We start from the raw sequence: 55,064 nt of genomic DNA, 5'->3' as shown, positions 1-55,064 counted from the left end.
CTCTTTTTTTCAAGTAGCGGAGTAATGATGAATTTTTCAATCGCATCCAGATCTACAAGCGTATCGAGGTAAAGAACGGTACACGGCAAGCCGTTAAAGTCCAGATCTCTCCTTTTGAAATCCTGAGTATAATTCAGCGAGGATTGAATAAAATCAATATTTGCCTCAAGGCTGCCGGTTGATTGTTTTTCAGGGACAGAATCTGCCTGATAAGGATAGTCCCGAAACGCAAATTCATTTTTCGGGTTAATTTTATCACCCTTTTTTTTCTTTAAGAATGAAAACATCGAATCCACCTGCCCCGCTAATCAGAGTTTCAGTTAGTTTGCGGAGGGAGAGAAATATTATGCATTTACTGAAGTCATTGGAAATGAACATGAAAAAGAGACTTCATCGGATGAAAATGAAGTCTCCTTTAGCAGGCTCGGTATCTTTTTTTCGTAAACACAACGCAAGCCGCCCGTTGGCGACTCCTGTTCAGTCAAGAAGAGATATTCAGCCTTTCGGTTCCCACTGTCTTCTCGCCTCTGCATTCAGGACATTTTCTTTCAAAGCTGACGATGAATCTTTCTCTTATTTTTCCCTTCCCATGACAGGTAGGGCATAGAACAATCAAACTCATGGTCAAACTCCTTTCCAATAAAAGTCTCTTATTTGTATTATCCCCGCATTCGGCGAAATATAACCATGAAGAAGATGATGTCAAAGAATTGTAATGACAAACGGAAATGCTGTGTCGGGGAGCAACATATTTGGTCCGCTGAAGAAATAATAAGAGCCGGGCGAAATTGCCCGGTCCCAGAACATTTTCAGGATCCGCTTATTATGTTCATCTTTACTCTTCCGAAACTGGCAAGCAGTGTCAGTGCTTTTAATGTAAGGACGCCTGCCCAGGCTTTTTCAGCTTTTCTCCACGCATCTTCATAAATCCCCCATTTCCAATTCGGCTTAACTCTTCCCTCTTTCTCAAGCGTATCGACTAAAAAGTCGAGGTTGCGGCTGATCCATTCCTCTTTGATGCCAAACCGTTTGTTTTCGGGACAGGAAACAAAATCCAGCGGTTTCGCGACATAGCTGTCCCACTGGGAGGGATCTGGATGAACGAGAGAAGTGACAGCAGTTTTCAGAGCGGGATCCATTTTAGAAGCAAGCGGCGCCGGCAGCATATTATATAATCGGATATAACAATAGATTTCATGCTGGGAGTCGAACATTTGCAGCTGATTAAGATTCCCGATTGCCGTTTCGGCTAACGTAACAGGGTCAAGCACAGTGAGTTTTTCTTTATAAGTAAACAGGTAACCGATGATTTCCGCAGCCGGGTTTCCCCAATGCTGGTCAATAACGGTCATGCCCGTTTCAGGATCTGCTTGCCACCATGGGGCATGCGGATATTCATTTACTTGCTGTAATACAGAATACCACCCGTTTCTGCTCTCCACGTAGGATTTTTCAAAGTATCGAATACCTTTTTCGATTAGCGGAACACTCTCAGGCAACGGATCCAACTGGATCAGCTGCTGAAAAGCAACAGAGGTGGCGATGGGCGAAGATGCGGGCATCCAAAAGTCAGCTTCCAGTCCATTGCCAAATCCGCCGTCCTCATTTTGGAATTTTTGCAATTCGGTAATGACACTGGAACCGCTGCCGCCGTTAAAGTAATAATCGAACCAGCTTTTTTCAAGAGGTCTGGCGTTCAGGTCAATAAAGGATTCAGCTCTGTGAAATGCCGTTTCAGATAACATTTTTTTCAATTGATGAACCTCCTTTTGATTGTTGACTTAATTAAGGCAAGAGTATCGGGGCACTCCTGGGAAATGCCCAGCTGTTCCTTCTTGCGGTGAGAAAACGAGGAAGCTTATTCAGTCTCTTGCTAAAATATGGACTGCAGAAAAATTGCTCAGCAAGGGATGAGCGATGCCAATCAGTCTTTCTGTGGGAAGGGAATTGTTTACCTTGTCAACAGGAACTCCGCTTGATGGAAGTCGGGTTGAAATTAACAATGGAGTTAAACATAGCTTTTTATAGAATACTTTTCGAGAGTTTGAAGTGTTGTTCCTCTATTGGAAACAGAAAACTCATTTAGGTCATCGCTGGCTCCAAAAAAGCTGAAAATACTATCGTCCTGCGTTTTTACTTTACAGAAAGCAAACAAAGGATATCCATTTAGGTCGATTCAAAAGGGATTTGTTCCGGCAATTTTCTTTTCTCACTTCACTGGAAGGGAGTGATAACGTTTCCGCGCCTTCCGAATCTGTTAACTAAGTATTGAGACGATGAATGAATTAATATAATCAGATTTGCTTTTCATAAAGGGTTTCTCTTTTTTATTATTGAATAGGATGAATGTCACCGTTTGTTGTCGGATTCCTAATTGCAGAAATCGGGCTTTTCTCCCGGCGCTGCTTTGCTGAGGGTGACCTATTTTGCAGGTGACAGAGGTCCCCGGGCAACACCAGTTAGTGCCGATGTAAAAACGAATGATTCTAGCATTTCAAATCGTTGACAGGGGGTAATTTTAATGGAAAACAAGTATATTTTAGCACTCGATCAGGGGACGACCAGTTCAAGGGCGATTTTGTTTAATAAACAGGGTGAGATTGTGAATACGGCACAAAAGGAATTTACGCAGTATTTTCCGGAAGCTGGCTGGGTCGAGCATAATGCGCAGGAAATTTGGAGCAGCATTCTTTCCGTCATCGCCCAGGTGCTGTCATCGTCCGGAGATATTTCTGCTGCTGATATTGCCGGAATCGGCATTACAAATCAGCGGGAGACAACGGTTGTCTGGGACAGGAACACAGGCAGACCGGTATATAATGCGATTGTATGGCAATCGAGACAGACAGCGGGGGTTGTTGAAGAACTGAAAGGGCAGGGGCATGAGCAGATGGTAAGAGAAAAGACCGGGCTGCTGCTGGATGCATATTTTTCCGGTACGAAGGTGAAGTGGATTCTGGATAACGTGGATGGTGCACGTGAAAAAGCGGAAAACGGCGATTTGATGTTCGGCACGATCGACACCTGGCTCATTTGGAAGCTATCAGGCGGAAAAGCGCATGTAACCGATTATTCGAATGCATCCAGGACGCTGATGTACAATATCCATGAGTTGAAATGGGATGACGAGCTCCTGAAAATACTTGGAGTTCCAGCATCGATGCTGCCCGAAGTGCGACCGTCATCTGAAATCTACGCGGAAACGGTGGACTACCACTTTTTCGGGCATAATGTTCCGATTGCAGGAGTTGCAGGTGACCAGCAGGCTGCCCTGTTCGGCCAGGCTTGCTATGAAAAAGGGATGGCGAAGAACACATATGGAACAGGCTGCTTCATGTTAATGAACACGGGTGAAAAAGCAGTGCAATCCGAACACGGGCTTTTGACGACGATCGCGTGGGGAGTGGATGGTAAAGTCGAGTATGCGCTTGAGGGCAGTATTTTTGTTGCCGGATCAGCTATCCAATGGCTGCGGGACGGCCTGCGGATGTTTAAAGATGCATCTGAAAGCGAAAGGTATGCTGAAAGGGTCGAGTCTACGGACGGTGTATATATGGTGCCGGCTTTTGTCGGTCTTGGAACGCCGTATTGGGACAGTGATGTCCGCGGTGCTGTTTTCGGCCTGACAAGAGGGACATCGAAAGAACATTTTGTGAGAGCTACGCTTGAGTCACTTGCTTACCAGACGAAAGATGTTCTGAATGCAATGGTGAAGGACTCGGGTATAGAGCTGAAAACACTCCGGGTTGACGGCGGTGCCGTCAAAAACAATTTCTTGATGCAGTTCCAGAGCGATATGCTTAACGTTCCGGTCGAACGCCCTGTCATAAATGAAACAACTGCACTTGGTGCCGCCTATCTTGCCGGGCTGGCAACAGGCTTCTGGGAGGACCGTTCAGAGATCGCTGAAAAATGGAGTGTCGATAAGTCATTTGAAGTGGAAATGGAGGACAAGCAGCGCAACGCACTGTATGAAGGCTGGCAAAAAGCTGTTCATGCAGCGATGGCGTTTAAATGATGCAGCTTCACTATTGAGGGATAAAACGGTAACTAGATCTATGCATATGGAAGATATGAAAATAAGCAGAGGCTCCGTACCTGGGAATGTTGAGCGGCAGGTGCGGAGCTGCTTTTTTCTCGGGTGTTCCAATAAATTCCATATAAATAGGAAATATTTACACAGGTAAAAAGGCTTCATCCGGAACGTGAAATATCCGATAATAGAAACTAAGATTCCAGTTACTAGAAAGGATGTCCCGGATGAAAGATATACTTGCAGAACAGATTGATACGATGCTGAGTGTCATTAAAGGACGCCATCAGGCGGATGATGAGACAGCCAGAAGCATTTTGCTGAAGGCACTCGATACGATGAAAGTGAGACATGAACTGGTCTATCAGGCCGATTTGGATTATCTTAAATGGGAGAGAAAGTACCGATTCAGTTACCCTGCCGTTTTGGAATACTTAAATAACGGGGAAGTGCGGATTACATTTCCTGACTTTACGGATGGGTCCACGTATGCTCTTACATACGAAAGCGCAACATTTACTGCTGAGCAGTTTCTGCAGCTTTTGATTGAAAGGGATTTGGATAAGAAGGGGCGGTTGCCCCGGCCTGAAAGCTTCACAACTGTTGAAGATGAAGCGGCGGGAAAGATAGGAAAGGGCGGAGAGAGTAAGGAAATAATCAAAGAAGAAACGGTTGTAATCTCCATTGGAGAAGAGGAACTGGACACACGCTCTGAAATTGAGAAACGTTGGGATGTCGCGGAATAAACATTATCGGTTTGACAGGATCATTAGGAATTTGAAAAATTAAGACGATTCGGGTTTATATATGGCGGAAATCGTATATATCCATAGTAAGGGTTCTGTTCGAGGCTGCGTGCACGCCTTGGGCGGAGCCTTTTTCATTTGCACAACCCCCTTTTTGTTCCAGCGGATGTTTGCGGTGGTTATTTGGTGGATTGAACAGAATTTCAGGAAGAAGGAGTTCAGGTTACCGGCGGAATGCCTGGCAATTGCGAAGCAATTGCCAGGCATTTTTTTATCTTTTATAGCACTTTTCCAACCTTTCAGCCTATATACAGGTGAAGGAGGTGAGGGACATGGCAGAGGCATTGGTTACGGACAGCCAGCTTCGGCTGGTGTTTGACCATGGTGTTGATGGTGATGGGAAGCCGATCTATAAGAACAAGAACTTCAACAATGTGAAAGTGGATGCAACGGCAGATCAGCTTTATAACACCGGTCAGGCACTTGCAGGTTTGCAGCAGCATCCATTAAGCAGGGTGGAACGCAACGATTCGTTTGATCTTATTCAAACAACTCCGACAGCGTAAGCAGGTAGAATGATGATCTGGTGAATCCGTTGAGGTTGGCCGGTTCATCATCTGCTAAGTCAAAAACTTGAGGAAGGAGGAATGGATATGGCAAAAAAATTGGAACTGAAATTTGCGAACGAAGCAGGCTCGGTCGTGACAATCAGTCTCGACGATCCGATTGAACCAGTCGATCCGCTGGCAGTAAGTGCGGCTATGGATGAAATCATTACCCATAACGCATTCAGTTCATCCGGCGGAAATCTGACAGAGAAAAACGGCGCCCGTATTGTGGAACGGACAGTAAATGATATTACGATTGCATAAACCTGAGGAAAAAGGGGGCTGAAAGCTCCCTTTTTCTTCAGCCCATTACGGGTATTTTACAGGGAAGAGGGGTGGAAAGTAATGGAACAGTTGCTGCCGTTAATTCAGGAAGTCGGTTTTCCTGTTGTTGTCACACTTTATTTGCTTCATCGGATTGAAGGTAAATTAGATACTCTCAACAATACGCTTAACCGTTTGCCAGAACGTATGCAGCAAGTTGAAAACATACCCTATAACGATCAAAAGACCGTCTGATGACGGTCTTTTGATCGTTATAGGGCTGTCCCTTTTTGAATGAATTAGGCCGCCAAGTGAACTGTGGGAATTCACTTGACGGCCGGGGAAGAGTTGGTCTTGCCAACTTTCCTCAATATTGTGCCCCGTTCGGCAAGAAATATACTTATAATTAGGATCAGGCTATGGTAGAGCATATTGCTGCGAGTGTGCAACCCGGCCGAGAGCAGCGGGACAGGCGACACCCCACAGGAGCGCTGTTCAGGATCATCGCCTGTGCCGCGGAAGCAACAGCTCGGTTGAAAAGCCATAATTAATCATCAGATGAAATAGCCGCTGAATACAATCATCATAAATTCAAGCATTGTTCGACAAAGGCCGGCAGACAACGGGACTATTGATATGAAGTTAATCTGTTGATAAATTTGCGGACTCAGGTAACTAACATGGGCGGTGTGGATAACTTAACAGGAGTTTCAAAAACTTTGCACATTTATCCCTCATTGACATGTGAGTAACCTTTCAAACGGGGGATAAGTTTCTGGATATGTGGATAAATATTCAGAACATACAAAAATCGACAAAATCATATCCACAGATGTCCGTTTAGCAGAGGGCGCTAGACAATAGGATAAAAGATCGTAATTTAGGAGAACAGACATCAACTAACCCGCTGTCTAATATTTAAAATCCTGCATACTAAATTTTTTATCTCACATTTTACAGAAGTGGTGCGAAAGGAAACTCTTCTTTTAAGATGGAGTACACCTTCCTGTCTTCGAAAATTCCATCAGCAAAATACACCTGCCGCATTGTTCCTTCATACGTCATGCCGATTTTTTGCATCACCCTCTCTGAGCCGGTGTTTTCAGGGTGGCATCTGGCCATGATCCTGTTCAGTTCAAGCTCCCTGAAGCCGAAAGTGCAGACAGCCTTCGATGCTTCTGTCACATAACCGGTACGCCAATGAGGCTTGCCGATTACGTAGCCGAGTTCCGCACAATGATGGCGGAACGAGAGATCGGCAAGGCCTGCTGTGCCGATAAGATCACCCGTCTCCTTAAGGATGATTCCCCACGTCAATGTGTCTTTGCGTTTATGTTCCAGAATCGCAAGCTCGATAAATTCCCGTGTATCGTCCAGGTGATGATGGACCTCCCATGTCGTGAATTTAGCAACCGTGGGATCGGAAGCATAGGCAAAAATCGACTCCGCATCTCCTCTTTCCAGCGGCCGGAGTATAAGCCGGCTGGTTTCCAATTGTTCCATTCATTCCAATCCTTTCGTCATAAGGTCCTGTTATTTCAAATAGCTGCTATGTAACAAATATACCTTTTTCAGACTGAGGCGAATCTTGTAAATTCAATCTTACAGATCAGGCAACTGACCAGTAATAAGCTGTTTAAAAGCTTCCGCCGCCTGAATGGGTTTTTGCTCACATCCGGCCTTATCCTCCAAACACCATAGTGCTGCCAGAACAGAATGGCAAAATCCCCATTTTAAAATCCTGTCACGCTGCAGGGAAAGCTCTTCGGCAAATATGGAAACCCGCGTTCCAATGACGGTGCGCATGTCCGTTTCCGGCAAACAATTCAGCATGTATTGAATGAGATCATATTCAGCCTCTCCGATGAGGCCTTTCGGGTCTATGGCAAGCCAGCTGTCCTTCCCATCAGACAGAACATTAAAATGGTGAAAGTCGCCGTGCAGGAGCCGTTTTTTCCGGCTGGTTTCATTCAGCCAGCGGAACATTTCAGTTGCTTCAATAAGCGTTTCTTTTGACAACCCATCCGTACCATCTGGGTACTTTCTGAGCTGCTGAAGAAGACTTTTTTCTCTGTCTTCCGTCGTTGGAAGATCTGTCGAGGGCGGCGGGTCTGTCCACAAGTTCCGCAGTACATCAGATGCAATCAGTGCTGCTTCCTGGTCGTCATTGACAGCAGAAAGAGAAGTGCCGGGATTGATTCGGTCCAGAAGGATGATGCCTTTTTCCAGATCATAATCCTTCATTGTAACCATCCCGCTTTTTCTGTTGAAAAAAGACAGGGCCTCCACTTCATTGTTCACTCCCTCACCCGGCACACACAGCTTGATCACACCATCTGTCTCATCATTGAACAGTACAGGAGCCACAAAATTATAAGAAAGGCTGAAAGGTTCCAGAACCTTGCATCCCCATCTTTCCTCACAATACCGAATCAGTCCGCCGAACGCCTCAATCCACCTCTCCCCCTCTTCGCCATGTACATTCCGGACAGTCTCCTGAAAATCATGCGGCAGCTCCATCATTGTTTCCTCCTTCAAAAACGTTGCCTGGGAATTGCCTGGCAATTCCCAGGCAACCATAGGTCAAAATACCTATATGAATGTTTCCTATGCTGTTACACAAAATATACCGGAAAAACCAATAGGATAGAAGGAGGAAGGAAGATGATGAAGTTTAGAATGGTTGTGCTGGCTGCTGTTGTAGGAGCGATCATCGGTATTTCGGTTCCGGTTCATGCGCAACAGGATATTCCGGCGGATTATGGAGCGGCAGGTGCGCTGAAGGATACGGATATCAGCATTGAGGAGGCGCTGACTTATGCGATCCAGGATGAGTTTTTAGCCCAGGCACGCTATGATGCTGTTATCAGCAAATTTGGGCAAAGGAGGCCGTTTACAAATATAAAAGCTGCTGAACAGCGTCATATCGAAGCATTGATCCGCCTGTTCCGCAAATACGGCATTCAGGTTCCTGTTGATGATGCGAAACAATATGTCAGTGAACCTGATACCCTCAATGAAGCTTTCCAGGCCGGTATAGGAGGGGAGATCACGAACATTTCCATGTATGAGAAACTGGCCGGCCTGCCGGACCTGCCGACGGACATCAAGGCCGTCATGGGAAATCTCAGCATGGCCTCCAGGCAGCATCTGGCTGCTTTCAGAATGGGATTGGAGCAATTGTAATACACCTGTTTAAATGCCAATCAGGAATAATGAAGCCGGACATCAGATTCAAGAAATTAATTCCGCCTGCCGCGGCTTTCCTTTGTGTTAAGATGTAGAAGGATTCAGGATTAGCGAAACCGGCAGTATTGCTGTGTATCGATGCAAAGGATGAAGCGGCAATGTATAAAACGGATACGATGAAGCAGAAGATTTTGTTGCTGCTGACCATTCTCTGGCCAATATTGGTCACGCAGGCTGGAATGTTCAGTATGAACCTTGTGGATACCATTATGTCAGGGCGGGCCGGGGCAGATGACCTGGCTGGTGTTGCAATCGGTACGAGCCTCTGGATCCCGATATTCACCGGGTTAAACGGCATCTTGATCGCGGTGACCCCTATTGTATCGCAGTTACTTGGCGCTGACCTGAAGAACAACGTTCCGCGTGCTGTCGTACAAGGGTTGTATCTTGCCATTGCCCTGGCCCTTTTTGTTATCCTCACCGGGTCATTTTTGCTGGGACCGATACTTGATATGATGAAGATCGAACCTGACGTCCGGTATATTGCATTCCATTATTTGACCGGTCTGAGTTTCGGGATGGTTCCGCTGTTTATGTATACGGTTCTCCGCAGTTTTATCGATGCCCTCGGGCAGACACGCGTCAGTATGAGAATCACGTTCCTCGTATTGCCTGTAAACATCTTTTTCAACTATATCCTTATTTTTGGAAAAATGGGATTTCCCGAACTGGGCGGTGCGGGAGCGGGTTATGCAACTGCAATCACCTACTGGACTTTTTTTCTGGCCGCTTTGCTGATCGTCCATCGCAGTGAGCTTTTTATCTCATATCGGGTTTTTCGTAATATATACCGGCCTTCATGGGCAGCCTGGAAAGAGCAATTGACGATCGGGGTGCCGATCGGCCTTACCATCTTTTTCGAAACGAGTATTTTTTCTGTTGTCACACTGTTGATGAGTGAGTTCAATACGGCAACGATAGCAGCCCACCAGGCGGCCTTGAACTTCACATCCATGCTTTATATGATTCCGTTGAGTATTTCGATGGCACTCACGATCGCTGTCGGTTTTGAAGTTGGCGGAAAACGAGTGGCTGATGCCAACGCTTACAGCAAATTCGGCCTCGGAATCGCGGTGGCGATGGCATTTGCCAGCGGCCTGTTTCTTTATTTATTCAACAAAGACATTGCGGTTCTTTATTCCGATAACAGTGCCGTTATCAGGCTGACTCAGCATTTTATCATTTATGCGATCTTTTACCAGCTTTCAGATGCAATTCAGGCACCTGTTCTCGGCATTTTGAGAGGATATAAGGATGTCAACATCCCCTTTGTCATCTCACTTGTATCCTACTGGCTCATCGGCCTCCCGATTGGCTATGGACTTGCCCAGTATACCGGTCTGGGCCCCTTCGGCTACTGGATCGGCATTATTGCCGGACTGACAGCGGCAGCTGCAGGTGCATCAATCCGCCTTTACTATATACAAAGACGATTCAAGGCCAGGTTTTTTGCGTCGGAGTAGAAAAACTGCCAGAGCAGAAGAAATTTTCTGTCTCAGGCAGTCTTTTTTTGTTAAGGAAATTATAAAATTTAAGCGTTATGGATAAAAAGCCAGAAGGGAATCGTCCAGCTCCAGGCGCCAGCGGCTATCGTCATAAGCGGGGATCCCCTCCGGGAGGAAAGAGCACTTCCATGCGGTTACCCCCGCTTATGTGTAAGCCGCTATGCGGGCGTCTTGCGCATTTGTTCTGTGCCTTTCATACACCCGTTTTTCAGAATCAGCTGGAAAAATCATTAAAATGTATCAGTTGAAATTGCCGGATTGCCGTACTGAAATAGGCAAAGTGTGTCTGTGGAAAAAAAGAAATTATAAAATTCACTTTATTGCTGACGGATTTTAAAAGAGGTTTCCGAATGAATGGAGGGAGGTAATAAATGTTAGGCCGTTTGCTCCTGCTTGCTTTTATGCGCCCTTTTTCCCGTCATAATCCAGTTTTCATAATCCTTTTCGTACTACCATTACTTTTACTATGCAGAATGGAGGCAGAAGAACATGGCACAATCACAGAAAAAGGTTGAACACAAACCTTACATTTCCCCGGACGATAAAAGGCCTGAATTGACCCTGCTCGCCTTAATTGTCGGGGCATTGCTCGTAGTAGTCTTTGGAGCAGCAAATGCTTATCTTGGCCTGCTTGTCGGAATGACAGTTTCGGCATCCATTCCGGCAGCGGTTATTTCAATGGCTGTGCTCAGAGTCATCCTGCGCCGGCAATCCATACTTGAAAACAACATTGTCCAGACCATCACTTCCTCAGGGGAAGCACTGGCAGCGGGTGTCATTTTCACATTGCCGGCACTTTTTATATGGAACATGCAGCCAAGCTTGCTGACAATGGGAATCATTGCCCTTGCCGGCGGAATCCTTGGTGTCGTTTTGATGATTCCGCTTCGAAAAGCCCTTATTGTCAATGAACACGATACCCTTCCGTACCCGGAAGGCACGGCATGTGCAGAAGTGCTTGTAGCCGGGGAAGGGAAAGGCCGGGGGGCAAAACTGGTATTCTGGGGCCTTGGAATCGGCGCTTTATTCAAGTTCCTGACAGATGCCATCAAGGCATTTCCATCTCAGGTGGAATGGGCGATTTCAGGATTCAGGAACGCTGCTTTCGGCATGAATACCATGCCCGCATTACTTTCTGTCGGTTACATAATCGGGCCGCGGATAGCGGGAATCATGTTCGCCGGTGCTGTTCTCGGATGGCTCGGCATCATCCCGCTGATCAGCCACTTCGGTTTGTTTGCTGAGGACCCGATCTATCCCGCGGAAGTGCCGATTTCAGAAATGGATTACCATGCAATCTGGGATAGTTACTTGCGTTACATCGGGGCAGGTGCCGTTGCTTTTGGCGGCATTGTCGGCCTACTTAAAACTTTGCCGACCATTTTTGCTTCTTTCACAGGAGCCCTGAAAGGCTTCAGTGAGTCAGGGATGAGTCACGGAAAACTCCGTACCGAACAGGACATCCCGTTTTCCTTGATTATCGGCTTGACCATTTTGCTCGTCGGAATCCTGGCATTCTTCCCGCAAATAGAAATAGGCATTCTCGGCGCGTTGCTCGTGCTCTTATTCGGTTTCTTTTTTGTCACTGTTTCCGCACGGATCGTCGGTGTCGTCGGCAGCTCGTCTAATCCGGTATCCGGGATGACGATTGCCGCATTGATTTTCGTAGCGGTCATTCTGAAAGCAACCGGCCTTACAGGTGAACCGGGAATGCTGACAGCCATCATCATCGGCGGTGTCGTCTGTATCGCTGCTGCAATTTCAGGTGATACTTCCCAGGATTTGAAAACCGGTTTCATTCTTGGCGCCACGCCAAAGTGGCAGCAAATCGCACAGCTGTATGGAATTTTGATTGCAAGTATTGTCACGGGTTTTATCCTCATTCTCTTAGATGGTGCATACGGATTCGGTTCCCAGGAGCTGCCGGCACCGCAGGCGATGCTCATGGCGCTCGTTGTCGAAGGCATCATGGAAGGCGATCTGCCATGGAACCTGATTTTTATCGGAATGGCTGCAGCTGCGGCAGTTGAGCTTTTCGGCATCGGATCGTTGCCGTTTGCAGTAGGGCTTTATCTTCCGATCCACTTGACATCACCGATCATGCTTGGCGGCCTTGTCAGAGGATGGATTGACACACGGGAAAAACGCGAAGAAGTGCGCCGCAAGAAAACGGAACGCGGCATTTTGCTTGCTTCCGGCTTCATTGCCGGTGAGGCATTGACGGGAGTTATCATCGCGATCGCTGTTACAGCAGGATTCGTCATGCCGGAAGAGGCGATGTTCGGCACATGGGCATCAATTCTGGCATTCGCAGCTGTGACTGCGGCACTATTCATGACAGCCAATAAAAAAGCGTAAGTTTTTATAAGGCCTGATCCCGCCGGGGGTCGGGCCTTTTTGATAGGTAAGAGTATAAGTTTTCAAGCAAGATCAATGTTCAGCTGTGAGGCCTGGCGGCTATTGTTATAAGCATTGCCGCCCCATGAAGGGAAAAGCACCCTTCCTGGTACGGCCCTGCTTATGCGTACGCCGCTGATCAAGGGCTCTCCGCATTTCGAGATTACCAGCTGCGAGGCAGGGTCTGTCGCCATGCATGAAAAAAGGAGTTCCGGCGTGAAAGCCGGGCTGAACGGCGCGAAACAGCTGCTCCGGCGTGAAAGTTGGACGCTGCGGCATGAAATATGGGAGATTACGCGTGAAACAGTGATCGTTTGGCGTGAAAGAAAACGGATGCCGCGCGAAAGTGCATCTTCCTGATTGCGGTTGTTCGTAAACGGCGTGAAAAGCCAGGGATATGGCACGAAGGAACAGTCATCTGGTGTGAAATACGAAGAAAAAGTAATAGTTTTTTTGAAAAATAAGACAAATCCGGCAGGTTATCGGTCCTAAATGGATCTGAGTTACCCCGTATATGAGGAAACAGCCCGGTTTTGGCCGTCGGCTTGCTTGAAACGGTGGGAACACGTGCAAATTTCCATGCCCGGGGTACTCAGGCTGGGCTGATCTGGCATCTGTTTGGATGCAGATCAGCTGCTCCCCTCCGGGAGGGAAAACCGCCTCATTGCTGATAACCCCAGCTTATGATATGCCGCTAAGCGTGCGCCTTGCGCAATTCGAGTTGTTCAGCTCCAGGCACCAGCGGCTATCGTCATAAGCGGGCGCCTGGAGCTTTTCTTACAGCACGGCAGAATTCCTAACCGGTTTCCATTTTCAATAAATCGATAAGGACAACCGCACCTCGTCTCCACCTGAAAGTTCGCCCATTCGGGGATAACCTTTTTACATGTTCCTATATCCTAATTTCAAGAAAATTATGGTAAAATGGTTGGCAGCGACATTCGGGGAGGGAGTGCGGATGGAGAGTGAAGAATGGAAAGGATGGGTCCGTAAGCACAGCAGCAGGATATTTGCCTTCTGCGGGTTAGGCACCGTGCTCTTTTTCTATGACTTTCAGGGAAAGGGCGTGTTCTTTGGCTTTGTCTTGCTCGCCCTGGTGATCTGGCTCGGCACTAGGCTTGATAAGCTTACAGAAAAACCGATTTACAAGCGATCAAAAAAAGAGTCCGTTGTCCAAATTGCTACGGATGCCATGATTATGAGCTCATTGATGCACCTCATGACAGACGGCGGGGTATCAGGTAAAGTTTTGGTTTTGCTTATCATCACTTTTGGTGATTTGATGGTTGAGGGCCTTGAAGCGCTTCTTGGGCCACTCGGCAAAAAAACGCTGCCCGGCTGGATTTCATTTATCCTTGTATCGTTTTTTCCGAAGCCATAGGGAGAGATTCACATGAAGAAAAAACTTAGGATTGCCGTCGCAGCCCCTCTTGCTTTGGTTCTGATTTTCTTTCTCTGGTCCGGCTTTGAAATCTGGAGATACAGCAACAAGGACGCTGAATCAGTGACAGCGGATGCCGCCGTTGTACTTGGGGCTGCGTCCTGGAACGGAAAACCGTCTCCTGTTTTTCAGGGACGGATCGACCATGCGGTAAACCTATATAAAAGCGGAAAGGTGGAGCATCTCATTTTCACCGGCGGCAAAGCGCCTGGAAGCAAGCTATCTGAAGCGGAAACGGGCAAAAGGTATGCTATCGGGCAGGGGGTTCGTAAAAAAGACATTTTCCTCGAGAACAAATCCGGAATCACGGAACAAAACCTTCTTTATGCCGGGAAAATCGCCGAAGAACAGATGTTCAACGACCTTCTTATAATAACTGACCCGCTCCATATGAAGCGGGCGATGGCAATGGCAGAAGATCTGGGGCTCGATGCTTTTCCTTCACCTGCAAGCACAACAGCCTATAAATCGGCAAAAACCAAAGTCCCTTTCTTTTTAAGGGAACTGGTATTTTATACAGGGTATGAACTTGTCAGCCCGTTTCGATCATTCGGCAAAGAGTAATCGGAATCAACGATCTGCCGGTTTGCCGATTGAAAAACCTTCGAACAGTCTGCCGCCCACAGGTGCAAGGATGTGTTCGGCGACCTGGATGACGGCTGTTTTGTCTCCGGTCCGGTAAAACCGATCGAATGCACCAGCAAACCTTTCGGCAAAATCAGGATCGAATTCCTGCAATGACCTGTACACCCATTTAGAATTGCCGGTCCACCACTGGTTTGTGCGGAGGACGAACTCATGCAGCTTTATCGCCAGCTCTCCGGCGATAAAAAGATCTTCATGGCGCGAACAAGATCCGGACAAGTCATCAAGCAAATCGGTCAGGAAATAACGGTTCAGATCAATCGTTCGGGAAGACCAGGGCTCCGGGCCTTGTTGCAAAAGAATATCCGCTTCGTTTTTGATTTGTGTGGCGACACCGCTGTCTTTCAGCACGATGCCTTCCACAACCATTCTCGGCAGGGAAGGGCGCCCCCGTTTCCGGTCGCTTTCGAAAAACTCCCGGTAAGAAGTGAGAGTATGCGCGAACAGTTCAACCGGCCACTCCTTAAAGATAAAGGACTCACGGTATGAACCGCCAAGACTCCGGTCAAAAAGGACAATATCGAGATCGGAAGCGGCAGTTCCCTGTCCGCGAACGACACTGCCGGCGAGAAGGGCCGCATCACAATCAGGGTATTTCTCATCAATAAACCGTTTCGCAGCTTCTAGAGGTTCTGGCTTCATCTTTTTCATCCTCATTTCGTTCTGGCTATTTTTCTATTATCATAATGAATTTTAATAAATTGAACAATGCGAATGAAAGAAAGGAAGAGCGACTATGGCACAGGAATTCTTTTTGAACCCGCCCCTGGCGGATATCATTGAGCAATGGAAGGCGTATTTTAATCTGCTGGATATAGCTCCCGGCCAATCAGTGCTGGATATCGGCTGTAATACCGGAGATGCGGAACACCTTCTTTTAGGAGTCTATCCTTTTGTTGATAAAGCGGTCGGTCTGGATAACTCGGAAGCCCGCATTATAAGGGCACGGCAGAACTGGGAGGATAAAGGCCGGAACGCGAGAATCGAATTCGTAGTTGGAGATGCGATGGCCCTTCCATTTCCGGATAACAGTTTTGACCGGGTCATCTGTGCAGAAGTATTGGAATGGGTGGCCGAACCGGAGAAAGCGATTGAGGAAATGTACCGTGTTCTTAAACCTGGCGGCAAAGCGGCCGTTATCCATACCGATTTTGATACACAGGTGTTCTCAACTGAAAATCCGGGTAGAACGAGAAAGATCATCCATGCGTTTGCTGACAGCGGGCCGGATGGGATTATCGGGAGAAAACTGTCTGGGATGATCGGAAACAGTTCGTTTTCAAAAGTTGAATCGCATATTCACACGCTGATCAATCGGGAGTTTAATAAATATACATACTCGTACAGCATGGCCCGCATGATGCGGCACTGGCTTGCGGAAGAGAACATGTTTGAGCTTTATGAACTGGGTGATTGGCTGGATGAGTTGAAGAGAATGCATCGGTCGGGTTCATTTTACTACTCGGTCAATCGGAATATATGTACTGGATGGAAGCCGGGACAGGCAGGTGCAAGATGAAAAAGATCTACATTGTAAGGCATTGCAGCGCTTCCGGGCAGCCGCCTGAGAGCCCGCTGACAGCAGAAGGGTTCAAACAGGCAGAAGGGCTGGCGGAATTTTTTCGGGGCAGGAAAATTGACCGGATCATCAGCAGTCCTTTTAAAAGGGCCCGCCAAACGGCTGAACCGCTTGCCGGCAAACTGCATCTGCCGATAGAAGAGGACCCCCGCCTTGCTGAACGGATTCTGAGCCCTGAACCGCTGCCGAATTGGCTCGAAATCCTTCAGGAATCTTTTGAAAGTCCCGATTTGAAAATTGCAGGCGGTGAGTCGAGCAGGGAAGCTTTAGAGAGGGGCATCGGCGTCATAGAGGAAATTTCAAAAACGGGTGTGGAAAATACAGTGGTGGTGACGCATGGGAACTTAATGGCGCTGCTGCTCAAACATTTCGACTCCACTTTCGGATTCAAAGAATGGAGCCTGCTCACGAATCCGGATGTGTACCTTTTGACTATGAGCAACGAAGCTCCCGTACTGGAACGGATCTGGACGGAAGGGGGGGCTACATGAACACTTCCCATGAAAAATACAGCAGGAAAATGGCAATCGCACCTCTAACCGCTGATACACAGACAGCCGCCCGCACGCTTATTCTTGAAGGGTTCCGGGAAAGATTCGGATTTCTCGATTCCACACTTAATCCTGATTTGATCGATCCCGTAAACTGGTATTCGGAAAAAGGCATGCTGTTTTTAACCGGCTCGATTGACGGACAAATTGTATGCACAGGCGCGATTACATATGAAGAAGAGAGGATTGCCCGGATTGAACGGATGTCTGTGAAAAAGGAATACCGCAGGCAGGGGCTGGCTATAGAAATGCTTCATGAGCTGGAGCGGTCGGCGGGTGAATTGGAATATAAAAGAATCGTCATGGAAACAAACCGGGGCTGGAAAAGCGCGGTGCGGCTATACCTGGCAAATGGATATGAAATCGTAGATGAAGATGAGGAACGGTTTCATTTTTACAAAGAACTGGACGTTATCGGGGAGGATCAAACCGATGGAGTATAAAGGACCGTCTGTCTATGACAATGAAGCGTTCCTTGAAAACTATCTAGCGAGAAGGAACCGTGCTGAAAGCCCGAATAATACAATAGAATTACCGGTATTCCTTGAGATGATTGGTGATGTAAACGGCCAAACCGTTCTGGATATGGGCTCCGGGGATGGCTCGTTCGGAATTGAGCTGCTAAAACGGGGAGCGGCTTATTACGAGGGGGTGGAAGGGTCAGAGCGGATGGCTGTGCTGGCAAAAGGACAGCTTGCCGGGACAAACAGCAAAATCAGCCGTTCTTCACTGGAAACATGGCCTTTTCCTGAAAGTAAGTATGATCTGGCAGTCTCACGCCTTGTCCTGCATTATATTGAAAATCTTACAGAGGTGCTCTCCAGCATTTCCAACGCGCTGAAAGCTGGCGGCAGACTTGTTTTCAGCGTCCAGCATCCAGTCCTGACAGCTTCGATGAAAAGTGCCGAACAAGAAGGAAAAAGGACGGACTGGATCGTCGATGATTATTTTAAAATTGGAAAGCGATCGGAACCGTGGATCGGCGAGCAAGTGGTGAAGTATCACCGGACGACGGAAGAGTATGTCAGGCTGGTGCGCGGTGCGGGATTTAGGATTGAAGATATAAGGGAGGGGACTCCGAGGAAAGAACAGTTTGGAAGTGCTGAGGAGTATGAGCGGAGGATGCGGATACCGCTGTTTTTGATGTTTTCGTGCATCAAGGTATAAAAAGTGCCGGGATGCTTGATCATGTTCCGGCACTTTTTCATCATATAGGAAATTGTCAGCAAGGATGTGTTTAGGCGCTGTGGCCAATTTTAAGATTATAGATAAAGGCAGCTACGCCTCTGTCTTCGCCTGAAGGCTTGCCAGTCGGCGGGTTTTCTTTGAACGCCGCACTTTTTGCCCCACAATAACGTATGGAGCTGGGGCATGACACTCCGTTCAGCACAGAAGAAGCGCCGGCGTTGTCTGTCAGCCACTCCAGCATTTCGATCAGGTTGTGGTCGGATCCTTAAACCAATAACTCTTCCCATTGACGTAGTTATGCTCGATAAAGAAAAACGTGCAGATAGTCAAAACGGCAGGGAATCCTGAACCATTCAAGATCATCATTAACCCTGGAAGGGTATTCAACGCTGGATCTGCCGGTGGGGACAATAAAAGTTATTCAACATTATACCAGGGACCAGCTAGATTCAGAACAATAAAGAAAGGGAGCAAGAATTCCTGATACCGCCTAACAGCTTCAACTTGGTCCCCTTTTTTTTATATGGAACAGAGGAGGATTGAATTTTGCAATCCTCATGTTTACTCCTTCACCCAATACTCACTCCCATCACGATTCCGCACCATAAACCCATACTCAATCAAATACCGCCGAATCGTCACGAAATCCGGATAAATAGCCTTCAATACCTCATTCACTTCTTTTTCCGTGTACGTTTTCCCGCGTTCAAAGTGAGTCAAAATGTGCTGAAGTACGATGATCTTCCGTTTCTCCTTACTCGGAAATTGATGCAAGGGTCCATCCGGCCCTTTTTTGAAATAGTTCCGCACCATTTTCTCTTGTTCTGACTTGGTTATCGCATAGCGTTCATCCACCATCGTCGCCCCCTTATGAATGTGCATCCAGTCGTCCTTGCTGCTATCATCTTCGTTCAGCAACTCCATGATTGCCAGGAAGATTTTCGCCTGTTTTTCTTTTTCTTTGAGTTTGAAGCGGTGCGCCCTGATTGTGGAGGGGCTGACACCTAACCTTTCCGCAGATTCTTTGTCGGACATTCTTTCTTTAAAAGCAAGTAACAGTTCACGCTGTTGATCGGTAAGGCCGGTGAATTTTTTATTAAGTCCTGTCAAATAGGTGAAGGGGGAGCCATGCTGTTCATCGATGTGTTTCTGAACGGCTAGTTCCGCTTCAAACAGCTGGCCGTTTTCAGGGTAGATGATGCCTTTTTTATAACGCTCGCCGCAAATGATGCAGGTGAACGTGCCCTGGTCAGTGCTGTATATATACCCCTGCTTGAGTTGTTCAATAGAGGAAGACCAAAATATCTCGTGAAGATCCATAAGTAAACCTCGTTTCAATTTATTTACGATTATATAAACACAATACATTAAGGTTTATATAAAATCAAATAATTTGTATTTTTGTTTACAAAAAAAGCCGCAGCCTCGATTGGCTGCAGCTTTGGTAGCTACTATAACTATTCTTTAATCGCAGCTTCAAGCGCGACTTCAATCATATCATTGAACGTCGTCTGGCGCTCTTCAGCTGAAGTTTCTTCGCCAGTCAGAATGTGGTCACTGACAGTAAGCACCGACAGCGCGTTCACCCCGAACTTCGCGGCAAGGGTATAAAGGGCGGTTGTTTCCATTTCAACACCGAGAACGCCGTAGTCTGCAAGCTTCTTGAACAAGTCCATGCTGTCGCGGTAGAAGGTGTCGCTCGTGAAGACATTGCCCACTTTCAAATCGAGCCCTTTATCGCTGCCGGCATCGTAAGCTTTTTTCAACAGATCGAATGAAGCTGTCGGAGCGTAGTCCATTCCGTCAAAAATGTGCTGGTTCATGGAGCTGTCAGTTGAGGAGGTCATCGCCAGGATTACGTCACGCACTTTGACGTCCTTCTGGATTGCTCCGCACGTGCCGACGCGGATCAGGTTTTTGACGCCGTAGCTTGAAATCAGCTCATTCACATAAATGCTGATGGATGGAACGCCCATTCCTGTACCCTGGACAGAAATGCGGTGTCCTTTATATGTGCCGGTGAAACCGAGCATTCCCCGCACTTCGTTGTATTGTTTTACATCTTCCAGAAAAGTGTCAGCAATATATTTCGCCCGCAGCGGATCGCCCGGAAGCAGTATTGTTTCAGCAATTTCGTTTTCTTTTGCTCCGATATGTACACTCATGAAAAGTCCTCCTTTTAATGTCTGTATTCTAAACGTACCACACTTTATATTGCCAGTCATCCATCATTCCCATTCAGTGATTAGTCTAAAAAATGAAACATTTTGGCAATTGAATCCGTCTTATATAGTGGATGGACAAAAGCAATATGCCAAACTTTCATACATACGGGGGAGAAGAAGTGAGACGATTTCCGGGCAGAGTGATATGGGATTATTTGCTTGAAAAATTCAGTGCATCAGGTTTTATATGGTTTGTATTCAGTATGGCGATGTTAATCGGAGCTGAAGGTGATTTATATGACTTTGCTGATTCAGTCAGCCACGGCATGCTTTGGGCGGCCTTCTTCGGCTATGCCATCCTTTCATCCATGATCATTGACTTCCTTTATGCAAAATTGCCGTTCAGCGCGCCCAAAATCAAGATGCTTCTATACATAGCAGCCGGTTACCTGATTTTTATGCTGTCCGGTGATTTGATTTTCGCATTGATCGCCGGCAGTGTAGGGGCTGTGTTTTCCTTGCTGTTTTATGCAGCGACCCGTTTTCTGAAAAAAGATGCACTAAAATACGTGTTTGCCATTGCAGTGCCACTCACTGTCCTGGCGATGTCCCAGATGGATTTCACGGAGAAAGAGGGCTGGGAGTCAAGGCGGACTTCTTCCAGCTACACGGCCACGTTCGAATATTTTAACGGGCGTCATGAAATACCGATCAGGCTGCTGAAGGGGGAGACCGTCCTGTTCTCTGTAGATGTAAAAAGTGAGAATGGCGGCGGCTATGGATATCACGTTGAAACAGGAACCGGTGAGTTAAAAGGTGTAAGCCGGCTTTCTGATGAAAAAATGAGTTTTGTCGCCGAAGAGGCGGGCAAGTACCGGATTGTAATGGAAGGGCATAGCCTTGAAGGGATGATTTTTATAGATTGGCGTTTAAAGTGACCGGGCATTTCAACGTTCTCCATCAGGCAGGACAGTCACCCAATTTCCTCTTTCTCAATATCGTGTAGAGAAGGAGGTTTTTTCATTGAGCCAGTTGTTCTGTAAAAGCGACATATTACAAAATCCCCTGTCAGTGACGGATTGGCAGCTTGACGCTTTTAAGAAATTTTCCGCAAAGATGGAGGATTCATCCCATAAGTTCCCCTGCATACCTGCTGTTCTCGCATACAGGCTCAACCATCTCCGTTATGAGTTTGCAGAAGATCCGGGTACTGAAGAGGCTGCAGAGCAAGCAGCGGGTGCGATTCAGGATTTCGGCCCCCGTTCTAAAGAATTTGGAAGTTACGCATCACTGGTTATTTTTTTTCGGACACCGGATGAGGCTGATGTAACGGTACAGGGATACAGGGATGTTTTTTGGTCGCTGCTCGAACGCATCAGCACATATGACGAAAAACATTGGCCGGATGAGATTCCTGCAGATCCGCACGAGTCTGCCTGGGAGTTTTGTTTTCACGGGGAGCGTTATTTTGTCTATTGCGGAACGCCGGCCCATCAAAACAGAAACAGCCGCAGTTTCCCGTATTTCATGCTTGCGCTCACCCCGCGCTGGGTGCTGCAGGAGTTCATGGAAAACGGTGAAAAAGCGGCAAAGGTCAAAAGGTCGATTCGGAAAAGACTGGAAGCATACGATCATGTGCCGGCGCATCCTGATTTGAAGTTTTACGGTTCCGATGAAAATTTCGAATGGAAGCAGTATTTTTTGAGTGATGATGAGGCAGCGCCTTCCCGCTGCCCGTTCAGCGCAGTAAGGAAGAAGCTGAGGAAGCTTATGGAATAGCTTAGGCCGCGTGAATCCGGGCGGCGCGAAAACTTATTCATATGGCGCAAAAACTCGTATGAACGGCGTGAAACGAACCGTTTGGCGTGAAAGCGTGCTGCTGCGGCGCGAAACTAGTATGGATTGGTGTGAATCGTTGCCGTTTTGGCTTGAAAACCGGGAGAAACGGCGTGAAACCGTTCCAAAGTAACGATACAACAGCTGACTTGAAATAAGTCCATTGGGAAAGGGCGCCCGGGTGGCGGTCTTTATTTTTTGATCAAAAAAAGTTATGCATAAATTGAGGGGAAACAAGGCCACAAACGGCAGAGATTAGAATTACTGAAACGGGACAAGGGGGGCACACAATAAAGACCCGCTAATCCAAATCCTTTTCCAAAAACAGACACATCAGCTCTTCATCCCAGTATTTATTCCCGGACTTCATCGCATGCTTTTCAACTCCGTATGTTTTAAACCCGGCGGATTCATAAAGCCTTTTTGCCGCTTTATTTTCCCGGATGACGGCAAGGTGGAGCTGTTCAAGTCCGCGTTCTTTGGCCCGGTTAATTGCTTTTGAGATAAGCGCTTTGCCCGCCCCCTTTCGTCTGGCTGCAGGGGAAACATACATGGCGAAGATATGTCCTTTATGCTCCATTTTTCCGGGTCTTTCGCCGTGCAATGTCACGACACCGGCCAGTTCCTGTTCGATAAATGCGCCGTATGTATCGTTTTCCACGGCTCCAAGCCTTTCGGCTGTCTGGTCTACAGCATTCTGCCTGGCAGCGGCTTCGTCATATGTCGCCACAAATGCTTCGGGATTGTTTTGCAGTGCTTCAAGCCGCAAAACCCAATATTGTTCTGCATCATTTGGTGCCAGCCTTCTGATCTCCATTTTTCATCCCCCTATCCGAATTTTTAATAGAATACCAGAATTGCAAGGGTTTAGGAAGTCCTTCATCGAATATTGATGTGAGTTCGAAGAAGAGGGGGGATTCCGATGTGGTCTGTTACGCCTTACGATGATGTTCCGCAGTTTAAACAGGATGTAACGCTGTTTTTGGAGCAAGCCGAAGTGGAAAATAATCTTGCGCTCGGTGTGTTGGAATCGCTGAACGAAACAGAACAGCCTGTTTTTATGGCAGTCGTTGAAAAAAACGGATCGATTGCTTTTACCATTTTCCAGAATAAGTCGGGCCAGGCCATTTTGTCGTATCCGCTTCATGATTTTTATCCGGCGGAAATTCGCGGGATTGCGGCTGAGATCATCAGGCTTCATCCGAAAATCCCGGGCCTGATCGGCGAGAGGACACTCACCTCGTCACTTGGAACGGAAATTGAAAAGCTTACAGGAAAAACAATGAATGTGAAAATGAATCAGCGCCTTTATAAGCTGACAGCCTTAAAACCAATCAGCAGTACAACAGGGGGCGGGAGAGTAGTGGATGAGTCCGATTTCCCGGTCATTGTGCAATGGGTGGCAGCTTTTGCGAAAGAGGTTATGGATCCGATGACGGAACAGGAGGCAAATGAAAAGGCGCGTGAGTTAATTGGCCAGAAGCGTTTATATGGCTGGGAGGATGAGAGCGGACTGGCGGCCATGGCGGCTTCGGCAAGGCCGACAAAAACGAACTGTACCGTCAATTTTGTTTATACTCCGCCTGGAAAAAGGCGGAAAGGCTATGCCAGGTCATGTACAGCTGCCCTTACAGAGCGGCTGCTCAAGGCCGGCTATGAATCAGTTTCCCTCTATACGGACCTGAAGAATTCAACCTCAAACAAGATTTATATGGAAATCGGCTATGAGCCGGTACATGACTCTGTTCTGGTGCAGTTTGGACCAAGTTAATCGATGCTCTCGGCCTATCGTCCCTGTTCAATCCAGCAAGGATTATACTAAAATACTATTATTGTACACCATGAAAAGGATGGGTCGACTTATGAACGCGCCAGGACATCAAATGTTTGGTTTTACATGGGGAATTTTAACGTTGACGCTGTTTAACGCAAGCGGTGTGCTGCCGGCGGATTTTGCCGAGACACTGCTTTTTTTTGCACTGGTTTTGACGGGTGCGCTAATCCCGGATATCGATAAATATAACAGCCGGATCGGTCGGAAATTCCGGTGGTTATCCGTGCCGGTGCAGCTCGTTTTCGGGCATCGCAAGTTTACACATTCGCTGTTGTTTGCATTGCTTGCTTATTTGCTGGTCAGTTGGGCGGCAGAACAATACCGATTCACCCAGCTCTATGCAGTTGGCTTGACCGCAGGAATCATGTCACATATTGCCGGCGACTTTCTGACGAAAGACGGCGTGCCCCTGTTTTATCCGTTCGTGCAGGGCCGGCTCCGGTTCATTATTACATTTCGGACAGGGTCTTCTGCAGAACGGGTGCTTGTTGTCCTGCTTGCGGCTTTAAATGTTTATCTGCTAATCAAGTATGCAGGAAATGGCGCGGCGGGATTGTAAAGCGCGAAAAACGGGGCTGTCCGATAAGAATATGGTATTATCTAGAAAGGTAGAATTATAGATAAGCAGCGGTTCGGCGTTAACGGCTGCTTGCCAGAAAGGGGTAATCAGATGAAAAGGAAGGCCGGACGAGATCCGCGCTATATGGTCGCCAACCGGGAAGCCTTGATAGGCATTGCCCTTGCCTTATTCAATTTTTTATGGTGGTATGGGTTTGCTTACGGCCTGGGTTCGAAGCCGGTTGAGGAGTACCAATATATTATGGGGATGCCCGCATGGTTTTTTTACAGCTGTGTGGTCGGTTTTGCCGTGATGGTTGTGCTCGTCACGATATTGGTGCGGAACGTGTTTAAGGAAGTTCCATTCGATGGGAACGGGGAAGACAGCTTATGAATACGGCAGTCGTGTTGCCGCTGGTTGTTTTTCTTGTCATCATATTTGCAGTCGGATTTTATGCTTCTTCCTTTATAAGCCGGACGAATACGTTTTTGCATGAATATTTTCTCGGCAGCAGGGAGCTGGGCGGTTTTATTCTTGCAATGACGATGATCGCTACATATGGGAGTGCAAGCAGCTTCATCGGCGGTCCGGGAGTTGCATACAACGTCGGTCTCGGCTGGGTGCTGCTGGCGATGTCCCAGGTCGTGACCGGCTATTTTGTGCTGGCGATTCTCGGCAAAAAATTCGCGATCGTTTCCAGGAAAGTGGACGCCGTTACACTTGTTGACTTTTTAAAGGCTCGTTACGATTCAAAATGGGTTGTGATTTTATCTGCAGCGAGCATTATCATTTTCCTGTTTTCCGCAATGGCCGCACAATGGGTTGGCGGTGCCAGGCTGATTGAGTCGATTACAGGGCTTTCGTACACAACGGCTTTATTCATTTTTGCTATTTCTGTCATCGTTTATGTGATTATCGGCGGTTTCAGGGCAGTTGCACTGACGGACAGCATCCAGGGTGTTGTCATGTTCTTCGGCACATCCGTGATCCTGATCGGGACCATCATTGCAGGCGGCGGCATCGGTAATATCATGCAGGATCTCACTGCAGAAAATCCGGGGCTTGTGACACCGTTCGGAGCAGACGGGTCATTGACGCCGCTTTATGTGTCATCTTTCTGGATATTGGTCGGTGTCGGTGTCGTCGGATTGCCTCAGGTAGCTGTCAGGGCGATGTCCTATAAGAATGCACGCGCCATGCACAGAGCCATGATTATCGGCACTGTTGTCGTCGGGTTCATTATGCTCGGCATGCATTTGACCGGTGTATTTGCCCGGGCGGTCATGCCGGGGATTGAAATAGGAGATACGGTCATGCCGCTCATTGCCATGGAAGTTCTTCCTTCCTGGCTTGCAGGCATCGTACTGGCTGCGCCGATGGCGGCCATCATGTCAACAGTCGATTCCCTCCTCCTCCTTGTCAGTTCTGCTGTAATTAAGGATGTGTATTTAAATTATGTGAAACCTGAGACCGGGGAAGAAAAGGTGAAAAAGCTCAGTTTGACAGTTACAGCGGTAATAGGCGTTCTCGTCTTTTTTATGGCGGTCAATCCTCCGGAACTGCTGATCTGGCTTAACCTGTTTTCGTTCGGCGGGCTGGAGGCAGCATTCATTTGGCCGGTGGTGCTCGGGATGTACTGGGAGAGGGGCAATAAGTATGGTGCGCTTGCTTCGATGCTGATTGGCATAAGCACTTATATTCTGTTTCACAGCTACTGGCCGAATCCGCTCGGCATGCATACTGTTGTTCTGCCGGTATTGCTGTCGTTTGCAGGATATATCGCTGCCAGTCTTATGACAAAGCAGGATTTCCAGCCGGATTTTTAAAAAGGGAAAGAATCATAAGGATACTCAGGCGCTTCTGATCAATTGCGACCGCTGGCTTACAGCTTTCAAGATAAACAGCTTATCTTGACGGGTCAGCGTTTGCCAGCTGCTAACCTTTATTTTCATTTCGAGGCCTCCTTATAAAAAGCTGTGAATTTCCATAAAATACATGTGTTATTCTTATACCTCGCTTATAAACAAGGTAAACAACAAAGAATTCTACAATATCCCGAAGAAATTGGGCTGGACGGCGGGTTTCAGGGAGTTTTTTGTCAATGTGAATCATGCTGCTGATGAATGGTGCGGAGATTTGTCGGAAACTTTTTTGATTAAAGTTAAATTCAGGAGCCAAAACTGCGGGCACTCGGCGGAAAGTGAGTCGATTCTGGACCGAAGTAACGAGCGGTCAGGGAAGTGCCAATCGTTCATCTGCGAAATTTTACTTTGCCTAATCCAGTAAATAAGCAAAAAACCGGTATAATGTCAGATGTATAGATAAAGGCTGCCTCAGGACTTCATATGAAATCCTGAGGCAGCCTCTTTTTTTATTCGGGATCTTCTCCTAATATTCTTACTTCCCGTTCAAGGTCTACCCCGAAATTTTCCTTCACTGTTTTCTGTACATGCTCAATGAGCGCAATATAGTCGGCAGTCGTCGCGTTGTCTTTGTTGACGATGAATCCGGCATGCTTCGTTGATACTTCCGCACCGCCGAAGTTTGTACCCTGCAAGTCACTGTCCTGAATCAGCTTTCCTGCGAAATAGCCTGGCGGGCGCTTGAACACACTGCCGCAGGAAGGGTATTCGAGCGGCTGTTTGGACTCGCGTTTAAAGGTGAGGTCATCCATTACCGCTTTAATCTCTTCATATTCACCAGGTTTTAATTTAAAGACGGCTTCCACAACGATATCGCCTGTATCCGGAATGTTGCTAGTACGGTAATCGAGATCAAGGTCAGCAGCCATGCGTTTTACGTGATTTCCTTCCCGATCTACGACATATGCATAGTCAAGCACATCTTTGATTTCCCCGCCGTAGGCACCTGCATTCATATACAGCGCCCCGCCGACAGTTCCGGGTATCCCGCATGCAAACTCCAGCCCGGACAGGCGCCGTCCGAGGGCATAGCGTGAGGCATCAATGATTCTGGCGCCGCTCTGGGCGGTGAGGACATTTCCGTTTGAAGAAATATCATCCATATGCTTCAGATTTATGACAATTCCGCGGATTCCGCCGTCTTTGATAATAAGGTTGGAGCCGTTCCCCAACAGGGTGAAAGGTACACTTTCTTCATTGGAAAATTTCACGACATTCCGGATCTCTTCAACGGAAGTGGGGGTGATGAAGAAATCCGCTTTCCCGCCAAGTTTCGTATACAAATGATCCTTCAGCATTTCATCGGTTTTCACATTTTCCTCTTTCACGATCTCAAGCAGTTTGTCATAGATTTTCTGTTTGTTTTCCATATTCCACCAAACCTATTCTGAATTATCTTCAATGTGCAGTTTAAATCAAAATATGAAAAAAGGGAAGCTTTTGACATGGTGAACGGAAATTTTTATGACGGATGGAAGGGGAGGAGGATATTGCCAACTCCTGTCTTTTTCTTTTCTGATAGACTTTAAGTGATTGTGATTGATTGACGGAGGTAAGAAGATGAAGAACACTTATATTTTTATAGTATTAATTATTTTTATTATTGCGGGGATGGTTTATGAAAAAAACAGTATTCAACCTGAATCCCTTAAAACTGAAAAAGCAGCCGTGCTGTCGGGAAAGAATCCAGGGAAAAAGGATATGCCGGACATAACGGAGTCACCGGAAAACGTGCTGATTGGCTACGTCCAGGATTTCCGGGACCCGGGATCTGTCGATTATTCCAAACTGACTCATGTCATTTTTTCTTTCGCTCATCCCGGAAAGGATGGGAAGCTGTCACTTACAGGAGAGACCGCTATGAAAAATCTTCGGCAAATGGTTGACCTTGCGCACAGAAACAATGTGAAAGCGATTCTGGCAGTTGGCGGATGGTTCCATATGAATGGCGGGGAGTCCTATGACTATTTCAAGGCTGCGGTTGCAAACCCGGTTTCCAGAGAGAAGCTGGTCAATGAACTTATCCGTCTTGTTGAGGGAGAGAACCTCGATGGCATCGATGTCGACTTTGAACATCCCCGTTCACATGATGATGCTCAGAACCTCGCTTCATTTACAGGCGAGCTCAGCAGGAAGCTTCATGCCATGGGGAAAGAGCTATCGGTTGCCGTTCATGCCAAGATCCATAGTGTTTCCGGCACTGAAACACGCAATATTGTTTGCGAGCCTTCCATGTTCAGGCATGCGGACCATGTAAATATCATGGCATATGACGGCCAGTGGGACGGCGGCTATGACGCAGCTAATCTCTCACCATACCCATTTACCGAGAAGATTGTAAACTATTGGGCAAATCTGTTTGAAGGACTTGGAATATCAAAGGAAAAGCTTGTTCTGGGTGTCCCGTCTTATGCACAACCTGAAGATCCGGCAATAAAACAGGTATCATATGGAGCTATCATTGACAATGATCCGGAAAACGCCCGGCGGGACATCATCAGCATCAATGGCACCACCTATCATTATAATGGGGAAACGACAATCCAAAAGAAAACAGAGCTGGCGATTGGAAGGGGATTCGGCGGCATGATGCTTTGGGAACTCGGTTTGGATGCGAAAGGGCCATACAGTATCACCGGTGCAATTGATCAGGTGATGGGGGGGCCTGTAAACTATTACTCGGCAAGAAACTCACAGTGACCGTCCATTATTTACAAACAAAAGGCCGGCTTTCCTAAAAGGATAGCCGCCTGGACGGAGGCCTGTTATTTGTTTTTCCAGCTCCCGAACATGTCTGAGCAAATGTGAAAAAGTTCAACGGTTTGGAAAGACCAGAGTGAAAGAGCACTGATTGAAAAGAACACAATCATCACAATACGGAATAAATGCACTGCGAAGTCCTCCTTTATCATCGATATTACTTTTCCCGTCATAAATAAGCTCAAATAAGGAATTGTATAGTTTTATTTTATAGAAGGAGTCAATAAATATTTCTGGATTTTTTACAGATGGATCGGAAATTTCAGGGGGTTTCCTTCTTGCTTGCCTGTTCTTTTTTGCCCTCTTTTTCCTTTCGTTTCTCGATACGGTAGCGGCCGCACGACCACTTCAGGCAGTCGCCCTGGACATGGTCGCCGTATTTGCTCCTGAATATTTCCAGGCAATAGCACTTTTCATCGTCGTTCATCTTTTTCACCCGGCTTTTAAGGATTTGATTATAGTTATAGATACGGTATTGGGTAATTTTAACCTATTTTCTGTAAGTGTGCCATAGTCTTTAAGTATGTTCGCGGGCAATAAAAAACAGTTCTCCGTATTGGAGAACTGTTCAAGATGAGACGATGATTTCTATAGGGTTATGATCAAAAACCTAAATTTCGGCAGCTGTAAGGCCTGTGCGGCCTTTTATCGCCATTATGGTTCGGTTTTATGCCGCAGCAGGCTTTTTATTGGGAATCCATGTCTGTTTTTAATCCCGGCAAAGTGTTTGCCTGGCACCGGCAGCGTTTTTCATGCCGCAAGCTGAATATTTCATGCAGACCAATGGTTTTATCATGCGAAACAGATCGGGTTTTACGCGCAATAATTCGTTTTTCACGCCGCAAGGATCAGCCATGCTGCCTTGACATTATCAATTTCACCGTTATTCACCAATTTAAAGCCTCCCCAAAATCCACTCACTATGTAATGCCTATTACCGCAGACTTGCCTCAACAATCCATCAGCAAATGCAAACGAACCAGTATACAAATGGAACAAGAACAGCCAGCGTACCGAATGCCCAGAGGTAAACATGGAGTCCTTTCACCTGCATGTAATAAGAAAGACCAAGAAGTACAGCAGTAAGCGGTGCAGCAGTTGAAATCATCCAATCCAACTGCCTCTCGAGCGCCTGATAAACCATCACGGAAACTGTCAGAAGCAAAAACAGGGACCCGGCGGTAACGTTATACACAAGTAACATTCTACGGGACATGGCATTTATGCTCCTTTCGTTCTTCATATCGAAAAGTCAGGAGGAATAACAGCTGATCCCTATATATTTATAATGTTAGTATAACAATAATTATCAAAATATTCCATTATTACGCAGGTGGTTTATCACAATCTACGAAACAGGAACAAGCAGATATACGACGGTATGATTTCAGTTGACGAAAGATTTCACATTCGTTAGACTATAGATGCTACTTTATTACAAAAAAGCATAAAAGCGTTTAAGTATAAAAGATAAATAGAGGTGTACTTGATATGCATGAGAAAATGACAACAAAGAAAGCGGTACTTCTATTGGCGTTATTGATGTCCCTCATTTTCAGCGGCATTTTCCTTCTGAAACTCGAACCGCATATTCCGCTTGCAGCCGCGGTTGCAGTGCTGGCTGCTGCCGGATTGTTCCTCGGTATTCCCCGGGAAAAGATGCGCCAGGGAATGATAAACGGTATTATGGCGGGACTCATGCCGATTATAATTTTAGGGTTGATTGGCATGATTATTGGAGCATGGATGATAAGCGGAACAGTTCCTGTCCTTCTTTCAGCAGGGTTTGAGATCCTTCATCCATCCTGGTTTCTGATAAGTGCCCTTTTTATATCGATTCTTGTTTCAACATTTACAGGCAGTGCCTTTACGACAGTCGGCACGGTGGGGGTTGCTCTTCTCGGAATTGCTGCGGTTTTGGGAATTGAACCCGCACTGGCAGCAGGTGCTGTGATCAGCGGGGCAGCTTTCGGAGATAAAATGTCGCCGTTATCGGACACGACTAATTTTGCTTCCGGCATAGCAGGTGTCGACTTGAATGAGCATATTCGCCACATGCTCTGGACGACATTGCCCGCACTTATCATTACAGCAGGATTCTTTGCTGTAATTGGCGACCATTCGGGTGCCGGAGCCGGACTGCAAAATATAAAGGCGGCCTCTGCCGCACTTGGCGAACATTTCAACTTGAGCTACTGGGCACTATTGTCTCCATTTCTCGTCATGGTGATGGCGATGAGGCGTGTGCCGTCAATTACAGTGCTGCTTACAGGCGTCGGGACTGCTCTTCTGACAGCGTTTTTCCTTCAACAGTCGTCTTTAACTGAGGCTTTCGCTGTTTTGCAGCATGGCTACGAGGCTGATACAGGCAATCAGATCATTGATGGCATTGTAAATCGAGGCGGGCTGCAATCGATGATGTGGCCGATTTCCCTCATCATGATTGCACTGGCATTCGGCGGCATGCTGCAAGAAATGGGTGTCATTGAAAAAGCGATGGCAGGTGCAGCATCGAAAATGAAGCGAGACGGTGATCTAATAACAGCAACGGCTGCATCGTCTGTCGGCGTAAACCTGGTGACAGGTGAGCAGTACCTTTCCATTTTGCTGCCTGGCCAGACATTTCAGCCTTTATTCGCTGAAAGAGGGGTTGCGGAAAAGAATCTGTCACGGACATTGGAAGATGCGGGCACGTTGATTAATCCGCTTATCCCATGGGGCGTGAGCGGTGCGTTTTTCGCAAGCACGCTCGGCGTTCCGGTTGCGGCATATGCGCCTTTTGCCGTTTTTCTGTATCTTTCACCTGTCTTTTCAATTATTCTGGGATATAGTGGCTTCGGCTTGCCGAAAACATCAACAAGAACGAAAGCGGTTCTTGAAAACGGGTAAGGGGATGGTGTTTTCCATCCCTTTTTCTTATGAGTAGTAAAGATTGGCAGCAAGGTAAGGCAACTTAGGCCTGTCTTAGCCTAAAAACTAGCCAATCGGCGAGTTTTCTTTAAAAGGTAAGGAAGTATATGTTTTTCAAGTTAGATTCGTGTCCAGCTGCGAGCCCTGAAGGCTTATGTTTACGCCGCTAAACAAGGGCTCTCCGCATCTTTTGTTGTCCAGCTCCAGGCGCCAGCGGCTATCGTCATAAGCGGTGATCTCCTTCGGGAGGAAAGAGCACCTCCCTGCGGGATCCCCCGCTTATGCGTACGCCGCTAAACGGGCGCCTTGCGCATTTGTTTTATTTTCTCCTGTTTTCCTCGGATTTCAGCCAGCTTCTGATTCCCCTGCCTGCAAATGGCTCATCGTTGAAACGGGGGATGACATGAAGGTGCGCATGCAAAATGTGCTGACCTGCAGTTGTACCCGCATTCCAGCCAATGTTATAGCCGTCTGGCCTGAATTGTTCATCAAGGCGTTTTTTCACTTTGTTTAAAAGGTCAAATGTTGCCCGCCACTCTTCTTTTGTTAAATCAAACACAGTTTCACGGTGCTTTTTCGGCACGATTAATCCTGAACCTTTTAGGATGGGCTGCGGCTTCTGTAAAAACAGGACCAACTCATTTTCATAAACGATATGCTGACGGTGATCGGTTTCCGGATGGCAAAACGGGCATGGGTCTGTCATTTTGTTACTCCTTTCAAGAACTGAATCGTTCCATTTAGTTTGCTTTTTCTGTCACTTTCCAGTGTTTCCATATACAACCAGTTTAAGGTATCGTAAAGGTAGAAGAAGAAAAAGGATGTGGTTTCATGAAACTGAGAATTCCGCTGCTTATATTATGTTTCGGTCTCATTGATTTGCTGATACAGCTTGTTTCCGGAAAATCGGTGAATATGTTTGAAGGCAATATGCTGCTGTCTCTTCTGCACCTGGCAGGAGTACTGGCCGTTTTCGTCATTTTAGAAAAAACGGGTGTAAATGAAAAAGACGTAAGCCAGGCAGCCGGGATTGCCATTATTGCAGGAGCGATCATTTTTTCCCTGGCTCTTTAAAATGCGCGGCTTCCTTAACAAATGTTCTCCAGGATAAAGGACATCTCCTTCTCATGATCAAATTTGGCCAACTTTTCTTAAGGGGGCAGCTCCCTTTCCTCATGCTTCTTGACAAGCCTCCCCGTTCGTTTTAGAGATGTGCGGTTTTGATCGGCCGGCATTGGAAGCCTCGTGCTTTTGATTGCAGCTAAATCAGCAAAGATAATAAAGGGCTCTGCTCCCCGGTTGTAGAATAGTGATTAGGGAGGAATAAGCAGATGAGGGGGAGTTGGATGAATAAAACCTTTGAAGAAAGCATGGAAAAACTTGCTGAACTTGCGGTCATGACAGGTGTCAATCTCCAGGAAGGGCAGACCCTTTATATTGATGCACCTGTCACCGCTGCTGCATTTGTGCGCAAAGCGGCGGCTGCGGCGTATGAGGCAGGGGCAAAAAATGTGCTGACAGATTACAAAGATGAAGAATTAATGAAGCTGAAGTTTATGAAAGCACCGGAAGAAGGGTTGAAGGAGTTCCCGGATTGGAAAGCAAAAGCCTTTGAAGAGATGGATAAGGCCAATACAGCTTATTTACAAGTATATGCCGTCAATCCGACAGCTTTCAGTGATACGGATCCGAAAAGAGTATCAATGGCTTATAAAGCATCGGCTTCAGCAATGAAGAAACATCATGAAAATATTTCTGCCGGCAGAGTCAGCTGGTGCATTGTTTCCGTTCCGACGGATGAGTGGGCTGAACAGGTGTTTGAAGGTGAAAAAACCGAAGATGCCGTCCAAAAGCTATGGGAAGCTATTTTTGATGTGACACGTGTTACTTCGGATGATCCGGTACAAAACTGGGACCGGCATATCAGTGAGCTTGGAAACCGGGCAGACTATTTGAACAAGAAACAATTTAAAAAATTATATTATAAAGGCCCTGGCACGGATCTTGAAATAAGTCTTCCGGATGGGCATATTTGGAAATCTGCACAATTCACGAATGAACAGGGCATTTCCTTCATTCCGAATATGCCAACAGAGGAAGTGTTCACCATTCCGTTGAAAGAAGGCGTGAACGGGACAGTTGCGAGCACAAAGCCGCTCAATTATAACGGTGTATTGATCAAAGATTTTTCGCTTACATTTGAAAACGGAAGAGTTGCCCATTTTGAAGCGAGTGAAGGAAAGGGATCCTTGAAAGAGATGCTCGACACTGATGAGGGTGCAAGATATCTCGGTGAGGTGGCGCTTGTTCCTCATAACTCGCCTATATCCAATTCCGGCATTCTTTTTTATAACACACTATTTGATGAAAATGCATCCTGCCATCTTGCGCTCGGAAGTACGATTCCAATCTGCCTGGAAGGCGGCACGGGGATGTCTTCCGATGAATTGTTAGCTGCTGGATTGAACGACAGCCTGACCCATGTCGATTTCATGATCGGTTCTGCACGTCTTGATATTGATGGAGAAACCGATGACGGGACCAGGGAACCTGTGTTTCGAAGTGGGGATTGGGTGTTCTCCATATAACCCGATTTTACAAATCGGAAAGGAAGCGGAAACATGAATAACCGCAAAAAAATGTTGCAAATCATTTCCATGCTTTTCCTGGCAGTAGTCCCGGGCATTTTCATTATTCTCGCGGTACTGACAGAACAGTGGGGGTTTGTCTATTACGGTGTCCCCATTTCCTTTTTTGCCGGTTCTGCAGGTTTTTTGAACAGCAAGAAACAACAGGAGTAATCGAAACGGCACTTCCTTGAAGCTGGAAGTGCCGTTTTTTTCAATATTCAAGCCTAGTTTTTGTCAGGCTTCTTACTGTTGACTTTCCATAAAAACAGAACAAGTGCAAGGATAATAAGGCTTAAGGCGGAGTAGGACACGATAAACAGCAAATCTCCGAAAGTTGTAGTATAATTTCGCATCTTTCAGACCTCCCTGCCATAAGCTTTTCCGGGCCGGCCAGAAAGTATGCATATTTCAAATGCCAGGCAATTGCCTGGCATTTGAAAGCTCGAAAGTTAACCGCCGGTTTCAGGTTCTTCATTTGTTTCTTCTGATGACGGACTAGCATCAACGATCAGAGCTTCTCGGCTGTTTCCGAATATTATACTTCCTGTCAGATACATGAAAATGCCAATCGCAATGGCCAGAATCAGGAAGACACCAATAAAAGCCCCCATTTCATCCCTCCTGAATAATCAAATATCCATAGTAAGAAACCAGTACTTAAGTATATGAGGCCGGGATGGGATGATGAATTCAAAAAAAGCGCATGACGGCCGCAGAAGCGGGATTACCTGCAGGAAGACAGTTTTCTTCTTCCGGAAGTATCACCGCTTATGACGGCAGCCGTCAGACCTCGCAGATGCACCCTAATCCTGTTTGAAAAAAGTATGCCTGCCAATAAAGAAAGACTCGCCGATTGGCGAGCCTTTAGGTGAAGACAGCGGCAAAGTTGCCTTATCTATATTCTTAAAATTGGCCGGAATACGGAATTCCCCTTGCTGCCAATTTCCTATATCATAAAAAAAGCGGGCATGGAATTATTCCATACCTGCATCAGATTATGGTTTGCCAACCAAAATCTTATCGCAATATATAAATCGACGTTTCATTTGGGAATATAGGGGTGGAAACACTTTTCATTTACAAAAAAATTATTTCATTTACTTTCTCCCGATGGATGATAAAATGTGGTTTGAGGCGTTTGCTTGCTATTGGAGTATTGAAAAAGCAAACATGATAGATTTTGCTACATCATTAAGAGGAGACGATTGATGTTGAAGAATCGTTTAGTTATGATTTGTATTTCTTCTTTCCTGCTGTTGTCGGCATGCTCGCCGCTTCCCGATAAGGAAAAAGATAATGTGAATCAGCGTATTGAAACAGAGGAAGTTGTCGGTTCAACCGCTTATTATACAATTTCTGATTACAAACCGGGGGCTGCCCGCGGTTATCTTCCCAAGTCAATTCAGACGGAAACTGATATTGATGAAATGGAGACGGGGCTGATGGAACTGGCCCAGGACTATTTTGATCCTGATGATTATTTATACCGGGAAGGACAAGTGTTGTCAGAGGACGAACTCAGCAAATGGCTGAAGCGAAAAAGCAAAACGTATGAAGAAGGCCTGAACCCTGCGCTGAACTTCGGTGAAAATGACTCCTGGGAAGAAAACATGGAAAAGGCAAAAAAGAATCCTTCCGTAATTGGATATATCCACGAACAAAATTATGTAACGAAAAATGGGAAGCTTGCAGGCGCTGCCATTTCAATTGTTGTCAATAGTGTGGACTATTTGACGATTATTGATGAGCAAGGCCTTCTTCATAAAGACCAGGTTAAAATCAGCGATAAAGAGGCGAAAAAGGAAGGAATGAAGGCTGCGTCAAAAGTGGCGGAGCGCCTCCGGCAAACGGAAGAAATGAATAATATTCCGATTGTGTTCGCCATATACCAGCAAGGGGCCCAAAATGATGTCGCACCTGGCCATTATCTGGCTAAAACCCTTTTGAAAAAAGGACAGGCAAATATCAAGGAGTGGGAACAGACGGAGCGGGAAACGTTCTTGTTTCCTTCAAAGGCGGGAAACGAGCATGATCCTGAACTGTCCCGCCAACTTGCGAACTTCAAAACAATCATGGAGTCACGCTTTCCGCTTTTTGATATACCGGTCGTGACCAGGGCTTTGTTTGAAGGCGACCAGCTTCAACAGCTGACGATTGAAATGCCGGTGGAAATTACAAGTTATGCGGAAAAAGTCGCGTTTACGGAATATCTGTACAACCAGGTTGTAACAGGCGCACTTCCTGGCTATGTACCGATTTACATTTATGTAAAGTCGTTTGACGAACCAATCAGCATCATCAGCTGGGATCCTGAAGAGAAAAAAGCCTACTCACATATGTATTAAAATATTTTCTTTCGCCACCCAAATAACAACTAAATCACATATGAAAAACGGTCAGAGGTTTAAGTTAAGCCACTGACCGTTTTTCTATATAATCTTTATTTTGTTAAAGCGCTCTTTGTCATTCGGAAGCAGGAACGGACGCCGCTCTTGTACGCCCCCCTGAAAGGGAGTATCTGCAGCTGAAATCAACTTCCTTTCCAAAGCGCTGCTTCGCAGAAGCCTTTTTCACTGTTAAGGATATTATAAAATTTAAATGTTGTGGATAAAAAGCAAGAAGGGAATCGTCCAGCGCCAGCGGCTGCGTCATAAGTGGGTGATCCCCTCCGGGAGGAAAGAGGACCTCCCTGCGGGTACCCCGCTTATGCGTACGCTGCTAAGCGGGCGCCTTGTGCATTTGTTCTTTTTTAACAAGCCATTGCTCCATCCTGATATGAATATATTCATCAAATCCTCCAAAAAACTGGATATCCAAGCGAGTGTTCGCACTCATCACAACAATGGACCAATCTCCCGGTCATTTGCTGTGTGTAATTGTACGGCATCAGATTTAAAGTAAAGAAGACATACCATTTTTGAATCGTAAGGATGAAAAACGATGTTCATAATAAAACGAACCATTTTACCATTTCTAAGCGCGATTATAATCCTTGCCGGGTGTACACAGCAATTTTCCCTTCATGAAGCTTCGTTGAAAACAGAACGTTTCCTGGAAGCAAAGCCGGTCGTTTACAAGGTGGAAACGGTTGTGGATGAAAGCGGACGCACAGTGAGGAGCACGATTACGACAATTGAGATGCTGCCGAGTGCACAGAGCCGATCCCTTTCAGAACAATATTTGTATACTTTTTCTTCTTTTGCAGGAGGAAGAAGCGGAAACGGGAATTATTATGGAGAAATATGGGATTATTATTCATTAGAAATTTCTTTCCAAACGTTGCGTGCTGCCCCTTTCCATAAAGCTGAAAAAGCGGCCGGTGAAACGGAAATCAAATGGATTTCTGTATAATCTGCTGCATGACGAGCGCCTCTTCTGCATCTGTATGTCTTTTGTCTGATGGAGGATGTCAGCCAGCCAACAAAAGTTCTAAATTTGAAAAAATGACAGGAATTCATATTTTCAACAAGAATCTAAGGTAGTAACGAAAATGCAGAATAATACAATCCGAAATAGGGTAAAGCAATAAAAGGCTAAAACATTCAAGTTTGGAAAGAAGGGGAGCGCTTGGATTTAATTTTCTTTATGAGCATATACATAGTGGCCTGGCTGACTGTCACCTTTTCCATTGTTAGCTTGATTCAATTTCTATACCCTGCCTGGAAGATTCATGCCCTCGTTACATTTTTATACATTGTTGCATCAGGGGTATATGTTGCAAATGCAAGCTGGAACGAATGGCAGATTGCAACTGGTTTTGCCGCATCTGCATACACAGCTGTAGTGTTTGTCAAAACGATAAAGTGCTTCAAGGAAGCGGCAGATAAAAAGGTAGAGGAACTGGAAAAAGGTACTTAAGCCGCAATGACGAAACCCTGTTTGGATGTTAACCTGCAAGGGAAAAGAATTTCGGAGACTAATTGAAGGAGATGTTGTAAAAAATGCCTTTGAATGTTAAAGCTGGAGAGACAAGGATTGTACGATTCAACAATGCGGAAGAAGCGAACAGGTGGTTCCGGGATAATGAGGATGCGGAAATCCTCGATGTAAGATATGGCATTACCTCAGATGACGGAAGTAAATTGGAAGGTTTGCTAGTCATTTATAAAGACAACCATTGATTCATTAAAAGAGGCCGTGGGGCCTCTTTTTCGTTTTCAATAACCATCTTCTGTGTCAGTTTTCCCCTGCCTATGAGTGAATTTTCAAAAATTGGGGTAAAGAATAGTAAACGAGAAACAAAGGTGGGAAAGAATGAGTAACCTCAAAGCTGTCTTCATATGTTCATTCATCTTGCTGTCGGGTTGCGGAGTGCAGGCATCAGAGGAGATCACGAGTGAAAAAGCTGAAAAAATTGCCTTGAGTCAGGCAAAAGAGGATATGATGGAATACAGTGTCGAAAATGCTCAGAAAGACAAGATGCAAGTGTCTAAAGTGGAAAATAATGCAGCGAGTGATGGGTGGGAAGTTTACATCAGCCTGGATGGAGCAAAGGAGGCATCCTGGCTGGCAATGTACCATGTTGGACCTGACGGGGAAATATTTGGCGAAGCATGGCACGCCAAACCTAAAAAGCGCGACTGATCAAGACGGCAAAGCCATAGCCGTCTTTTTTCATGCTTGTGTTTCACATGCTGAAACAGGGTACTTCGAATAACACCTTCCTATGATGTCTGGCCGGTGCTTGATTGCTGTATATAGCCTGTCAATTCATTAAGTTTAGTATCAAGCTTCTTACTCAAATTGATCACTTCCGCGGATGTATACGTTTCAGCTGCCGAAGCCGCTTTATAAAGATTTTGCCGTAATTCCTCTATCTCTGTTGTAAGCCGTTTGTGGCGGTTCATTTCACATCACCCTTTCCGGTCGATTGACCAGAAGTTTGCGAGCAGCTGGCTGGCATGCGAGGAATCGGTTAGCCCCTGTAGCTTTGCGTCTTAAGCTTTCACTTAATTTGCCTTTTATCATATCTCTACCCATTATATCGGTGTAACCAGGGTTATCTTAAGTTATAATACCATATTTACCCTATTTTTTAAATTTATTTCAAAATTATCATTCATTCGTTGGACAAATGGCCAAAAAAGGTTTCCGTAAATGATTGGCTTGTATTCATTCCTTTTCGGGAATGGTGAGGATTATCCTTTACCGCGAACGGGGTAAATCAGATACAACGTTACTTTATCCTGTAATCGTAAGATAACTGTTCCCCTATACGAGTAAAAAATTTAATTGCAGAATTGACTCTACTTGTATAGACAAGTATACTTTGGATGAAAGGATTAACCGAAACCGCTTACGTGATTTATTTTTGTTTTAAGGGAAAATTCATAAGACCGATACAGAACTTATTGTTTATTTTTCATCAAGCTGTGTTAAACCGGATTGTCGTTTTTCGGCAAGGTCATATTAGATGATAGTCTTACAGGGGAACCAACTTCCTATGCAGGCTTCCAGATAAGCCTTCCCATTCATTCCTCGGAGCGGACCTTGTTTCTTCTGTTCGCCCGCAGTCACTTGTATGCTTATAAATGAACAATGCAATCGGACAGAGGCCATCGTCAGCAGCGATTTATGCTGGAATCGGCGAGAGCTGTTCAGCCAGTGCCGTTTCAATATAGACTACCAACCAACGATGTCTGGAGGTTTTAGTATGAACTACAAAGAATGGTGGCGCAAAGCCGTTGTATATCAAATCTATCCGAAAAGTTTCAATGATACAACCGGAAATGGAATAGGTGACATTCCGGGTATCATCGCAAAGCTTGATTATTTTAAAAAGCTTGGTGTCGATGTGTTGTGGCTGACACCGGTTTACCAATCTCCCCAGCGTGATAACGGCTATGATATCAGTGATTATTATGCCGTCCATGAAGAGTATGGAACAATGGAGGATTTCGAAAGGCTGCTTGAGGAAGCACATGGCCGCGGCCTGAAAGTCATCATGGACCTGGTCGTGAATCATACATCTACTGAGCATGAATGGTTCCAGGAATCTCGCAAATCCAAGGATAATCGTTACCGCAACTATTATATTTGGAAAGACGGCAAGGAAAACGGAGACCCGCCGACGAACTGGGAGTCTAAATTTGGAGGTAATGCCTGGCAATATGATGAGCAGACAGGACAATATTACCTGCACCTATTCGATGTAACCCAGGCAGATTTGAATTGGGAAAACGAAGAAGTCCGCCGGCAAGTGTACGACATGATGCATTATTGGTTTGAGAAAGGAATTGATGGATTCCGGCTGGATGTCATCAACTTGATTTCTAAAAACCAGGACTTTCCGGATGATGATTCCGGCGACGGCAGGAAGTTTTACACAGACGGCCCGCGCGTCCATGAATATCTCCATGAAATGAATACGGAAGTCCTGTCAATGTACGAGGCAATGACAGTCGGTGAAATGTCATCCACGACAATAGAAGACTGTGTGAAATATTCCAACCCCGCGCGGGAAGAACTGAGTATGACATTCAACTTCCACCATTTGAAAGTGGACTATCCAAATGGTGAAAAATGGGCGCTGGGTGCGATGGACTTTCTTGCTCTGAAACGTATTCTTACGAAATGGCAGGAAGGGATGTACAAGGGCGGAGGCTGGAACGCTTTGTTCTGGTGTAACCATGATCAGCCGCGGGTCGTCACCAGATACGGAAATGACAAGACGTATTTCAATGAATCGGCAAAAATGCTGGCGACAACGATTCATATGATGCAGGGAACCCCTTACATTTTTCAGGGTGAAGAATTCGGCATGACAAACCCGAAGTTTGATAAAATTGATGATTACCGCGATGTGGAAACATTGAATATGTATAAGCTGCTGAAAGAGGAAAAAGGCTTGCCGGAAAAGGAAATCATTGAAATCATCAAGCAAAAATCCCGTGATAATTCAAGGACGCCAGTCCAGTGGAATAAAGAGAAGCATGCTGGCTTCACTACTGGAACACCATGGATCAATGTTCCGGAAAACTATAAGGAAGTTAACGCTGAAAATGCTCTTGAAGACAGGGAGTCCATTTTCTATCACTATCAAAAACTGATTCAGCTTCGTAAAGAAGTGGATTTGATCACTTATGGCGAATATGAATTGCTCCATGAATATGATCCGGAAATTTTTGCTTATATCCGGAAAGGGGATAACGAAACGCTTCTGGTCGTCAACAATTTCTTCGGCGATGAAGCGAAATTCACCCTGCCGGATCACATTGATGTAAAAGGGTGCATCAGTGATGTCCTCATCGGCAATTATTCTGAGCCGCCCCAGGATTTCAGGAACATGACGCTGCGGCCATATGAATCTGTTGTCTATCATTTGAAAAAATAATTTATAGGCAGGCGGAGGCAACCTTTGCCTGCTTTCATCCATTTTGATTCGGCACTGCCGGACAGCCTGGAAAAAGGAGCAGGGGAGTATGAATAACAAATATAAAATAATCTATCAGGAGATTTCTGAGCAAATAGAAAGCGGAAAAATGAAACCGGATACAAAACTTCCATCCGAGCACGAGTTAATGGATATGTACGGCGTTTCGCGGGAGACGATTCGAAAGGCCCTTAATTTACTTGCCCAAAATGGGTTCATCCAAAAAATCCGGGGAAAGGGATCAATCGTGTTGGATTTGAAGCGATATGATTTTCCTGTCTCGGGAATGGTCAGTTTCCGGGAACTCGCCGATAAAATGGGGCAAAGCACACGAACCATCGTAAAAGAACTCGGCATTTTGGAACCGGATGATTACTTGCAGGAGCAACTGCAGATTAAAGGCAATGAAGACGTTTGGAAAGTAGTAAGAGTACGCGAAATAGACGGGGAAAAGGTTATCCTTGATAAAGATTTCTTCCTTACATCTTTTGTGCCGGAACTGACAAAAAGGGCGTGTGAACATTCGATTTATGAATACCTTGAAGATGAAAAAGGCCTCGAAATCAGCTTTGCGAAAAAAGTGATATCAGTTGAGGAACCCGGAGAGGAAGACCGGAGACTGCTGGATTTTAAAGACTATCACGCCGTTGTCGTTGTCAGGAACTATGTGTACTTAAAGAGCGCTGACCTATTTCAATATACGGAATCCCGGCATCGTCCCGATAAATTCCGATTTGTCGATTTCGCAAGAAGGGAACAGAAACGCTAAAGAGAAGCACGGTTCAGTAGCGTAAGGCAAAATAGGCGAAAAGATCAGTAAAGGCCTGCTCCACGTCAGAGCAGGCCTCTTGTGCTTACTTTTGTTTTATATAACGGATTAGTTCATACACAGCCATGATAACCGAAAAAACAGCTGTGAGCAGGGGAACATAGCCAAAAGCATTTCCTTCATCCAGGTACCGCCATGCGGCCCAAAACATAAGGGCTCCAAACAGGAAGCCGAGAATTATGACCCATTTTTCTCTGTTTTCTTTATTCACAACATATCACCGTTCCGGCAGAAGTTTATCTTTATCATATCACAAAACAGGATAAAAAGTGCTTCTCTCTGCTGGAACTGTACTTTATCAAAGGGAACGAACCGGAGCTTGATAACGGTAAGGGCTGTGAAAAATCAGGGAGGGCTAATTAGCATTAAGCTGATTTGCAATGTTCAGCAAGTCCTGCTTTTGAAGATCGGTTGATTTTTCTGTATGAGAATAGTTAACAGAGTACTCGATGCCGTTTTTTTCGAATTTGACTACATGGTATGGCTGTACATACAAATAGAAAGCTGGTGTTCCGTCTTTCAGCTTGAGCGGCTCCCCGCCGAGTTCGTTTTGATGGACAAGATAATCGCCATTTCCGGCATATAATCGGAGCACCGCTTCTCTGTCCTTCGAAGATTCGGCTACCAGTTCGAGGATTACTGAGTCAGTATCCCCTTTCCGTTTTTTGAGTTTTTTCGGTTTAAACCCTTCGGACTCAAACGGAAGCTTCTCCGGGAGTGTAATCTTGAATGGGACTGCATCAAGGGCGGCCTCAAGCGAAGGTGCTTCGTACTTCACTGTATTGCTTGACGTAAAGTCTTTTTGCAGGCCGCTTGTATCAAGTTCATTTGCCTGGCTTGTTCCGCACGCTGCCAGCCAAGGCAGGAGGATAAGGGTTAACAGGATCCTTTTAACCATATTTTCAACCTCTTTGTCTGTTTAATAATTTACCTGATATTTGTAAATACCCGGAATTACGGAAGTTTAACGCAGGCAGGCATAGGCCGGCTTATCGGATACGGAAGGGAAGCAGCTGTGGCGGAGTTTATGAATTGGCAAAGAGCCTTACGCCGTAGTAGACAGAAAATGAAATTGCGGTGACTGTCTGTATTGCGAAAACGCACCATTGCAGCACGGTCAGCTGTATACCGGCATTCCGGCAGTATCCCATCAATGATACCGAGAGAAGAAACCAGATGAGGCCGAGAATCAGGCCTGTTTTAAGAAAGGTATTTCCTTGATCGGAATCCATGAAGCACCTCCTGGCTGGCTGTTTTTCTTCTGAACATCTCATGAAAAGGTTCTGACTTCATGCAAAAGCATAAACTCTATATCGTTTTTCAAAAGCGGGAACATTCCCGAGGCCTCAAGCCGGAAGAAAAGCCCTCTAAGAAACCGGGTAACATTCATATAAAGTGCCGCGTAGTCATCTTCCCTCATTTCAAGAAATGCATAATCCATTTTCACGAGCATCTTACTTAACAGCTCAAGCAGGACTTCTTCATCGAAACCCTGTTCAAGTATGGTCATGAGGGGGTTGAGCATCCGTTCCTCTTCTTGATAGACATAAATGGTCCGTTCTGTGGCCATTTTTTCAAACATTGCTTCGAGAAGCTGCTGTCTTCGCTTCCCTGGATAGTCATCCTGTTTGACCAGAATATCGATGACATCTGCGATATGGGCGATACCGCGGGCCCAGCCTTTACCGGGGACATAACCGCGCAGGTCCCATTCATGCCCCAGATATTCAATGACCGCATCGTGGATGACCAGCAGGTCCTGCTCATAAAGGAAATGATGTTTTTTATTTTCAGCCAGTACAAGGGCAATGACAAGGGCTGAAAAAGAGCGGGTGAAAACTCCGTTTTCATCTATCGTATCAATATTAAAGAAGAGGTGGGTGCGGCCCAGGCTGATCTCAAGGATACGGTGCAGCTGTTCATCTGTGAAAGCACCGGCCGGGATCAGCCGTTCCAGTGTCCGGTATATGAGATCGTCACGCAAGATCGGATCGGGTGAACCGATGTAATTCATCATTTCGAGACAAAGGGTATATAGTTCTTCATTCGAGTCGGATTCCATGCTTAGCAGCCGATTTTTTAACACCTGTTCCTTCAACACAATCTCCCTTTCGTCGAAAGTTTTCGCTGTCCGTCTTCTAAATATATTGGCGGTTCATGGACAAAAATCCTTTTTTCAAACTAGTAATGTTGATAAATGTCAGCGGTTTTTTAAAATTGTAACAGGGGTAATAAAAGGATAAAATGCGACAGCACAAGGAAAGGGATCACTCAGCATGGGATATGACACCCGCTTAGTAAAAGATGAAGTCAAAAAAAAGGCTGAAAATAAAGCAAAACAAGTAAAACCTTGGGTTCGGAATTTCGCACGTTTCGGATATGCGGCAAAGGGGACTGTTTACGTCCTGATCGGAATCCTGTCGATTATGCCAGCAGGCGGCTTTGGCGGCAGGACAACCGGATCAGAGGGAGCGTTTGCCGCGCTTTCGTCCAGACCTTTCGGTGAATTTGCATTGTGGATTATGGCATTTGGGCTTATCGGTTATGCGGTGTGGAAGCTGATGGAAACGTTTATGCATATCAAAGGCAAAGAGCATGGGATCAAGGAAATGATCAAGAGGGCAAGTTTCCTGGTTAGTGCGGTTATCCACCTTGGACTTGCATATAAAGCATTCATGATCATTATGAATGCCGGCAGTCCCGGATCAGCCAGGCAAACGGTTACAGCAAGGCTCCTGGGGGAAGTGTGGGGCAGGTGGATTATCGGCATTGCGGGTGCAATCATCTTGGCTTTTGCCTTTTATGAACTATACAAAGGATATAAAGGAAAATTCGGCAAACATTTGAAAGCAATCGAGATGGATGAAGACGAACGAAAAACGATGAGAACAGTAGGAAAGGCCGGATTCATTGCCCGCGGGGTCGTTTTTGCCCTTATTGGGTGGTTTGTCATTGACAGTGCGCTTGAAGCAAAAGCTGAAAATGAGCAGGGCATGGATAAAGCCCTTTCCGAAATCGCCCAGCAGCCCTTCGGCCCGTACCTTCTGGCGGTTGTGGCCGGAGGTTTGCTGATGTACGGTATTTTCATGTTTTTTAAAGCCCGCTACCGGGTCATAACCATTTGACAGCCTCCCATGTAAAGTTGAGTAGTTTCGATTACGTGGAGGAAATGCGAAATAGCAATACACACTAAATGACATCAATACTTGCAAATAATCACATTATAATTAACACAAAAGCCGTACTTGTTTCATAATCCACGGATTTTCATTATCATAATGGTTTCATTCCATTAAAGGATTGATCTCGTAAAAACCTATGTTCGAGAAGTTTCACTTTAGACCGTGATTTCCGCTGCAGGGGGCACAATTTGGCACGAATCACGATAAAGAGCCCTGCACCCACACTATAGCTGCGGTCAAAGAAGTTCTCAATCTTTTATTAACCCATTTCCCACTCATTTTAGGAACGCAGCCTGATTTATCTAAGAACCCCAAACTGGCGTCAGTACAATGCTATAAGCACTTTTAAAGAGAAAAATAGTGAATCAAATGCTATCGTTCAATCTTATTCACAAACATAAGCTCATCAGTAACATTGAATTTTTGCGTAGTGTTGGATTTAATTTGGTTATAGGAACGGAATAAGGGGTTTCCGTTCCTATCCTTTGTCCATTCAGCAGATTATAGGCACGAAAAACGAAAACCCCTATTAATAGTTGTTCCTCCGGCTGATCAAGGCCACAGAGCCGGGGAGGCTTCCCGTCCGCCTCACTGTAAAGAAAATACCCTGAGGGAGAAAAGAGGGAAGCTCGCACTTATGCCCGTTGTGAAAGCGAGCCCCTGCATCGAAAATGAAACAACTGAACCGCCCTAATTCACCCAATGGCAACTTCCATTGCCACGATGCTGTTTGGCATGCTATTCAAAATGCTTTTCAGCATATCTTATTTAAAGGCTCTGTTAAACGCTAGTGTTGATTTCCGTTGCAGGTACTCGCTTTCCGCGGGGCGGGCGGTGAGCCTCCTCATGGCTATCGCTCTTGCGGGGTCTCACCTGTCCCGCTAATCCCGCCGGAGTCTCGCACCTTCCACTCCAATCAACTAGTGAAAAAATCAACATGGAGCTTTAACAAAGCCTATTTAAAAGAGTTGCTGCAAAAAGTAAAAAAGCATATCGATTAATCGATATGCTATTTCTACTGTTTATCATCATAACCTCAACTACTTAATAAGATATGGGCGCTTGCTTTTTGTGCATGTTATTCAAAAAGTTTGCGGTATTCTCCGTAGCCTTCTTTTTCAAGGTCACTGACGGGGATAAAACGTAAAGCGGCCGAGTTGATGCAATACCGGAGTCCGCCTTCTTCTTCCGGTCCGTCATTGAACACATGCCCGAGATGGGAGTCGGCGCCGTTACTCCTGACCTCTGTCCTGACCATGAAATGGCTGAAGTCGGCTTTTTCCTTAATATTCATCTTTTGCAGCGGCCTGGTGAAGCTTGGCCAGCCGCAGCCGGCATCGTATTGGTCTTCTGTGCTGAAGAGGGGTTCGCCCGAAACGATATCCACATAGATTCCTTCTTCGGCATTATTCCAATATTCATTATGGAACGGTTTTTCGGTGCCGTTATTTTGGGTCACTTCATACTGGATGGGCGTCAGCCGGAGTTTTAAATCGTCCTCGGTTTTCTGAACCTTCCAGTTCGTTTCGATAAATCCCTTGCGGCCGGACCCCTGGAAATACCGATTATAATGAGTGGGGTTTTTTCGATAATAATCCTGGTGGTATTCTTCAGCCGGATAAAAAGGGCTTGCAGGAAGAATAACGGTGGCAACCGCCTTATCGAAGCGTCCGCTTGCATCAAGTTCTTCTTTTGACTGCTCGGCAGCCTGTTTCTGTGCTTCACTATGGTAGAAAATCGCCGTCCTGTAAGACTCGCCGCGGTCGCCGAACTGGCCTCCCGGATCGGTCGGGTCGATTTGCCTCCAGAATAAGTCAAGAAGCTTTTTATATGGGAAAACTTCTGTATCGAACGTAATCTGAACGGCTTCGAAATGGCCGGTGGTGCCGCTGGTCACCTGCTGGTATGTCGGGTTCTCAACATGTCCGCCGGTATAGCCGGAAACGACGGAATGGATGCCCGGCAATTCGTCGAACGGTTTTACCATGCACCAAAAGCAGCCTCCTGCAAACGTTGCTTTTTCTATTCGGGAACTGGTCATCGTTTATTCCACCTCTAACATATTTTAAATGAACTTTCTTCTTGTTCAGCTCTGTTTAAGTTGTCTCAGCATACAGTAAATTTTTACAGCTTATACATACAATAACGCAAAACCGCCTTCCAATGCTAATCCGCTGTTTTTCACAAACAGTGTGATAGCGGCGGTAAACTGCAATCGGGCTGGTGAGCTTTCTGTTTGTTTTTATGAAGGGAACTGACTCAGAGCATAATTCCAATAACTGTGCTTACAAAATGAACGTTTTATCATAATAAAGGATTGTAGTTGACATTAAGCTCCCGGCTTTTTTACACTTTGGAATGTACCCCCGGCTGTCCGGTCCATCATGTACGAGAAGCGTCTTCCAGTTTGCTCTGCTGCAGGTTATAAAAAACTGAAATTCAGCAGCATGATGAAACTCTTTTTCTACAATGTTTGTTGGAACAGAAAATGCGGGTATTACTATATCGTAGAAGGACAAAATAATTAAAGGGTGATAAAAATGGGTTTATTAGACAAACTATTCGGCGGTGGAAATAAGGAACCTGCTCCAACGGAAGAAACGCTTGTTTCTCCGCTTTCCGGCGAAGCAGTTGATATTACTGAAGTCCCTGATCCGACTTTTTCCCAAAAAATGATGGGAGACGGCGTCGCGATCAGGCCGGCAGGCGGGCAGGTGGTTGCGCCAGTTGACGGTGAAATTATCCAGCTGTTCCATACAAAACACGCCATCGGTCTCCGTACCAGAGGCGGCATTGAAATCTTGATTCACATTGGACTTGAAACAGTTTCAATGAATGGTGAAGGCTTTACCGCCCATGTATCAGAAGGAGATAAAGTAAAAGCCGGTGACCTATTGATTGAATTCGATATGGATCTTGTCATCGAAAAAGCAAGCAGCACGATTACACCAATTGTACTGACGAACGGCGATGTGATTGAAAATGTTGAAAAAATGCTGGCTGCTGACGTTCAAAAAGGTGAGACACCGGTAATGAAAGTTGATTTAAAACAGCAATAACGGGAGATTAGCTGATTTTGCCTTGGCCTGGCAACCGCCGTGTGGAACATAGCGGCCGCCGGGCTTTTCATTATGGTGACAGGCAAAACTTCATTGAAAAAGGAGAATGCTGAATGAAAAAAGGGATTGTTTGTCTTGGCGAAGCGCTGATTGATTTTATCCCTCTAGATGCAAGCAATTTAACATATCAAAAAAGTCCAGGGGGTGCACCTGCCAATGCGGCTGTTGGAGCAGCGAGACTGGGAGCCAGGGCCTCCTTTTTAGGGAAAGTCGGCGATGATATTCTCGGGCGCTTTCTTAAAGAAACGCTGGACGGATATGGCGTTGATACGGCGGCGATGGTCTTGGGGTCAGAAGCAAGGACAGGTGCTGTATTCGTTACATTAAGTGAAGACGGGGAACGTGATTTTTATTTTTACATAGATCCGAGCGCGGATCGGTTTTTGAAAGAGGAAGATTTGAATGGTCAGTTGTTTGAAGAACATAAGCTACTTCACATCGGATCGATTTCCATGATTTCAGAGCCTTCCAAAAGCGCAACGGAAAAAGCGGTTGAACTGGCGAAAAGAGCCGGCATGATCGTATCTTTTGATCCCAATTTGCGGTTGAGCCTCTGGAAAGACGAAGAAACAGCACGTGCTGTAATAAAATGGATGCTGGATAAAGCGGATATTTTAAAAGTGTCGGAAGAAGAACTGGAATTTTTGACAGGCAAACAATCGATTGAGGAAGGCCTTGCATCTTTAAGCGGTTATGAGATCCCATTTACGCTCGTCACTCTTGGAGCTGAAGGAAGTTATTTGTCTGCCGGCGGTAAATTGGTGAAAGTGCCGGCAATGAAAGTGGAGGCAGTGGATACTACCGGTGCCGGTGATGCTTACGTATCAGGGATGCTCTATAAGATTAATGAAAGAGGAGACGGCGTAAACGGCCTTTCAGAAGAAGAACTTTGGGAAATCGGCCGATTCGCAAGCATCTCTGGCGGTCTGGCCGCTTCCACGAAAGGTGCAATGACAGCACTGCCGACACTGGAGGAAGTTGAACGGCTGTTGAAATAGGGCAAGGCATCTGAATCATGCAAACAACTGTTATTGATCTCCGCCCGCTGCATTCTTTGAAAACGAGGAACGGCTTGCGTTCTTCCGGCGGAGCCGTTTATGTCAAAGATGAGAAAAACCCGGCATTTATTGCCGGGTTTTTGACTTTATGGAAATGATTCAATTCGTATTCAATCCCCAGATTTCAGACAGTGCCTGCTGAAGATGGGCATAAGTAGAAATGCGGCCGAAATCTATTCCGAGCTGGACCGCTGTCTGGGCGATTTCAGGGCGAATTCCAGTAATGATCGCTTCCACACCCAACAGCTGGAGGGATTGAATGACCTGGAACAATTCCTGGGCAACCATCGTATCAATGACCGGAACGCCTGAGAGGTCCATAATCATGTACTCAAGACCCATTTCCATCGCTTTATTAAGCGTCTTTTGCTGGACAAGCTGGGCCCGGTACGTATCAATTTCACCGACAATCGGAAGGACACCGATATCATTTGTCAGCTTGATAACCGGAGCGCTCAACTCCATGATCATTTCCTGCTGGGCTTTGAGCTGGTTGGTTGTCATTTCGCTGTAGTACTTTGTGTAAAGCTGGATCATGTCATCAAAGGCATGGTTAATGCGGACGCTCCATTCAGACACCTCGGTGGGGTCTATTTGCTCCCCGCTGTCCTCGATAAAGCGAGTCACAAAGTTCCAGTAGATTTCACGGAACTTTTTAAAATTCGCGATTGTTATGTGAATGGGTGTCTGGCTTTTCACACGGCTTTTTGCCACATCTTTAGCCCACTGTTCAAATTTATTTGCGTTGGAATCGGTCAGGGACTCGGTAACAGTGCGAATGAACTCTTCATTCTGGGTGCGGAGTTCTTCCGTTACAATTTCGGATGACTGCAAGGAATATACTGAATACTCTGATGAAACTGGGCGGTTTTTAAGCCAGTCACTTGTCATGGATGCAGTATGTTCCAGTAAATAACTTTGCAATTTTTCTACTGTCATGGCGACACCTGCTTTCTTCTCACGAAATATGTATTTCCATCTGCTACCTAATTATTTACCTTTTATAAACATATTGTAAACGTTCATCCATATTTATGAAAACAATAGAACCAGATAAAGTCAAATGAGAAGCATTACTTGCAAAAAATATAGCCGAGGGAAACATACTTCAGGCCGGGGCAGCTTCTGCAGCTGAGGAGGTGTTCCGGTGCAGATAGCAAACTTGTGAAATACTGGCGGGTAAACGGTCCAAGAACCCAGCAAAAGGGTATGACCTGCTTCACGTTGAGATGGGCAAACATCTGCACTGATTTTATTCATGAGAATTTGAGTATAAGGTGTAACATTGCCAAGTTACGGCATGGAACCAATGATACGGTGTGAAAAACGGTTAGTTGGCATGATTACCAGGTTATTCGGTGTGAAAGCTGGATATCTATACAAAAAGTAGTACAAAAACTTACTGTGTTTGTGTTATAGCTATTTTCCACAATGATGTGAGAGGATATATTATGCAGGGAATGACCTGCAGAGCGTGAGCACCGGAGAATGGTCAGTGTATGTGCATTCGACTGTTTTCCGGGCTTTTTATTTGGCTCTTTTACAGGGAAGACTCCTTCTTCAACTGAAGACTTGCCCGATAATAACAGTTGAAAGTCAGCAGTAAGGTTTACCAACAGCATTTTTGCAAAAGTCCATAAAAACAAATATGTCTAAAAGGTTTTTGGCTGCATAACAGCGAACTGATAAGTATTCGAGTTATATAAAGAGGGGCGCATGAAAATGCAGCAAAATAAAAATGTGCCGATTCCATATGAAAATTTGCGGACGCTCTATAAAGAGAGAATTACCGTTGCTGAGATTGCTGAACCGCTTGCGAGATGCCGTTCAGATGAACCAGCGGTTGATGTGTTTGACCGCCTGGATAAACGCCAATTTGAAGTGGTTGGCATCGTGGAACAGGGATCGGTGTGCGGGTATGCCAAAAAAGAAGACCTGCTCGCTGTCAATGTTTGCGGGGAGGCTAAAAAGCTGTTCAGTCCAAGAGACATAATCACCAGTTCGATGCCGCTGATTGAAATTTTTGGCGTCCTAAAACATTCACGAAGCACCTTTGTCCTGGATGAGCGGAGGGACGTCTATATTATTACAAGGTCAGATCTTCAAAAAATTCCTGTAAGAATGCTGCTATTTGGCCTTGTCTCCTTAATTGAGCTGCACATGCTGCGCATCATCCGCAGCCAATTTCCAAATCGAGAATGGCAGCAGTTCATGACACCGGGCCGTCTCCAGAAAGCGCATGAACTCCTTGAGTTAAGGCGGGAGCGGACAGAGGCGATCGATTTAGCCGATTGCCTCCAATTCAGCGATAAAAAAGAAATTATCGTCGGCAGCGATATGCTGCGCCAGAAGCTCGGTTTTCCTTCCAAAAAGAAGGGCAGGGCAATTTTTGAAGGGGTGGAAAGCTTGAGGGACAAACTGGCGCATGCCCAGGACCTAGTGATCGGCACGACATGGAGCAGGCTTTTTGATATCATCGAATCAAGTGAGGGATTGCTGGCAGGATTGGAAAAGTGCAAGTGAAGTGAAAAAGGGCACCCGTTTGCGGGTGCCCTGCTTTTAATGGGTGATTGATTTCGGTTCAGGTTTCTTTGATCGATCTTCCCATAGGTCATTCCCATTTTTTTGCATGAAGTAAAAGGTCCAATTGAATGACATGTTCTCGTTTTTAACCAGCTGTGACACCCGTCCTTCGAGTTTATCCAGTTCACTCCTCAACTCTTGCTGATCAGGCTGCAGCTGTTCTTTCATTGATTGTATGGATGCGATAATTTCCTCAGCCGTTTCATTTTTTTTCCTGATTTTCGCTCCACCCGGCTTTGAAAGCGACAATCCTTCTTTTTGGATCGTGTCAATCATTTCGAATACTTTCGTTGTATTTTTTTGGATATTTTCCAGAATCTCTTCTCCTCTTGTTGATCCAGCCATTAATGTTGCGGCACTTGCCACAATTCCCCCGGCAACAGCGCCGAGCAGGAGTGATTTGTTATCTCCCATCGTTAGTCCCCTCCGTACAAGTTAATGATTAACTTTTTCTACGATGCCCAGAGAAAATCCTTCTAATTCCGGCCGGCTTTATAAGGAAAATGGTGATCGGAATTGCAGTGATATATTATTGGTATTCTGAAGGGGGAAATGGAATGTCTTTTGTCATTGAAAAAATGGATGATGATGGGAATATACCATGGGAACTGCTTTTTGAAGCGGACCCGTCTGAAGAGATGGTTCGCTCGTACATCAAACGGAGCGAGGTGTTTACGGCAAAATCAGGTGAAGAGATTTGCGGAGTGCTTGCCGTGATGGAAATAAAGCCTGCAACCTGGGAGCTTATGAATGTTGCTGTGAAAGAGGGGTGGAAGAACAAGGGGATTGGAAAGCAACTTGTGAAAAAGGCAATAGATGTTGCAAAAAATAGGGGAGCCGCAACACTTGAATTGGGAACAGGAAATTCGAGCATCGGCCAGCTGGCACTTTATCAAAAATGCGGATTTCGAATCACGGGCATCGATTCAGGATTTTTCCAGCGCCGTTATAAGGAGCCTATTGTCGAAAATGGAATTCAGTGTGTCGACATGGTTCGACTGGCTCTCCATTTTGAAAGGGAGCAGGAAGACTGATCCTTCATATCGCTGCCGTGCCAGTCCCAGTTGATAAGGTAAAAAGCCAGCATCCTGCTGAAGGATGCTGGCTTTTTTGCATGCCCCTTTCAGGAGGCCGTCCACGGTGCAAAGGAATCATCTTTGATCGGCATGAATGCCAGGCAAAATCCTCTTGTTTGGAAACAATCATCTCTTCCGCTTATAAAATCATTCCGACATGCATATAAATAAAAACAAAGAGATATTGGTGGTTTGCCAAGAATTTGTCAAATTATGATAGAAATTGCACTTTACTTTTTATAGGGCCGATATATAATAAAGTTATCGTTATATTGATATAAGGGTGTGCATGGTTATTTTGAATAATGAATTTATGATGATTATTAAAGATATAATGGAGCGTTCAGGAAGCAAGGCAGAGGTATATATTGAAGACTTGTTCCCAGGCGGCCGTCTTGTCGGGGGAAAATACCAAATTCACGCGCATGCAGTTACGATGTACACAGGTGTTATAAAGAAACAATGCCGGATGCTGTTTGGAAATGAAGACCGGCTGCATGATTACTTTAAAGTGGTATTCGCTCATGAAATCGGTCATGCAGAGGATGAAAATCTTGAACATTTGAGTCATGCGTTAGCTTCAGCGGAGAGTGAATCGCAGCAACAGAGGATAGCCCTGCAGATTGAAGAAAATGCATGGCGGTTTGCAGAGTCTATTCTAGAGGACATGGATTCTCCGTTTTTAAGTAAGATTATTGATACATCTCTTGATTCGTACCGGCAGGCTTTGTACGGATCTGCCATTCAATCTGCTTAACGTATGTAATAGCCCTGATCCCATTTGGGATCAGGGCTTATCTATTCAACTGCTTCTATGCAGGCTGGTAATTATTTATTGTCGTTATTGGCACGGGCATTACCGCCTTTTTCGCCAATTTCTTCGTAGAATTCCTTGCCATGAGATTTGGAAGTGGCTTCTCCGCCTTTTTCACCGATCTCCTGATAGAATTCTTTGCCGTGGGATTCAGAAGTAGCTTCTCCGCCTTTTTGGCCGATGTTCTGATAGAAGTCCTTGTCATGAGA

At 45.9% G+C, this 55,064-nt stretch carries 65 protein-coding genes and 1 riboswitch (1 of these 66 running past the window's edge); of the genes, 42 read left to right on the top strand and 23 right to left on the bottom strand.

Annotation, left to right across the window (positions count from 1 at the left end):
- Window positions 1–287: the start of a spore germination protein gene (locus A4U59_RS07285; RefSeq protein WP_083270719.1), read on the bottom strand. 1,264 nt of this gene lie to the left of the window's left edge; only the first 287 of its 1,551 coding nucleotides appear in the window; its start codon is at window positions 285–287; the stop codon falls past the left edge of the window.
- 522 nt (window positions 288–809) lie between these two features.
- Window positions 810–1,754, bottom strand: coding sequence for a hypothetical protein (locus A4U59_RS07280; RefSeq protein ID WP_083270718.1), 945 nt, complete (start codon window positions 1,752–1,754; stop codon window positions 810–812).
- A 767-nt stretch (window positions 1,755–2,521) separates the two neighbouring features.
- Between A4U59_RS07280 and glpK the strand changes: the two genes are divergently transcribed.
- From glpK to A4U59_RS20830, 5 genes are all read left to right on the top strand, one after another.
- A complete protein-coding gene (gene glpK, locus A4U59_RS07275) occupies window positions 2,522–4,018 on the top strand; it encodes a glycerol kinase GlpK (RefSeq protein WP_066172441.1) in 1,497 nt (498 codons plus the stop codon).
- A 242-nt stretch (window positions 4,019–4,260) separates the two neighbouring features.
- Window positions 4,261–4,779 carry a hypothetical protein gene (locus A4U59_RS07270; RefSeq protein ID WP_066172439.1) on the top strand — a complete coding sequence of 173 codons (519 nt, stop codon included), beginning with the start codon at window positions 4,261–4,263 and terminating at the stop codon, window positions 4,777–4,779.
- A 332-nt stretch (window positions 4,780–5,111) separates the two neighbouring features.
- On the top strand, window positions 5,112–5,345 hold the full coding sequence (locus tag A4U59_RS07265) for a DUF1659 domain-containing protein (protein WP_066172437.1): 234 nt from the start codon (window positions 5,112–5,114) through the stop codon (window positions 5,343–5,345).
- 87 nt (window positions 5,346–5,432) lie between these two features.
- A complete protein-coding gene (locus tag A4U59_RS07260) occupies window positions 5,433–5,651 on the top strand; it encodes a DUF2922 domain-containing protein (RefSeq protein ID WP_066172434.1) in 219 nt (72 codons plus the stop codon).
- 81 nt (window positions 5,652–5,732) lie between these two features.
- On the top strand, window positions 5,733–5,906 hold the full coding sequence (locus A4U59_RS20830) for a YvrJ family protein (protein WP_083270717.1): 174 nt from the start codon (window positions 5,733–5,735) through the stop codon (window positions 5,904–5,906).
- 699 nt (window positions 5,907–6,605) lie between these two features.
- Here the strand turns inward: A4U59_RS20830 and A4U59_RS07255 are convergent.
- Both A4U59_RS07255 and A4U59_RS07250 read right to left on the bottom strand, forming a co-directional pair.
- Complete coding sequence (locus tag A4U59_RS07255; RefSeq protein ID WP_066172431.1) at window positions 6,606–7,154, bottom strand: GNAT family N-acetyltransferase; 549 nt, start codon at window positions 7,152–7,154, stop codon at window positions 6,606–6,608.
- 99 nt (window positions 7,155–7,253) lie between these two features.
- Entirely contained in the window at window positions 7,254–8,174 is a 921-nt protein-coding gene (locus tag A4U59_RS07250; RefSeq protein ID WP_066172528.1) for an aminoglycoside phosphotransferase family protein, read from the bottom strand.
- A gap of 141 nt (window positions 8,175–8,315) precedes the next feature.
- On the opposite strand from A4U59_RS07250, the gene A4U59_RS07245 reads away from it, so the two are divergent.
- From A4U59_RS07245 to A4U59_RS07220, 7 genes are all read left to right on the top strand, one after another.
- Window positions 8,316–8,837: a ferritin-like domain-containing protein gene (locus tag A4U59_RS07245; protein ID WP_157888149.1), complete on the top strand. Its 522-nt coding sequence runs from the start codon at window positions 8,316–8,318 to the stop codon at window positions 8,835–8,837.
- Between the two features lie 161 nt (window positions 8,838–8,998).
- Complete coding sequence (locus A4U59_RS07240) at window positions 8,999–10,363, top strand: MATE family efflux transporter (protein ID WP_066172428.1); 1,365 nt, start codon at window positions 8,999–9,001, stop codon at window positions 10,361–10,363.
- A 531-nt stretch (window positions 10,364–10,894) separates the two neighbouring features.
- On the top strand, window positions 10,895–12,763 hold the full coding sequence (locus A4U59_RS07235) for an OPT family oligopeptide transporter (RefSeq protein WP_066172425.1): 1,869 nt from the start codon (window positions 10,895–10,897) through the stop codon (window positions 12,761–12,763).
- Window positions 12,764–12,925: 162 nt separating this feature from the next.
- Complete coding sequence (locus tag A4U59_RS21305; RefSeq protein ID WP_169823930.1) at window positions 12,926–13,162, top strand: hypothetical protein; 237 nt, start codon at window positions 12,926–12,928, stop codon at window positions 13,160–13,162.
- Window positions 13,163–13,294 (top strand): hypothetical protein, encoded by a 132-nt coding sequence (locus A4U59_RS22380; RefSeq protein WP_281183458.1) that lies wholly within the window; start codon window positions 13,163–13,165, stop codon window positions 13,292–13,294. It begins immediately after the preceding gene.
- Window positions 13,295–13,760: 466 nt separating this feature from the next.
- A complete protein-coding gene (locus A4U59_RS07225; RefSeq protein ID WP_066172419.1) occupies window positions 13,761–14,183 on the top strand; it encodes a hypothetical protein in 423 nt (140 codons plus the stop codon).
- Between the two features lie 12 nt (window positions 14,184–14,195).
- Entirely contained in the window at window positions 14,196–14,807 is a 612-nt protein-coding gene (locus tag A4U59_RS07220; RefSeq protein WP_066172416.1) for a YdcF family protein, read from the top strand.
- A gap of 6 nt (window positions 14,808–14,813) precedes the next feature.
- On the opposite strand, the gene A4U59_RS07215 is transcribed toward A4U59_RS07220, so the two are convergent.
- Window positions 14,814–15,539, bottom strand: a complete 726-nt coding sequence (locus A4U59_RS07215; RefSeq protein WP_066172414.1) for a nucleotidyltransferase domain-containing protein — start codon at window positions 15,537–15,539, stop codon at window positions 14,814–14,816.
- Window positions 15,540–15,624: 85 nt separating this feature from the next.
- Between A4U59_RS07215 and A4U59_RS07210 the strand changes: the two genes are divergently transcribed.
- Genes A4U59_RS07210 through A4U59_RS07195 form a run of 4 tightly spaced genes read left to right on the top strand, consistent with a single transcriptional unit; the run spans window position 15,625 to window position 18,185 of the window.
- Entirely contained in the window at window positions 15,625–16,407 is a 783-nt protein-coding gene (locus tag A4U59_RS07210; RefSeq protein ID WP_066172411.1) for a methyltransferase domain-containing protein, read from the top strand.
- Complete coding sequence (locus tag A4U59_RS07205) at window positions 16,404–16,958, top strand: histidine phosphatase family protein (RefSeq protein WP_066172409.1); 555 nt, start codon at window positions 16,404–16,406, stop codon at window positions 16,956–16,958. Before A4U59_RS07210 ends, A4U59_RS07205 begins: the two co-directional genes overlap by 4 nt.
- Window positions 16,955–17,461 (top strand): GNAT family N-acetyltransferase, encoded by a 507-nt coding sequence (locus A4U59_RS07200; protein ID WP_066172406.1) that lies wholly within the window; start codon window positions 16,955–16,957, stop codon window positions 17,459–17,461. Before A4U59_RS07205 ends, A4U59_RS07200 begins: the two co-directional genes overlap by 4 nt.
- Window positions 17,451–18,185 carry a class I SAM-dependent methyltransferase gene (locus A4U59_RS07195; protein WP_066172403.1) on the top strand — a complete coding sequence of 245 codons (735 nt, stop codon included), beginning with the start codon at window positions 17,451–17,453 and terminating at the stop codon, window positions 18,183–18,185. The genes A4U59_RS07200 and A4U59_RS07195 overlap by 11 nt, the downstream gene beginning before the upstream one ends.
- 582 nt (window positions 18,186–18,767) lie before the next feature.
- Here the strand turns inward: A4U59_RS07195 and A4U59_RS07190 are convergent.
- On the bottom strand, window positions 18,768–19,526 hold the full coding sequence (locus tag A4U59_RS07190) for a DUF2087 domain-containing protein (protein WP_083270714.1): 759 nt from the start codon (window positions 19,524–19,526) through the stop codon (window positions 18,768–18,770).
- Between the two features lie 137 nt (window positions 19,527–19,663).
- Window positions 19,664–20,371, bottom strand: coding sequence for a purine-nucleoside phosphorylase (gene deoD / locus A4U59_RS07185; RefSeq protein ID WP_066172397.1), 708 nt, complete (start codon window positions 20,369–20,371; stop codon window positions 19,664–19,666).
- A gap of 179 nt (window positions 20,372–20,550) precedes the next feature.
- Here deoD and A4U59_RS07180 point away from each other — a divergent pair, with 179 nt between their 5' ends.
- From A4U59_RS07180 to A4U59_RS22375, 3 genes are all read left to right on the top strand, one after another.
- Complete coding sequence (locus A4U59_RS07180; protein ID WP_157888147.1) at window positions 20,551–21,309, top strand: hypothetical protein; 759 nt, start codon at window positions 20,551–20,553, stop codon at window positions 21,307–21,309.
- 85 nt (window positions 21,310–21,394) lie between these two features.
- A complete protein-coding gene (locus A4U59_RS07175) occupies window positions 21,395–22,150 on the top strand; it encodes a YqcI/YcgG family protein (protein WP_066172392.1) in 756 nt (251 codons plus the stop codon).
- A gap of 58 nt (window positions 22,151–22,208) precedes the next feature.
- Window positions 22,209–22,340 carry a hypothetical protein gene (locus A4U59_RS22375; protein WP_281183457.1) on the top strand — a complete coding sequence of 44 codons (132 nt, stop codon included), beginning with the start codon at window positions 22,209–22,211 and terminating at the stop codon, window positions 22,338–22,340.
- 168 nt (window positions 22,341–22,508) lie between these two features.
- On the opposite strand, the gene A4U59_RS07170 is transcribed toward A4U59_RS22375, so the two are convergent.
- A complete protein-coding gene (locus A4U59_RS07170) occupies window positions 22,509–23,024 on the bottom strand; it encodes a GNAT family N-acetyltransferase (RefSeq protein ID WP_066172390.1) in 516 nt (171 codons plus the stop codon).
- 105 nt (window positions 23,025–23,129) lie between these two features.
- Here A4U59_RS07170 and A4U59_RS07165 point away from each other — a divergent pair, with 105 nt between their 5' ends.
- The 4 genes from A4U59_RS07165 to panF all read left to right on the top strand — a co-directional run bounded on the left by A4U59_RS07165 (window position 23,130) and on the right by panF (window position 26,426).
- The gene (locus A4U59_RS07165; protein WP_066172387.1) at window positions 23,130–23,978 is read left to right on the top strand and encodes a GNAT family N-acetyltransferase; all 849 of its coding nucleotides are present in this window, start codon (window positions 23,130–23,132) and stop codon (window positions 23,976–23,978) included.
- Between the two features lie 91 nt (window positions 23,979–24,069).
- Window positions 24,070–24,600: a metal-dependent hydrolase gene (locus tag A4U59_RS07160; protein WP_066172384.1), complete on the top strand. Its 531-nt coding sequence runs from the start codon at window positions 24,070–24,072 to the stop codon at window positions 24,598–24,600.
- Between the two features lie 111 nt (window positions 24,601–24,711).
- Window positions 24,712–24,993, top strand: coding sequence for a YhdT family protein (locus A4U59_RS07155; RefSeq protein ID WP_066172381.1), 282 nt, complete (start codon window positions 24,712–24,714; stop codon window positions 24,991–24,993).
- Complete coding sequence (panF, locus tag A4U59_RS07150; RefSeq protein ID WP_066172378.1) at window positions 24,990–26,426, top strand: sodium/pantothenate symporter; 1,437 nt, start codon at window positions 24,990–24,992, stop codon at window positions 26,424–26,426. Before A4U59_RS07155 ends, panF begins: the two co-directional genes overlap by 4 nt.
- Before the next feature lie 545 nt (window positions 26,427–26,971).
- On the opposite strand, the gene murB is transcribed toward panF, so the two are convergent.
- Complete coding sequence (gene murB, locus A4U59_RS07145) at window positions 26,972–27,892, bottom strand: UDP-N-acetylmuramate dehydrogenase (protein ID WP_066172375.1); 921 nt, start codon at window positions 27,890–27,892, stop codon at window positions 26,972–26,974.
- A 190-nt stretch (window positions 27,893–28,082) separates the two neighbouring features.
- On the opposite strand from murB, the gene A4U59_RS07140 reads away from it, so the two are divergent.
- The gene (locus A4U59_RS07140; RefSeq protein WP_066172372.1) at window positions 28,083–29,222 is read left to right on the top strand and encodes a glycoside hydrolase family 18 protein; all 1,140 of its coding nucleotides are present in this window, start codon (window positions 28,083–28,085) and stop codon (window positions 29,220–29,222) included.
- Window positions 29,223–29,544: 322 nt separating this feature from the next.
- On the opposite strand, the gene A4U59_RS21300 is transcribed toward A4U59_RS07140, so the two are convergent.
- Both A4U59_RS21300 and A4U59_RS07135 read right to left on the bottom strand, forming a co-directional pair.
- The gene (locus A4U59_RS21300; protein WP_157888146.1) at window positions 29,545–29,709 is read right to left on the bottom strand and encodes a hypothetical protein; all 165 of its coding nucleotides are present in this window, start codon (window positions 29,707–29,709) and stop codon (window positions 29,545–29,547) included.
- Window positions 29,710–30,243: 534 nt separating this feature from the next.
- On the bottom strand, window positions 30,244–30,498 hold the full coding sequence (locus A4U59_RS07135) for a hypothetical protein (RefSeq protein WP_066172369.1): 255 nt from the start codon (window positions 30,496–30,498) through the stop codon (window positions 30,244–30,246).
- A 275-nt stretch (window positions 30,499–30,773) separates the two neighbouring features.
- Between A4U59_RS07135 and nhaC the strand changes: the two genes are divergently transcribed.
- A complete protein-coding gene (nhaC, locus tag A4U59_RS07130) occupies window positions 30,774–32,171 on the top strand; it encodes a Na+/H+ antiporter NhaC (RefSeq protein ID WP_066172366.1) in 1,398 nt (465 codons plus the stop codon).
- Window positions 32,172–32,511: 340 nt separating this feature from the next.
- Here the strand turns inward: nhaC and A4U59_RS07125 are convergent, their stop codons facing one another.
- Window positions 32,512–32,898, bottom strand: a complete 387-nt coding sequence (locus tag A4U59_RS07125) for an HIT family protein (protein ID WP_066172363.1) — start codon at window positions 32,896–32,898, stop codon at window positions 32,512–32,514.
- A 125-nt stretch (window positions 32,899–33,023) separates the two neighbouring features.
- On the opposite strand from A4U59_RS07125, the gene A4U59_RS07120 reads away from it, so the two are divergent.
- The 3 genes from A4U59_RS07120 to A4U59_RS07110 all read left to right on the top strand — a co-directional run bounded on the left by A4U59_RS07120 (window position 33,024) and on the right by A4U59_RS07110 (window position 34,993).
- Window positions 33,024–33,266 carry a hypothetical protein gene (locus A4U59_RS07120; protein WP_066172361.1) on the top strand — a complete coding sequence of 81 codons (243 nt, stop codon included), beginning with the start codon at window positions 33,024–33,026 and terminating at the stop codon, window positions 33,264–33,266.
- 272 nt (window positions 33,267–33,538) lie between these two features.
- A complete protein-coding gene (locus tag A4U59_RS07115; protein WP_066172358.1) occupies window positions 33,539–34,780 on the top strand; it encodes an aminopeptidase in 1,242 nt (413 codons plus the stop codon).
- Between the two features lie 33 nt (window positions 34,781–34,813).
- A complete protein-coding gene (locus A4U59_RS07110) occupies window positions 34,814–34,993 on the top strand; it encodes a hypothetical protein (RefSeq protein WP_066172355.1) in 180 nt (59 codons plus the stop codon).
- A gap of 53 nt (window positions 34,994–35,046) precedes the next feature.
- On the opposite strand, the gene A4U59_RS22370 is transcribed toward A4U59_RS07110, so the two are convergent.
- Together A4U59_RS22370 and A4U59_RS21295 are read right to left on the bottom strand one after the other, a co-directional pair.
- Entirely contained in the window at window positions 35,047–35,175 is a 129-nt protein-coding gene (locus A4U59_RS22370; protein ID WP_281183456.1) for a hypothetical protein, read from the bottom strand.
- Window positions 35,176–35,271: 96 nt separating this feature from the next.
- Window positions 35,272–35,433 (bottom strand): hypothetical protein, encoded by a 162-nt coding sequence (locus A4U59_RS21295; protein ID WP_157888145.1) that lies wholly within the window; start codon window positions 35,431–35,433, stop codon window positions 35,272–35,274.
- Window positions 35,434–36,033: 600 nt separating this feature from the next.
- On the opposite strand from A4U59_RS21295, the gene A4U59_RS07105 reads away from it, so the two are divergent.
- From A4U59_RS07105 to A4U59_RS07080, 5 genes are all read left to right on the top strand, one after another.
- Complete coding sequence (locus A4U59_RS07105) at window positions 36,034–37,167, top strand: CamS family sex pheromone protein (RefSeq protein ID WP_169823928.1); 1,134 nt, start codon at window positions 36,034–36,036, stop codon at window positions 37,165–37,167.
- 595 nt (window positions 37,168–37,762) lie between these two features.
- Window positions 37,763–38,173: a hypothetical protein gene (locus A4U59_RS07095; protein ID WP_066172345.1), complete on the top strand. Its 411-nt coding sequence runs from the start codon at window positions 37,763–37,765 to the stop codon at window positions 38,171–38,173.
- A 234-nt stretch (window positions 38,174–38,407) separates the two neighbouring features.
- A complete protein-coding gene (locus A4U59_RS07090) occupies window positions 38,408–38,680 on the top strand; it encodes a hypothetical protein (protein WP_169823927.1) in 273 nt (90 codons plus the stop codon).
- An 83-nt stretch (window positions 38,681–38,763) separates the two neighbouring features.
- Window positions 38,764–38,943 (top strand): hypothetical protein, encoded by a 180-nt coding sequence (locus tag A4U59_RS07085; RefSeq protein WP_066172340.1) that lies wholly within the window; start codon window positions 38,764–38,766, stop codon window positions 38,941–38,943.
- A 133-nt stretch (window positions 38,944–39,076) separates the two neighbouring features.
- Window positions 39,077–39,406: a hypothetical protein gene (locus A4U59_RS07080; RefSeq protein ID WP_066172337.1), complete on the top strand. Its 330-nt coding sequence runs from the start codon at window positions 39,077–39,079 to the stop codon at window positions 39,404–39,406.
- 80 nt (window positions 39,407–39,486) lie between these two features.
- Here the strand turns inward: A4U59_RS07080 and A4U59_RS07075 are convergent, their stop codons facing one another.
- Window positions 39,487–39,669: an aspartyl-phosphate phosphatase Spo0E family protein gene (locus A4U59_RS07075; protein ID WP_066172330.1), complete on the bottom strand. Its 183-nt coding sequence runs from the start codon at window positions 39,667–39,669 to the stop codon at window positions 39,487–39,489.
- 37 nt (window positions 39,670–39,706) lie between these two features.
- Window positions 39,707–39,791: riboswitch (cyclic di-GMP riboswitch) on the bottom strand.
- 684 nt (window positions 39,792–40,475) lie between these two features.
- On the opposite strand from A4U59_RS07075, the gene treC reads away from it, so the two are divergent.
- Window positions 40,476–42,155 (top strand): alpha,alpha-phosphotrehalase, encoded by a 1,680-nt coding sequence (gene treC, locus A4U59_RS07070; RefSeq protein WP_066172326.1) that lies wholly within the window; start codon window positions 40,476–40,478, stop codon window positions 42,153–42,155.
- 88 nt (window positions 42,156–42,243) lie between these two features.
- Entirely contained in the window at window positions 42,244–42,963 is a 720-nt protein-coding gene (gene treR / locus A4U59_RS07065; protein ID WP_066172321.1) for a trehalose operon repressor, read from the top strand.
- 85 nt (window positions 42,964–43,048) lie between these two features.
- Here treR and A4U59_RS21695 read toward each other — a convergent pair whose 3' ends face one another.
- The 4 genes from A4U59_RS21695 to A4U59_RS07045 all read right to left on the bottom strand — a co-directional run bounded on the left by A4U59_RS21695 (window position 43,049) and on the right by A4U59_RS07045 (window position 45,109).
- The gene (locus tag A4U59_RS21695; RefSeq protein ID WP_066172318.1) at window positions 43,049–43,234 is read right to left on the bottom strand and encodes a hypothetical protein; all 186 of its coding nucleotides are present in this window, start codon (window positions 43,232–43,234) and stop codon (window positions 43,049–43,051) included.
- Between the two features lie 144 nt (window positions 43,235–43,378).
- Window positions 43,379–43,921 carry a hypothetical protein gene (locus tag A4U59_RS07055; protein ID WP_066172314.1) on the bottom strand — a complete coding sequence of 181 codons (543 nt, stop codon included), beginning with the start codon at window positions 43,919–43,921 and terminating at the stop codon, window positions 43,379–43,381.
- A gap of 127 nt (window positions 43,922–44,048) precedes the next feature.
- Window positions 44,049–44,255: a hypothetical protein gene (locus A4U59_RS07050; protein WP_066172311.1), complete on the bottom strand. Its 207-nt coding sequence runs from the start codon at window positions 44,253–44,255 to the stop codon at window positions 44,049–44,051.
- Window positions 44,256–44,293: 38 nt separating this feature from the next.
- Entirely contained in the window at window positions 44,294–45,109 is an 816-nt protein-coding gene (locus tag A4U59_RS07045) for a DUF2785 domain-containing protein (RefSeq protein ID WP_169823926.1), read from the bottom strand.
- A 190-nt stretch (window positions 45,110–45,299) separates the two neighbouring features.
- Here A4U59_RS07045 and A4U59_RS07040 point away from each other — a divergent pair, with 190 nt between their 5' ends.
- On the top strand, window positions 45,300–46,148 hold the full coding sequence (locus A4U59_RS07040; RefSeq protein WP_066172303.1) for a DUF1206 domain-containing protein: 849 nt from the start codon (window positions 45,300–45,302) through the stop codon (window positions 46,146–46,148).
- Between the two features lie 1,135 nt (window positions 46,149–47,283).
- Here the strand turns inward: A4U59_RS07040 and msrA are convergent.
- Window positions 47,284–48,246 carry a peptide-methionine (S)-S-oxide reductase MsrA gene (gene msrA, locus A4U59_RS07035; protein ID WP_066172300.1) on the bottom strand — a complete coding sequence of 321 codons (963 nt, stop codon included), beginning with the start codon at window positions 48,244–48,246 and terminating at the stop codon, window positions 47,284–47,286.
- A 499-nt stretch (window positions 48,247–48,745) separates the two neighbouring features.
- Here msrA and A4U59_RS07030 point away from each other — a divergent pair, with 499 nt between their 5' ends.
- From A4U59_RS07030 to A4U59_RS21690, 3 genes are all read left to right on the top strand, one after another.
- A complete protein-coding gene (locus A4U59_RS07030) occupies window positions 48,746–49,264 on the top strand; it encodes a PTS sugar transporter subunit IIA (RefSeq protein WP_066172297.1) in 519 nt (172 codons plus the stop codon).
- Between the two features lie 113 nt (window positions 49,265–49,377).
- On the top strand, window positions 49,378–50,322 hold the full coding sequence (locus tag A4U59_RS07025) for an aminoimidazole riboside kinase (protein WP_066172295.1): 945 nt from the start codon (window positions 49,378–49,380) through the stop codon (window positions 50,320–50,322).
- 17 nt (window positions 50,323–50,339) lie between these two features.
- A complete protein-coding gene (locus A4U59_RS21690; protein WP_169823925.1) occupies window positions 50,340–50,480 on the top strand; it encodes a hypothetical protein in 141 nt (46 codons plus the stop codon).
- A 1-nt stretch (window position 50,481) separates the two neighbouring features.
- Here A4U59_RS21690 and A4U59_RS07020 read toward each other — a convergent pair whose 3' ends face one another.
- A complete protein-coding gene (locus tag A4U59_RS07020) occupies window positions 50,482–51,321 on the bottom strand; it encodes an STAS domain-containing protein (RefSeq protein WP_066172292.1) in 840 nt (279 codons plus the stop codon).
- 783 nt (window positions 51,322–52,104) lie between these two features.
- Between A4U59_RS07020 and A4U59_RS07015 the strand changes: the two genes are divergently transcribed.
- Complete coding sequence (locus tag A4U59_RS07015; protein ID WP_066172522.1) at window positions 52,105–52,905, top strand: hypothetical protein; 801 nt, start codon at window positions 52,105–52,107, stop codon at window positions 52,903–52,905.
- A 36-nt stretch (window positions 52,906–52,941) separates the two neighbouring features.
- Here the strand turns inward: A4U59_RS07015 and A4U59_RS07010 are convergent, their stop codons facing one another.
- On the bottom strand, window positions 52,942–53,379 hold the full coding sequence (locus tag A4U59_RS07010; RefSeq protein ID WP_066172290.1) for a hypothetical protein: 438 nt from the start codon (window positions 53,377–53,379) through the stop codon (window positions 52,942–52,944).
- Between the two features lie 143 nt (window positions 53,380–53,522).
- On the opposite strand from A4U59_RS07010, the gene A4U59_RS07005 reads away from it, so the two are divergent.
- Window positions 53,523–53,999 carry a GNAT family N-acetyltransferase gene (locus A4U59_RS07005; protein ID WP_066172287.1) on the top strand — a complete coding sequence of 159 codons (477 nt, stop codon included), beginning with the start codon at window positions 53,523–53,525 and terminating at the stop codon, window positions 53,997–53,999.
- A gap of 358 nt (window positions 54,000–54,357) precedes the next feature.
- Window positions 54,358–54,798, top strand: a complete 441-nt coding sequence (locus A4U59_RS07000) for a hypothetical protein (protein ID WP_245680515.1) — start codon at window positions 54,358–54,360, stop codon at window positions 54,796–54,798.
- 71 nt (window positions 54,799–54,869) lie between these two features.
- Here the strand turns inward: A4U59_RS07000 and A4U59_RS06995 are convergent.
- Window positions 54,870–55,064: KGG domain-containing protein (locus A4U59_RS06995; protein WP_169823924.1), on the bottom strand; the 195-nt coding region annotated here is incomplete at its 5' end.

Source organism: Bacillus marinisedimentorum, assembly GCF_001644195.2.
Lineage (GTDB): Bacteria > Bacillota > Bacilli > Bacillales > Bacillaceae_O > Bacillus_BL > Bacillus_BL marinisedimentorum.
This window is presented reverse-complemented; position numbering and strand designations above follow the sequence as displayed.

Coding starts and splice junctions, on each gene's coding strand:
- A4U59_RS07165 (WP_066172387.1), top strand. CDS start 23,130: ATGTGGTCTGTTACGCCTTACGATGATGTTCCGCAGTTTAAACAGGAT.
- treC (WP_066172326.1), top strand. CDS start 40,476: ATGAACTACAAAGAATGGTGGCGCAAAGCCGTTGTATATCAAATCTAT.
- A4U59_RS21690 (WP_169823925.1), top strand. CDS start 50,340: ATGCAAACAACTGTTATTGATCTCCGCCCGCTGCATTCTTTGAAAACG.
- A4U59_RS07040 (WP_066172303.1), top strand. CDS start 45,300: ATGGGATATGACACCCGCTTAGTAAAAGATGAAGTCAAAAAAAAGGCT.
- A4U59_RS07015 (WP_066172522.1), top strand. CDS start 52,105: ATGCAGCAAAATAAAAATGTGCCGATTCCATATGAAAATTTGCGGACG.
- A4U59_RS07270 (WP_066172439.1), top strand. CDS start 4,261: ATGAAAGATATACTTGCAGAACAGATTGATACGATGCTGAGTGTCATT.
- A4U59_RS07085 (WP_066172340.1), top strand. CDS start 38,764: ATGCCTTTGAATGTTAAAGCTGGAGAGACAAGGATTGTACGATTCAAC.
- A4U59_RS07050 (WP_066172311.1), bottom strand. CDS start 44,255: ATGGATTCCGATCAAGGAAATACCTTTCTTAAAACAGGCCTGATTCTC.
- A4U59_RS07030 (WP_066172297.1), top strand. CDS start 48,746: ATGGGTTTATTAGACAAACTATTCGGCGGTGGAAATAAGGAACCTGCT.
- A4U59_RS07010 (WP_066172290.1), bottom strand. CDS start 53,379: ATGGGAGATAACAAATCACTCCTGCTCGGCGCTGTTGCCGGGGGAATT.
- A4U59_RS07220 (WP_066172416.1), top strand. CDS start 14,196: ATGAAGAAAAAACTTAGGATTGCCGTCGCAGCCCCTCTTGCTTTGGTT.
- A4U59_RS07125 (WP_066172363.1), bottom strand. CDS start 32,898: ATGACAGACCCATGCCCGTTTTGCCATCCGGAAACCGATCACCGTCAG.
- A4U59_RS21300 (WP_157888146.1), bottom strand. CDS start 29,709: ATGAACGACGATGAAAAGTGCTATTGCCTGGAAATATTCAGGAGCAAA.
- A4U59_RS07205 (WP_066172409.1), top strand. CDS start 16,404: ATGAAAAAGATCTACATTGTAAGGCATTGCAGCGCTTCCGGGCAGCCG.
- A4U59_RS07255 (WP_066172431.1), bottom strand. CDS start 7,154: ATGGAACAATTGGAAACCAGCCGGCTTATACTCCGGCCGCTGGAAAGA.
- A4U59_RS07025 (WP_066172295.1), top strand. CDS start 49,378: ATGAAAAAAGGGATTGTTTGTCTTGGCGAAGCGCTGATTGATTTTATC.
- A4U59_RS07210 (WP_066172411.1), top strand. CDS start 15,625: ATGGCACAGGAATTCTTTTTGAACCCGCCCCTGGCGGATATCATTGAG.
- A4U59_RS07250 (WP_066172528.1), bottom strand. CDS start 8,174: ATGATGGAGCTGCCGCATGATTTTCAGGAGACTGTCCGGAATGTACAT.
- A4U59_RS07140 (WP_066172372.1), top strand. CDS start 28,083: ATGAAGAACACTTATATTTTTATAGTATTAATTATTTTTATTATTGCG.
- msrA (WP_066172300.1), bottom strand. CDS start 48,246: ATGACCAGTTCCCGAATAGAAAAAGCAACGTTTGCAGGAGGCTGCTTT.
- panF (WP_066172378.1), top strand. CDS start 24,990: ATGAATACGGCAGTCGTGTTGCCGCTGGTTGTTTTTCTTGTCATCATA.
- A4U59_RS07135 (WP_066172369.1), bottom strand. CDS start 30,498: ATGTCCCGTAGAATGTTACTTGTGTATAACGTTACCGCCGGGTCCCTG.
- A4U59_RS22375 (WP_281183457.1), top strand. CDS start 22,209: ATGAACGGCGTGAAACGAACCGTTTGGCGTGAAAGCGTGCTGCTGCGG.
- A4U59_RS07235 (WP_066172425.1), top strand. CDS start 10,895: ATGGCACAATCACAGAAAAAGGTTGAACACAAACCTTACATTTCCCCG.
- A4U59_RS07005 (WP_066172287.1), top strand. CDS start 53,523: ATGTCTTTTGTCATTGAAAAAATGGATGATGATGGGAATATACCATGG.
- A4U59_RS07245 (WP_157888149.1), top strand. CDS start 8,316: ATGATGAAGTTTAGAATGGTTGTGCTGGCTGCTGTTGTAGGAGCGATC.
- A4U59_RS07160 (WP_066172384.1), top strand. CDS start 24,070: ATGAACGCGCCAGGACATCAAATGTTTGGTTTTACATGGGGAATTTTA.
- A4U59_RS07170 (WP_066172390.1), bottom strand. CDS start 23,024: ATGGAGATCAGAAGGCTGGCACCAAATGATGCAGAACAATATTGGGTT.
- A4U59_RS07240 (WP_066172428.1), top strand. CDS start 8,999: ATGTATAAAACGGATACGATGAAGCAGAAGATTTTGTTGCTGCTGACC.
- A4U59_RS07090 (WP_169823927.1), top strand. CDS start 38,408: ATGAGCATATACATAGTGGCCTGGCTGACTGTCACCTTTTCCATTGTT.
- A4U59_RS07265 (WP_066172437.1), top strand. CDS start 5,112: ATGGCAGAGGCATTGGTTACGGACAGCCAGCTTCGGCTGGTGTTTGAC.
- A4U59_RS07000 (WP_245680515.1), top strand. CDS start 54,358: ATGATTATTAAAGATATAATGGAGCGTTCAGGAAGCAAGGCAGAGGTA.
- nhaC (WP_066172366.1), top strand. CDS start 30,774: ATGCATGAGAAAATGACAACAAAGAAAGCGGTACTTCTATTGGCGTTA.
- A4U59_RS21305 (WP_169823930.1), top strand. CDS start 12,926: ATGCGTACGCCGCTGATCAAGGGCTCTCCGCATTTCGAGATTACCAGC.
- A4U59_RS07190 (WP_083270714.1), bottom strand. CDS start 19,526: ATGGATCTTCACGAGATATTTTGGTCTTCCTCTATTGAACAACTCAAG.
- A4U59_RS22370 (WP_281183456.1), bottom strand. CDS start 35,175: ATGCGAAATTATACTACAACTTTCGGAGATTTGCTGTTTATCGTGTCC.
- A4U59_RS07120 (WP_066172361.1), top strand. CDS start 33,024: ATGAAACTGAGAATTCCGCTGCTTATATTATGTTTCGGTCTCATTGAT.
- A4U59_RS07155 (WP_066172381.1), top strand. CDS start 24,712: ATGAAAAGGAAGGCCGGACGAGATCCGCGCTATATGGTCGCCAACCGG.
- A4U59_RS07260 (WP_066172434.1), top strand. CDS start 5,433: ATGGCAAAAAAATTGGAACTGAAATTTGCGAACGAAGCAGGCTCGGTC.
- A4U59_RS07215 (WP_066172414.1), bottom strand. CDS start 15,539: ATGAAAAAGATGAAGCCAGAACCTCTAGAAGCTGCGAAACGGTTTATT.
- A4U59_RS20830 (WP_083270717.1), top strand. CDS start 5,733: ATGGAACAGTTGCTGCCGTTAATTCAGGAAGTCGGTTTTCCTGTTGTT.
- deoD (WP_066172397.1), bottom strand. CDS start 20,371: ATGAGTGTACATATCGGAGCAAAAGAAAACGAAATTGCTGAAACAATA.
- A4U59_RS07225 (WP_066172419.1), top strand. CDS start 13,761: ATGGAGAGTGAAGAATGGAAAGGATGGGTCCGTAAGCACAGCAGCAGG.
- A4U59_RS07200 (WP_066172406.1), top strand. CDS start 16,955: ATGAACACTTCCCATGAAAAATACAGCAGGAAAATGGCAATCGCACCT.
- A4U59_RS07195 (WP_066172403.1), top strand. CDS start 17,451: ATGGAGTATAAAGGACCGTCTGTCTATGACAATGAAGCGTTCCTTGAA.
- A4U59_RS07115 (WP_066172358.1), top strand. CDS start 33,539: ATGAATAAAACCTTTGAAGAAAGCATGGAAAAACTTGCTGAACTTGCG.
- A4U59_RS21295 (WP_157888145.1), bottom strand. CDS start 35,433: ATGGGGGCTTTTATTGGTGTCTTCCTGATTCTGGCCATTGCGATTGGC.
- A4U59_RS07020 (WP_066172292.1), bottom strand. CDS start 51,321: ATGACAGTAGAAAAATTGCAAAGTTATTTACTGGAACATACTGCATCC.
- A4U59_RS07075 (WP_066172330.1), bottom strand. CDS start 39,669: ATGAACCGCCACAAACGGCTTACAACAGAGATAGAGGAATTACGGCAA.
- A4U59_RS07080 (WP_066172337.1), top strand. CDS start 39,077: ATGAGTAACCTCAAAGCTGTCTTCATATGTTCATTCATCTTGCTGTCG.
- glpK (WP_066172441.1), top strand. CDS start 2,522: ATGGAAAACAAGTATATTTTAGCACTCGATCAGGGGACGACCAGTTCA.
- murB (WP_066172375.1), bottom strand. CDS start 27,892: ATGGAAAACAAACAGAAAATCTATGACAAACTGCTTGAGATCGTGAAA.
- A4U59_RS07055 (WP_066172314.1), bottom strand. CDS start 43,921: ATGGTTAAAAGGATCCTGTTAACCCTTATCCTCCTGCCTTGGCTGGCA.
- A4U59_RS07095 (WP_066172345.1), top strand. CDS start 37,763: ATGTTCATAATAAAACGAACCATTTTACCATTTCTAAGCGCGATTATA.
- treR (WP_066172321.1), top strand. CDS start 42,244: ATGAATAACAAATATAAAATAATCTATCAGGAGATTTCTGAGCAAATA.
- A4U59_RS07110 (WP_066172355.1), top strand. CDS start 34,814: ATGAATAACCGCAAAAAAATGTTGCAAATCATTTCCATGCTTTTCCTG.